This is a genomic window from Synechococcus sp. W65.1, assembly GCF_047461615.1.
Taxonomy (GTDB): Bacteria; Cyanobacteriota; Cyanobacteriia; order Thermostichales; family Thermostichaceae; genus Thermostichus.
Genome location: NZ_JANSHI010000005.1, coordinates 24,761 through 80,172 on the forward strand (window position 1 = coordinate 24,761; position 55,412 = coordinate 80,172).

Sequence of the window (55,412 nt, forward strand, 5' to 3'; positions counted from 1 at the left end):
TTAAAGCCAATTCTGTGTATCAAAGGCTAGCTATTTGCTGAAAGGGGAAGCTATTTTTAGGGGCTTAATGCCCTTTTCTTGTTGCTTCCAAGTGATGCTTTGCTGCGTTTGTGAGTTATTCCCCAAGCTGTACTTGCCCAAGCGCGAATGCCTTAGGAAAGGGTTAGTGTGTACTTGCCCTCTCCTTTGCATTCCCCTATACTGACTTTCATGTCTCGACACTCCAGGTGCTCTATGACTGCGAGTTACCTACCCTTGGCCCAGACTTTTCTGCCCCGTTCTTCTCGCATTCGCGATCTGCTGCTGGTGGTGGGAGGGAGTCTATTCGTAGCAGCTCTGGCGCAGGTGAGGATCCCTCTGCCTTTTACACCGGTGCCCATCACTGGACAAACCTTTGGGGTAATGCTGGTGGGAGCAGGCTTTGGGGCCAGGCTGGGCTTTCTCGCCTTGCTGCTGTACCTGCTGGAGGGGCTCTTGGGATTGCCCTTCTTCAGCGGCGGCGGCTCTGGGCTCAGACACCTAGCGGGGGCAACAGGAGGCTACCTGCTGGCTTTTCCCTTGGCCGCAGGGCTAATGGGCTGGTTTGTGGAGCGCTGGGGGGTAGATCGCAGTCCCTGGAAGATGGCAGCGGCAATGCTCTCCTGCTCGGCTTTGATCTACGCTCTGGGAGCTACTTGGCTGGGGGTGTGGCTGAACGAGAATGTTGGACCCACCTCCGCCTTGGCGGTGCTCAGCAAGGGGGTGTTTCCCTTCATTCCCGGGGATTTACTGAAGTGTGCGCTGGCCGCAGCCCTGCTGCCCACCACTTGGCGCTGGCTGGGGCGGGAGCAGTCGGCAGCCGATCCCGAGTCACCCTCCCCCTAGGAGCAGAATCTAAAAAAAAGATGATGTCTGCTGGGACCGAGTTTTTTTTCTGGGATCCTAGTACTTGATCAAAGCGGTGTTCAAAGCCACCCATTAATGGAGCGCGTCTTTATATTGCTCTAGAGCTTTGTAGGTCGCTGGCCGGTCGCGACATGCCCCCCTTGGGGGCCCTTTTTATTGGCCCTACAACGTTGAAGGGCACGCTAGCTTAGGTTTTAACAGGTACCTTTTTCTCCAGCCACTCGGCCACTTGGTTAGCCAGATCAACTCCCTGCAACTGACTGATCTCCCGCAACATGGTTGGGCTAGTAACGTTAACCTCCGTCAGCCGCTCGCCAATCACGTCAATGCCTACAAAATAGAGTTTCTCCTGGCGCAGTACTGGCGCCAAGGCTGCGCAGAGAGCCCGTTCCTTTTCGGTAATCTCAGTTTTCTCCACCCGACCCCCAGCAGCCACATTGCCCCGGAAATCTCCCTCGCTGGGGACGCGGTTGACTGCACCTAAAGGTTCTCCCTCCAGCAACAAAATGCGCTTATCTCCCGCTGCTGCCTGGGGCAAATACTCTTGCACCATCACGGGCAGCCGGCCAAATTGAGTGCTCAGCTCGATGAGGGAATTGAGGTTGGGATCCCCGGCAGTGAGCCGTAGGATCCCTTCTCCCCCTTTGCCGCCCAGAGGCTTAAGCACTGCCTGCCCTACCTGCTCGACAAATTGGCGGAGCAAGGCCTTATTGCTGCTAACACAGGTGCGCGGGATCCACTCCTTAAATTGCAGGGCGTAGAGCTTTTCGTTGGCCGAGCGGATGCCAGCGGGATGGTTGAGCACTAGGGTACGGCTGGGAGGGAGGTGATCCAAGAGGTAGGTGGCGTAGAGATAGGCCGTATCCACCGGCGGATCCTTGCGCATCCATACCGCCTGCATATGACTCAAGGGCACCAGGCGCCGTTCTTTGACCTCATACCAGGGATCCGCCTTTAGATCCAGCACGATTTCGGATACCGACCCCCACGTTTCCCCTTGATCCCAGTAGAGATCGCCCAATTCCAGACAGAAAACGCGGTGTCCTCGTCGCTGTAGCGCCTCCATCAGGGCAATGCTGGTGTCGTGGTTTACCTGCAACTGGGACAGCGGATCGACGATAAAGGCTACCTGCATGGGTGGTTAGGGTTCGCAAACAAAAGGCTGCCCCGAGTATGCAATAAATCTGAGCGAATTCAGCAGGGCTGGCTTTATTAACATCCTCTTAACCTCAGCAAGCGGCGCAAACGTTAGCTTGATAAATGGAATTCCTAGTTAGCCCTCCATCCTCGGCTAGGTTGACCGGGTTTCTGGTTCAGTTTGTGAGGAATAGCCCATCCGTGAGTGCTCCTTCTTCTCAACCCTTGGAGCCGGTTCGCATTGAAACTACGCGGGATCTGCTGGAAGCCCTGCGGCAGGGACGTTCCCTTGTGGGTGCCAACCTCGAAGGCGCTTACCTCTCGCGGGGCCTGTTCGACCGCATTCGGATGCCCAAGGCCAACTTGACGCGGGCCAACCTGCGCTCGCTCAGCATGCAGCAGGCGGATCTGCGGCTGTGCAACTTTCGCCGCGCCGAGATGGAGCGGGCCAATTTTGCTGCCTCAGATTTGCGGGGATCCAGCTTTAGCCAGGCTATAGGGGACTATAGCAACTTCACCGCTGCCAAGCTGGACAAAAGCAGCTTTCAGGAAGGCCACTTCAGCCACTCCATCTTTCATAAGGCCAGCTTGGTGGCTGCCAACCTAACGGGAGGCGACTTTTTTGCCGCTGACTTTCGCCAAGCCAACCTATTTCGCTGCAACCTCTCGCAGGCAGTCCTGGCTTGTTGTCAGCTGCAACAGGCTAACTTCGACCAAGCCCTCTTGGTGGGAGCCAACCTGCAAGAAGCCCAAATCGAAGGGGCCAGCTTTGTCGGCGCCGACTTTACCGACGCCAAGCTCTCCGAGGAAATGCGCAAGTTCTTGATTGAGCACGCCAGCGGCACCAACGAGCTGACCCAGCGGGACACTCTCACCACGCTGCTGGCAGGACTAAGGCCTAAGTCGCGCAAGCTGTTTGGGCTGCTGTAGGCTGGGTACAAATCCTAGGTTGGCCCTGAGAGGTCGGAATCCCAAACCTTAAAATTGGTTGAGGTCGATGCCAGCCTCGCGGGCCATAGCTCCTAGCCCTTTGGTCTTAAGGGTTTTCAGGGCCTTGGTGGAGACACGCAGACGAACGAACCGCTTACCTTCTTCCCACCAGATGCGCTTCCACTGCAGGTTTACTTCCTGCAAGCGCTTGGTGCGTCGGTGAGAGTGGGAGATGGCAAAGGCGTTGTTGCGCTTTTTGTTGGTCAGTTGGCAGCGACGTGCCATAGGAGGCAAGCAACTCAGCCCCGCTATTGTATAGCGCCTTTCCGCTGGGCAGCAAGTTGGGCTTGCAACTGGGCTAGCTCTGCCCTCAATTGGGCAAAGGTTTGTTGGCAGTGGTTGACGCTTCTCAGGGGCAGCTCTTCGTTTTTGGCAATGCAAGTTATCTGAACAGGCCCGTCGGGGCCTTGGCCAGTGCGATCCACCAACACTTCCACGGTTACCAGCTTGGTGTAGGGGTTTTTTCCGGGGGGCTCGCCAGCCACCCAGTAGTCAGGACTGTGGTGGAGGATGGTGAGCTGGCAACGCTCCAGAAGGGCGCGGATGGCTTCGCTCAACTGCTCGGCCGAGCCCGTAAGCTGGGCAGTGCAAGAATATCGAGCCATAGGACGGCAAGTCACCACGGCTATCCTACCATCAAGTCTTTGGCTCCTGCAGCCAAAGGCAAGCAAAATTGGGCTCGAGAGTACTCTGCTCCGGCTCTGCCAGTTCTAACTGGGAGAAAATGAACTGGGCTAAAAAAACATAAGGAGCCCCTTCCGGAGCTCTCGCCGGGGAAGTTGCGATGTCTAGGGTTTCCCCTCTAGCCCCTTCTCTCTTGCTGCTGGGATCCCTTGCTCTAGCTTGGACAGGCGTGGCTTCTGCCCAAGCGCAGCCTTTTCAACCGGGCGATCTGGATGGGGATGGCCGTTTGACGGTGCAGGATCGCAACCTGTTGGGGGCCTATTTGCGGGGAGAGCGGGGGCTGACTGACAACCAGATCCTGGCTGCCGATGTCGATCAGGACGGGCGGATTACGGAAGCCGATTGGCAGGTTCTGCAGCAGCGCCTTCAGACAGCTACGGAAGCTCCCACCGGACAGGTGCAGTTGGATTCTGCCTACTCTGGGCAGGTGGTGGACCGCCTCACAGGGCAGCCCTTGGCTGGGGTGGAGGTAGCCATCCCAGGGGCAGGGATTGCAGTGCGCACCGATGCCCAGGGGCGGTTTCGCCTGCCAGGGCCGCTGCCGGCAGAAGAGATTTTGGTGGCGCGGCTGGAGAACTATTTGCCCTATTCCCAGAGCACAGGCAACGGACAGATCGGCCGGGATCGACCTCTGCAGTTGCAGTTGGAGCGCTGGGATCCCAACACTACGCTGGTGCTGGAGGCCAATGTCATTCGCCTAGGCGATAACCGGTATTCGCCTGAGTCGGCGGCTGCCAGCCGGTTTCTAGGGCCTGCCCAAGCGGTAGAGATGACCCGCTCCTTCACCTTGGAACGCCTGCCGCCTCGCCCACCGGTTTTGCGGATTGGATCCCTGATTGGGTTGGATACTGCCGCTGCCTATCGGGCTGGCCAATCTCGGATCCCCACCGCCGATATGTCCCCTCTACAAGTCCTTCTGAATGGGGTGGAAGTTGAGCAAGTTCAGCTAGGAGGAGACGACCTGCGCATCCCTCTGCCGCTACAGCACTTGCGCCTAGGTTCAAACACCGTAACGCTGCGCACTGGCAAAACTTGGGTTCAGACAGGCGGGATCGTCAGCGGCCCCCGTGTCAGTATTCCTCTTTTTGGTGGATCCCTGCAAATTCTACTGCCGCTAGGAGGTAACCCCCTCAGCCAGCAGGGTGGAGCGTGGGTGGATTACGACGATGTGCAGTTAGCCAACGTCACGATTGAGCTCCGCAACTAACCTAACTTGCGCTGGCTAGGGATCCTGGCCAAAGCCCTTCCGAAAGGGCAGATGGCCTGCTGTTGCCTCTACCCCAGCATCTATGGAGGAGGCTTCCCAACATCCCCAGATGCGTCACGTCAGCGTTGAGCAGGACGCTTTGAGGACGTGTCTGCAGGTCGCAAGCCCATTCGCCATAGCTTCATCCGCCCCGCCCGCCCATCGAACGTGAAACCCACCCTTGGGCCGTGGCCGTGCGGCGACACCTGGAGTTCACCTGCCCCAGCTTGCCCAGACATGCCATGGCTGTTGCGGGGAGAGAGGCGGATAGCTACTCTATCGAGAGGACAGGTTCCTTTGCCAAGCGCCGGCCTGGGCCTATGGGCAGGAAGCAAGCGCTGAGTAAGGTGGTTCTCTCTGGTGTGGCTCTTGCCAGCTCAGCGCTTCTAGCTGCCTGTGGCCGGGATCCTGGTCCTTGGTCTCGCCAGTTTGGCACCCCTTCCTCCGACGAGGCGCGCGCCCTTGCTGAGGACGGGCAGGGGAATGTCTGGGTGGCAGGGATCACCGAAGGAAGCCTTCCTGGCCAAAGTTCTGCGGGGGGCAGTGACGTTTTCTTGCGCAAGTACAACGCCCAGGGCCGAGAGCTCTGGACGCGGCAGTTTGGTACCCCTGCTTCGGACGAGGTTGTTGCCCTGGCAGTGGACAGGAGGGGGAATGCCTGGGTGGCAGGGATGACCCACGGTGCCTTCCCTGGCTACAGCAATGCCGGCGAAGAAGACATCTTCCTGCGCAAGTACGATCCCCAAGGCAGAGAGCTCTGGACGCAGCAGTTGGGTAGCGCTGGGCCTGACCAAGTCGTTGCCATCGCTGTGGAGGGCAAGAGCAACGTCTGGGTTGCAGGAACAGGGGCAGGCAAGAGCTTTGTGCGCCAGTACAACGCCAACGGCAAGCCGCTTTGGGTCCGCGAGTTGGGAGCCCACCAGCAGGTCGCTGCCCTGGCTGCCGATGGGGCAGGAAACCTCTGGATAGCCGGATTCGTCCACGACCGCGCAAGAGCCGGTGGCTTTGTCTGCAAGCACGATCCCAGTGGCAACCAGGTTTGGATGCGCCAGTTTTCCCACCGAGGAGGCGACGGCGCTCTTTCCGTGGCCGTGGGAGGGGAGGGGAAGGTTTGGGTGGCAGGCTACGCCCAGGGCAAGAATCCGTCCAAGGCCTATGAGGTCTTCGCCCATCAGTACGATCTGTACGGCAACGAGCTCTGGAGCCGCCAATTTGCAGGTGGGCAAGGGGAGCGCGTCCTAGCCATTGCTGTGGATGGGAGTGGAAGGATTTGGGTAGCAGGCCACACGCAGGGGTCTTCCTCGAGGCGCAGCGACGCCTTTGTCCGACTTTACGAGACCAACGGCGGCGAGCTCTGGCGCCATCAGTTCGGCAGCGCCGACTTCGACTGGATCCAGGCCATTGCTGTAGGCCAAGAGGGCACCCTCGTGGTGGCAGGCGTAACCTGGGGATCCCTTGCCGACCAGTCCCATGCTGGGATGAAGGATGTCTTTGTGCGCAAGTACGGTCGTTAGTCCGGGGTTATTTTTCTGGAGCAGGATCCGGCTCCCCTTGTTGTTCTTTCGGCAGCCGATACAGATCTCACAGCTAAACAGGTGTCAGCTGCAGAAAGCTACGCCGTGCTAGGCTCTAGGCGGTGCGGCTTTGGTTGCAAGGGGAGAACTTGAGAGAGATGAAAAAAGGGTGTCTAGGATAGCTCTTTTAGGAGCCTTAACTTCTTTTGCTGGTTCAACTTTCTGGGGAGCCTGCAGTTTCTCTCCAATCGATTTAGGTTTAGCCAGCCGTTCAACCGATTTGGGTTCAACCGAGTGGATCCGCCAGTTCGGAACCCCTGCGGATGAGGGGGCTGAGTCTGTTGCTGTCGATGGGCAGGGGAACGTTTGGGTAGCGGGATACACTGAGGGAGCCCTTCCCGGCCAGTCGAGCGCTGGCGGTCAAGATGTCTTTGTGCTCAAGTACAGTCGCTAGTCAGGACGTACCTTGAGAAAGGTTTCATGAGGGTCACCTAGCGCTAGGCCATGCACCGAATAGCAGCTTTGCCCGGAGGATGGGATCCCACCCAGTCCGGGGTTATTTTTCTGGAGCAGGATCCGGCTCCCCTGGTTGTTCTTTCGGCAGCCGATACGGATCTCACCGCTTTGAGCGCAGCTCTTTCGCTCTTGCCCCAAGACTTCCCGGAGGTGCGGGCTGCCAATCTCTTGCACTTGCAGCAGCCCCTGAGCATCGACGACTACGCCGAGAAGGTATTGCAGCAAGCTCAAGTTATCCTCATTCGCCTGCTGGGGGGAAGGGCCTACTGGAGCTACGGCCTAGAGGTGGCCAAACAGGTGGCAGCCGAGGCGGGATCCACCCTAATTGTCATTCCCGGCGATGATCGCCCTGATTGGGATCTGGTGAGCCATTCCACTGTGCCTCTAGGGGTGGCGGATCGGGTGTGGCGGTACTGGCTGGAGGGGGGAGCGGAGAATGTGGCGGCCTGTCTGCTGTTTCTAGTCAGGGAATTTTTGGGGCGCCAATATCCCGTGCCGGATCCTCAAGTGTTGCCTCGCCTGGGGGTCTACCACCCTCCTGTCGCTCTGCCGGCCCCTTCCCCAGCTCCCAAGGTGGGGATCTTGCTCTACCGGGCCCATGTGCTGGCGGGAAACACCCAGCCCATCGATGCTTTGGCCAGAGCCCTGCTGGAGCGGGGGTTGCAGCCCTTTTGCCTTTACACCTATAGCCTTCAAGACCCGGACTTGCCTCAAGCCCTTCGGGATCACTTTGGCGGCCAGATTGAGGTGTTGCTCAATACCACCAGTTTTTCGCTAGCGCGCTTGGACAGCCAGCAGCCCGATGTGAAACTATGGCAGGAGTTGGATGTGCCCGTTTTGCAGGTCATCCTCAGCAGTGGACCCCGGCAGAGCTGGCAGGACTCGACGCGGGGCTTGGGGGCGCGGGATCTGGCCATGAATGTGGCTTTGCCCGAGGTGGATGGGCGCATTATTAGCCGCGCCATTTCCTTTAAAGCTGTTCAACAGCGGGATCCCCGCTTGCAAACGGAAGTCGTGGCCTATGAGGCTGTGCCGGATCGGGTGGAGTTTGTAGCCGATCTAGCAGCCAACTGGGTAAAACTGCGGCGCACTCCCCCTCCCCAGCGGCGACTGGCTTTGATTTTGGCCAACTACCCCAGTCGGGATGGACGCCTGGCCAATGGAGTTGGGTTGGATACGCCAGCTAGCTGTGTCGAGATCCTCAAGGCCCTGAAGGAAAACGGCTACCAAGTGGGCCCCATCCCCCAGAGCGGCGATGAGTTGATTGGCTGGCTAACCCAAAGCCAAACCTATGACCCGCTGGGATCCCTGCGGCCGGCTCGGCAATGCCTTTCCGCCGCCCTTTACCGCGAGTGGTTTGCCCGCTTGCCGGAGCCCATCCAAACCGACCTCGTCCGGCAATGGGGGGATCCGCCCTCTCAGGATATTCCCGTGGTGGGACTGCAGCTAGGGCACGTTTTTGTCGGCATCCAGCCGCCGCGGGGCTACGACCGGGATCCTTCTTTGAACTACCACGCCCCAGATCTGGTGCCCCCCCACGAGTACTTGGCCTTTTACCTGTGGCTGCGGCAGGTCTTTGGCGTGCAGGCGGTGGTGCATGTGGGCAAGCACGGCAACTTAGAATGGCTGCCTGGCAAGGGATCCGCCCTTTCCTCTACCTGCTACCCCGAGATTGCCCTGGGGCCCCTGCCCCACTTCTACCCTTTTATCGTCAACGATCCAGGGGAAGGATCCCAGGCCAAGCGGCGAGCCCAAGCCGTGATTATCGATCACCTCACCCCGCCCCTCACCCGCGCCGAGCTGTACGGCCCCTTGGCGGAGTTGGAACGGCTAATGGATGAGTACGTGCAGGCCCAACAGTTGGATCCCAGCCGCTGTCCCCTCATTCGCGCCCAGATTGAGGAGCTGGTCCGCTCAGAGCACCTGGATCAGCAGTTCAACCTGGAAAAAGAGGAAGATTGGAACCGCCTGGATGGCTATCTCTGCGAGCTCAAAGAATCCCAAATCCGGGACGGGCTGCACATCTTTGGCCGCATGCCCAGCGGCGAGCAACTGGTAGATCTTCTGGTGTCCCTAGCCCGCTACCCTGGCCATGGACAGCTGGGCCTTACCCAAGCCATTGCCCGCGACTGGGGATGGGACTGGGATCCCTTGACCGCCGACCTGACGGATCCCTGGCCGGACAAGCCCTACCCCTAGCCCAGCTTCTCCAAGCGGGCCTGCAAGAGCTGCCTCTGGGCCTCCAGCTCCGCCAGTTGCTTGCGGCTAGCCTGCACTACTTCGGGGTTGGCGCGGCTCAAGAAGGTAGGGTTTTCCAGGCGAGTGCGGATCCCTTGGGCCTCTTTTTCCAGTTTGGCTAGGTCTTTCTGCAGCTTGGCCCGCAGCGCTTCCACGTCCACCAGCCCTGCCAGGGGCACCAGCACCTGCACCGTGCCCACCACGGCCGCCGCCACCTGCCTGGGCTCCGTGGCTAGGGATCCTGCAATCTCCAGCGACTCAACCTTGGCCAGCTCGCGGATATAGGCCTGGGCGGCGGTGAGAATCCGCTGCTCTTCAGGATCCTCGGTAACCAGCAGCGCGGCGATGGTTTGATGGGGCTTGAGGCCAGCTTCCGCTCGCAGGTTGCGCAGGCTGGTGATGACTTGGGTGACCAAGCCAAACTCTCGCTCCAGTTGGGGGTTAACCCAGCTGGGGTCAGGGGTGGGATAGGGCTGCACCGAGATGGAAGTAGTCTGGTTAGCCTGGGTAAGCAGTTGCCAGACTTCTTCGGTGACGTGGGGCATCCAGGGGTGGAGCAGCCGCAGAATGGTCTCCAGCACGGTGGCCAGTACCTGCTGCACCGTGCGCTTGGAGGCCAGGTCTTCTCCCCGCAGCCGGGGTTTAGCCAGCTCGATGTACCAGTCACAAAAGTCGTCCCAAATTAGGGAGTACAGAAGCCGCGCCCCCTCGCCCAGGCCGTAGGCTTCCAGCTCCTCGATCACTTGGGTGGCTGTGGAGTGCAGCCGGGAGAGGATCCAGCGATCGGCCAGCTCCAGCGCTTCCGGGACAGGGGATCCCAGTTGGGCGGGGGTCTGTCCCTCCAAGTTCATCAACACAAAGCGGGAGGCGTTCCAGATCTTGTTGGCAAAGTTGCGGGCTGCCTCCACGCTGGCACTCTCGCCGGTCTTGCGGTCGTAAGCCAAGCGGATATCCTGCCCGGCCCCCACCACTTCCCTGACCAGAGCGTAGCGCAGGGCATCGGTGCCGTACTTGTCCAAGAGCTCGATGGGATCGATGCCGTTGCCCTTGGACTTGGACATCTTCGCCCCGTGCTCGTCCCGCACCAGGCCGTTGATGTAGACATCTTTGAAGGGGATCTGGCCGGTAAACTGCACCCCCATCATGGCCATGCGGGCCACCCAGAAAAAGATGATGTCGAAGCCCGTCGACATCAGGGAGGTGGGGTAGTAGCGCTTGAAGTCCTCCGTCTCCTCTGGCCAGCCCAGCGTGGAAAAGGGCCACAGAGCCGAGCTAAACCAGGTGTCCAAAACATCGGGATCCCGCTCCAGCCGCTCAACTTCTGGACCAAACTTCTCCCGCGCCTTGATCCAGGCTTCCTCCTCATTGCGAGCCACCACAAAAACCTGGGGATCCTCAGGGAGCTGGCCGTTGATGACCGGATACCAGGCTGGGATCTGGTGCCCCCACCACAGTTGTCGCGAGATGCACCAGGGGCGCAGCTTCTCCAGCCAGCCCGTGTAAACCTTGGTCCAGCGCTCCGGAATAAAGCGGGGGTTGTGGTGTTCCCGCTCCTCCTGCAAGCAACGAGCTGCCATCCCCGAGACATCGCAAAACCACTGGATGGAGAGCAAAGGCTCAATGGGCACACCCCCCCGGTCGCTATAGGGCACGGTATGGGTGTACTCTTCCACCTTCTCCAGCAGGCCGTGCTCGGCAAACCACTGCACCACCTTCTCGCGGGCCACAAAGCGATCCAGGCCGGTGAAGGGATCCCCGTTCTCGTTGAGGGTGCCGTCCTTGTTGAGGATGTTGATCAAGGGCAACTGGTGGCGCTGGCCCATCTCAAAGTCGTTGGGGTCGTGGGCTGGGGTAACCTTGACGCATCCAGACCCAAAGGTGGGATCCACATACTCGTCGGCAATGATGGGGATAAGGCGATCCTTGATGGGCAGCCGAATGAACTGGCCGATGAGATGGCGGTAGCGCTCGTCTTGGGGGTTAACCGCCACGGCTGTATCCCCCAGCATCGTCTCAGGGCGGGTGGTGGCCACCACCAGGTACTGGCTGGGGTCGGCGGCCAAGGGGTAGCGGAAATGCCAGAGGTGGCCCTTGACCTCTTTGTTGTCCACCTCGATGTCGGAGACCGCTGACTGGGTGGCCGGACACCAGTTGACCAGATACTCGCCCCGATAGATGAGCCCTGCTTCGTAGAGGCGGACAAAGGCTTCCGTAACGGCCCGGCTCAGCCCCTCATCGAGGGTAAAGCGATCCCGTGTCCAGTCCAGCGACAAGCCCAGCCGCCGCAGTTGGCTTTTGATGGTGCCCTGCGACTCCTCCTTCCAGGCCCAGGCCCGCTCTAGAAAAGCCTCGCGGCCCAGGTCAAAGCGGCTCTTGCCCTCCTGGCGCAGTTGGTTTTCCAGAATGGTGTGCACGGCAATGCTGGCATGATCCGTGCCCGGCAGCCAGAGGACGTTGTAGCCGCGCATGCGCTTGTAGCGCACCACCACATCCGGCAGGGTAAAGGCAAAGGCATGGCCCATGTGCAGGCTGCCCGTAACATTGGGCGGGGGCAGGACCATGCTGAAGGCTTCCCCCGGCGCCTTGGGATCCGCCACGTAAAACCCCTTTTCCTCCCAAAAGCGCTGCCACTTGGGCTCGGTCTCAAAGGGGTTGTACTGGCTGGGCAGGTTGGCGAGGGAAGGTGCAGCAGTCATAGGGAGGATAGGCCAACGGCTGAGAAGGATGAATCACTTTGATGAATCACTTTATAGAGTAGCAGTTCAACCCTTTGCCCTTCGGGGTAGAGTGGCCCATCGGTCTTGACCCCGATCACACAGCTAGAGAGGGATTCCGAGCTAGGGTACTACCATCCTCAGCTTTGGGTACGGCGTTATGTCCAGATCATTGACGGCAACGGTACTGATGGCCCTGATGGCTCTATCCCCTGGGATCCCTGCCTTGGCGCAACAGGACTGGAAGAGATCAGAGAGAGACATCCTACTTTGTCGTGGGGAGCCTTTTGAACCAGGCTCTCTGGCAGGTTATGAAGCTTGCTTCAGTGCTCGCCTTCATCCGGATGAACAATCCTGGCCGCCTCTACTACCCCTGATAGGCCTGTATTTTACCCCGCACTCTGACTACGGCTTTTGCTTTGTAGGTGCAAGAAAGCCCGGTAGCCTGGAGGCAATTCTCGTCGGTCGAAGTGGAGAGCTCATCTCTGGCCTAGATAGCCCCTCAACCCCTTCTGAACTAGAAGTAGAAACCCCCCAGATTATCCAGCGAAAAGCCCGCATTCTCGAGGTATACAAACACACTTTCAGTATCAGCCAACTGGATCAGCCACTGGCGGTTTACGCCCAACTGGTGGTTTACGACGAAACCGAGTTGAACTTGGAGGGGTTCGTGCCTGTGACTGCGCCTCCAGGATACCTCATTTTCATTTCGCCGGACGAGTTTTTAGAGGCTCCCCAGTGCCAAGCCATTTTGAATTGAGGACTCCTCCACTTGTAACTGGTGTGCGTTCTTGGGTTTTGGCAGGCTTACGAGATGGCTCTAGAGCCCAGAGTAAGCGTTGAGCCATTCCATGAAGTAAAACACCAGTGGCGCGGTGAACACATAGCTGTCTCCCCGATCCAAGATGCCACCGTGGCCCGGGATTAGATCCCCGGAATCTTTCACCCCTGCATCCCGTTTCATCAGAGATTCTGTGAGATCTCCCAGCAGGCTGGTTAACCCAATCAAAAACCCCAGAATGCCCCCACTCAACCAGCTCCACGGCCAGCCCAGGTAATAGGCTCCAACCACCGCAAGGGTCATGCTGGCGGCAATCCCGGCTACCGCCCCTTCCACCGTCTTTTTCGGGCTGAGGATGGAGAGCTTGGTGCGCCCAAAGGCCCGACCACACAGGTAGGCCGCTACATCGGCAGCGATCACGCAGCCAATGGCCAGCAGCGTAATCCATAGCCCTTCGCCCAGCCCTTGCGCAAAAGACAAGGCCCTGACCCGAATCCAGAAGCTGGGCAGCAACGCACAGTAGAACAACCCCAAAATCGAGGTGGCAATATCGGCAATGGTGGCCACCTTGGGCTTAAAGAGCAAATAAAAACAGATGATCGATCCCGCCACGATAAAGGCAGGGCTGGTCCACTCGGGCTTGACCTGCTGCAAAATCACCAGCACCTGGCTGGAAAACATGGTGGTGCGCATGGCCGGCGCATTGCCCTTAGCCCGCACCAGACGAAAGAACTCCAGTTGGGCCAGAAAAATAATCAGCCCAAGGGCTGCCGTGAAGTACCAGCCCCCTAGCAGGGTAACCGTCAGGGCAAACAGCACCGCCACGAAACCGCTAACCCAACGGGCTCCCATAGGCGCACCCCGCTATGTTGGCCAGCCGTTCCGGTTCGGGGGAGAGATCCCAGCCGCCCGAGACCCTTGCCAGGGTGCCTGCTCTTGCGGCCTTCGCCTCAGCGGGACGGAGTTTTGACTTCGACGTGGCTGCTGCAACGGCAATGCCTCCTGCCTTAACCTTTCAGTCTACCGCTGGGATCCCCCGCGATCTCCAGTTGGCGGGATCGCAGGTGTTCCTGAGCGTGGGATAATTGAAAAGCCGCAAGAACGGGTTACCCTCAATTGAATTTCAGAATGGTTCAGGAACTTACCCCTCCCGTGGCTAGTCCCCGCATCTCCGCCGAAGAGGCTCGAATGCTCTACGAAGACATGGTGCTGGGCCGCCTGTTTGAGGACAAGTGCGCCGAGATGTACTACAAGGGCAAGATGTTCGGCTTTGTGCACCTCTACAACGGGCAGGAGGCTGTGTCCACGGGGGTGATCAAGGCGCTCAAGCCCACCGACTACATCTGCAGCACCTACCGGGATCACGTGCATGCCCTCAGCGCTGGGATCCCGCCGCGAGCGGTGATGGCGGAGCTCTTCGGCAAGGCCACTGGCTGCAGCAAGGGTCGGGGCGGCTCCATGCATCTGTTTTCGGCAGAGCACAACTTTTTGGGAGGCTATGCCTTTGTGGCCGAAGGGATCCCTGTGGCTACAGGGGCAGCGTTTTCGGCCAAGTACCGCGGCACTGACCAGGTAACCGTCTGCTTTTTTGGGGATGGGGCCTGCAACAACGGCCAATTTTACGAATGTCTCAACATGGCCGCCCTCTGGAAGTTGCCTATCGTCTACGTGGTGGAGAACAACTTTTGGGCTATTGGCATGGCCCACAGGCGTGCCACTTCGGTAACCGACATCTACCTCAAGGGCCCAGCCTTTGGCATGCCTGGCTACCAAGTAGACGGCATGGACGTGCTGGCGGTGCGGGAAGCAGCTGAACAGGCCATCGCCCGCGCCCGTGCCGGAGAAGGCCCCACTCTCCTGGAGTGCCTCACTTACCGCTTCCGCGGCCATTCTTTGGCTGACCCCGACGAGCTGCGCAGCCCCGAAGAAAAGGAATTTTGGCGGCAGCGGGATCCCATCAAACGCCTGGAGCGCTACGCCTTGGAACACAACTTGATGACTGAGGCGGACTTCCAGGCCATTCACGAGAAAGTGAGCGCCGTAGTGGAAGACGCAGTCCTTTTTGCCCTGGAAAGCCCAGAGCCCACCCTAGACGAGTTGCACCGCTTTGTTTTTGCCGAAGATGAGTAGCTAGGCATTGGGGCAGCGCAGCTTGCCCTCGGGCCGCCATCGCCGCTCTCTTGCCAAGCCTTGATGCTTACCATCAGAGAAACCTTGTCCAGGTCTGCGCTCTTGCGCAGATTTTTTTGTAAAGGTCGCTTTCCATTTGTTTACATAGCTTCATATCATTGAGATGTTGAGTATAAGTACCTATTCTCAATCATGAGCAGTCCTCTTGAGTTTCCTTGGCTGTCGGCCCTGGTGCTGCTGCCACTGCTGGGTGCCTTCGGGATCCCCCTGCTTCCCCAGAGCTGCTGGGCGCGTTGGTATGCCCTTGCCGTGGGGGCTTTGGATTTGGGCCTGATGGCCTACATCTTTGGGTGGCACTACGACCTGCGGGATTTTTCGCTGCAACTGGCCGAGCGTTACGCCTGGGTGCCCCAGATCGGGTTCCACTGGTCGCTGGCGGTGGACGGCCTGTCCTTCCCGCTGGTGCTGCTGTCGGGCTTGATTACGACTCTGGCGATTGTGGCAGCTTGGGAGGTGGCCTACAAGCCGCGTCTATTTTTCTTTTTGCTGCTGCTCCTGTACGGCGCCCAGGTGGGTGTGTTCTTGGCGCAGGATCTGCTCCTCTTTTTCTTGATGTGGGAGATTGAGCTAGTGCCTGTTTATCTCCTCATCGCCATCTGGGGCGGGCCGCAGCGCCAGTATGCTGCCACTAAGTTCATCCTCTACACCGCTGCTGCTTCGATCTTTATCTTGGTGGGATCCCTGACAATGGCCTTTGCTGGCGAGGGCTTTAGCCTGGAGATGGCAGAGCTAGGTGCTAAGTCATACCCGCTGGCCCTGCAGATCTTGGCGTATACGGCTTTCCTCATGGCCTTCGGGGTCAAGCTCCCGATTTTTCCCCTCCACACTTGGCTGCCCGATGCCCACAGCGAAGCCTCGGCGCCCATCTCTATGATCCTGGCCGGGGTACTGCTCAAGATGGGGGGCTATGGCCTCATCCGCCTAAACGCGAATCTCCTAGCGGAGGCCCACGTGTACTTTGCCCCGGTGCTGGCGGTGCTGGGGGCAGTGAACATCATCTATGGGGCGCTGGCGGCCTTGGGACAAAACCACCTCAAGCGGCGGCTGGCCTACTCCTCCATTGCCCACATGGGCTTTGTGTTGATTGGCATGGCAACTTTTACGGAGCTGGGGCTTAATGGTGCTCTGCTGCAGATGATCTCCCACGGGCTGATCGCGGCGGTGCTCTTCTTCCTAACAGGGATCACCTATGAGCGCACCCACACCCTTTTTCTGGAGAAGTTGGGAGGATTGGCCAAGCAACTGCCCAAGACCTTTGCCCTGTTTACGGCAGGAGCTTTGGCCTCTTTGGCGCTGCCGGGGATGAGCGGCTTTGTGGCCGAGCTGACGGTATTTTTGGGCTTGACCACCAGCGATGCCTATGCACCAGCCTTCAAAGCAGGGGTGGCGCTGCTGGCGGCAGTGGGTCTTATCTTGACGCCTGTCTACTTGCTTTCTCTGCTGCGGCAGACTTTCTATGGCCCTTCGGATCCCAGCCTGGTGCTGGAAGAGTACCTGGGCGATCTGCGCCCGCGGGAAATGGCAGTGGCCCTCTGCCTGCTCTTGCCAATTCTTGGCATTGGCTTCTACCCACGTTTGGCTATCCAGAGCTATGATGTGACAACGGTGGCGGTGGCAGCCCACTTGCGCAGTGCCCTGGCAACGGAAATTGCCCAGCGGCCCCTTTTGCCAGCGCAACCAGCTCAGGTAGCAGCGCTGCCCACCCGCAACTGAGAACTTTGCGGCTTGCTTAACAGGAAGAGCTGGTACTTTTCAGCTCTTCTTTTGCTTTTTTTAATGTTTGAGCTTGGACTTGAGGGGGAGGATGTCTTCAACCCTGCTGGGGGTGTTAACTCTAGCGAGGATCGGAAGGAATAGAGTTGTGTTCCATCAGGTTGAGTTGCACCACCAGCCACCATAGGGTGATGTCGGAGTAGGTTCCCCGCTGCTTCAGACGGGAGATAGAGTGAACCGGGTTTTGGCTGTCGATCATCCACTCCGAAGCAATGATTTGGCTACGTTCGCGGGCTTCCATTTTTTCTCTCCCCTTGCCAACTCTCAAAGCTTGAGATAGCTCCTATTTTCAGGATGGCGAATTTGGCGGGGAGCGTGTGAAAAAATATATTACGCGGGGATCCCAAGGAGAGCTAACTTTCTTAGCAATTGCAATCCCAGGGGCCAGTTAGTTGGGCGCTTGCCGACTGCGAGGGCCAGAGAAGCTTGACAAAGGGTCGAAATTTTTGCCAGGGGGGTAGGGATACCCTGACGGTAAGCCGATCCAAAATCTCATCGTGGGAGAGGCCTTTGCGAACCCATCCTTCACAGCTGTGCAGCCGCTGGGCGGCGCCGAGGAGAAAGCGGTTGAGAGGTGGTCTGTACGCAGACTAGATCCCGTCCTGAAAGCACCAAGAAGAAGCCCGCCAGTATCCCCCCTCCAGATCCATTTTGGTTCCCCAGAGCTTGCAGGCTATGGCCAACGCTATCGGCTTGGATGGCAACGACCCTCTGCCCCACTGGTGGCCGCCAAGCTTGGCGGTGATTAGGCAATCTGGCTAGGAAGAAAGTCAAGGGTGTAGGCTTGCTGGACGTCCAAGCCAGCTTCGACGACTCCCAGGGCAACCATTTCCTGAAAATAGGTCTGCCAGCGCTGGTGGGTCATGGCGCCGATCCCCAGGGTAGCCGCGTCGCCGGCAGTGAGGAGGCCGTAGTCTTTTAGGGCCTGGTGGGCGTAGGCCAAGAGGGCCTCGCTCATGTTGGGGTTGTCCTCGCGGATGAGGCGGTTGCCGGGGCGGGGATCCTCTAGGTAGCTTTGCCACCCTTCAATGGAGGCGGCCACAAACTTGCGCACTTGGTCAGGGTGCTGTTCGGCAAAGGGGCGGGTGGTCTCCAAGGTAGTGGCATAAGGGGAATAGCCGTAGTCGGCCAAGAGAAAGACAACGGGATCAAAACCGCCCTCCTGGCGCACGCGGAAGGGCTCGGAGGTGACATAGCCCTGCTGGGCGGAATACTTGTCCAGCAGGAAGGGGGTGAGGCTGAAGTTGTAGGGGCGCTTTTGGCTGTCGCTAAAGCCAAATTTGGCCCGCAAGAAAGGCCAGTAGGTGAGGTTGGCCCCTGGCGAGACCCAAATGGGCTTGCCCCGCAAGTCCTCTAGGCGCTCGATGCCCACCCCCGGATGGGCCAAGAGACACTGGGGATCCTTTTGGAAAAAGGCAGCCACGGTGAGCACTGGAATCCCGGATTGCAGGGCAGCCAGGGCGTCAGGACTGCCGCCAAGAACAAAGTCCGCCGCTCCCCCCGCCAGGAGTTGCAGCACGTTGACCGCTGCTCCCCCCATGCGGATTTCTACCTGCAGGCCGTAGTCGGCGTAGATGCCCAGGGCCAGGGCTTGGTAGAAGCCGCCGTGTTCGGCTTGGGCATACCAGTTGGTTACTAGCCGCAGAGGCCGGGATTGGCGGGATCCCGCTCCCACCGCCAGTAGAGCAGCTCCAGCAGCCAGAAACTGCCGGCGCGGCCAAGGCTTTGCAACAGCGTTCGCCATGGGCTTCCACGCTTTTCCGTCAAGGGGCAGGGCTCTTCTTAGCCTAGCTGGAAGATTGGAGAGAGGGGGCTAAGATCCTGCTTTTGCGGCAGGATGGGATAGTTGAGACCAAAGACAGCAGCACATCCCCATGGGCAAGGTGTATCTGGTGGGAGCGGGGCTGGGCGGGCGGGCGGGTCTGACGCAAGGGGCGCTGGAGATCCTGCGGCAGGCCGAGGCGGTTTGGGTGGATGAGCTGGTGGACGAGCGCTTGTTGGCGGAGTTGTCCCCGCAGGCTCAGGTGTGGCGACGTTCCGGAGAAGCGGGTTTGCAGGAGGGCATTCGCTGGCTCATCCAGCGCTGCCGAGAAGGCAAGCAGGTGGTCCACCTCAAGTCGGGGGATCCCTTGATCTTTGGCCGCGCCCGTGAGGAAGTGCAGGCCCTGCGGGAGGCAGGCTGTCCGTTTGAGATCTGGCCAGGCTTGTCGTCGGCCCTAGCCGGCCCTTTGTGGGCTGGGATCCCGTTGACCGATAAACACCTGAGCCGCGCCTTTGCCGTGCTGACTGCCCATGAGCTGGAAGCTCTGCCCTGGGGCGCTCTGGCCCAGTTGGATACGCTGGTGATTTTGATGGGATCCCGGCAGCGGCAGCAGATTGCGGCCCAGTTGATGGCAGCGGGGATCCCGCCGGAGCGAGCGGCGGCCCTGATCTGGGGGGCGGGGCAGGCGGAGCAGCGGGTTTGGGTGGGCACCTTGGCGGAGCTGCAGCAAGGGGAAGGAGGAGAGCTAGAAGCTGGGGAGAAGCTGCCGGCGCTCTTGGTAGTGGGCGAGGTGGTGCGGCTGCGGCAGGAATTTTTGCCGGGGATCCCACCGTTGCCGCCACCGGCTCCTTTGGCAGGCAAGACGGTGCTGGTCACCCGTGCTGAGGGGCAGTCGCCGGCTTTTCGCGAGCTGCTGCGGGCTCAGGGGGCGCGGGTGGTGGAGATGCCTGCCCTGGTGATCCAGCCTCCTAGCAGTTGGGATCCCCTGGACACCGCCATTGCCAACTTGCAACAGTTCAACTGGCTGCTGCTGACTTCGGCCAATGGGGTGCAGGCTTTTTTCGAGCGGCTGCAGCAGCAGGGGCGAGATAGCCGGGCGCTCCACTCCCTGCAAGTGGCGGTGGTGGGATCCAAAACGGCGGCGGTGCTGGCTCAGTATGGCATCCGCCCAGATTTGATGCCTTCCGAGTTTGTGGCCGAAGCCTTGCTGCCCATTTGGCCGGAGCCGGTGCAGGGGCAGCGCATCCTCTTTCCCCGCGTCGAATCTGGAGGCCGGGAGGAGCTGGTGCAAGGGCTGCGGCAACGCGGAGCCGAGGTGGTGGAGGTGGCCGCTTATCAATCGACCTGTCCGGCAGCGGCGGATCCCCAAGTCCTGGAAGCCCTAAAGACCCGCCAGGTGGATATTCTCACCTTTGCCAGCTCCAAAACAGTGCAGCATTTTGCCCATCTCCTGCGCCAGGCAGGGCTAGGCCCTGAAGTCTGGGATCCACCGGTACAGATTGCTGCCATCGGCCCCAAAACGGCGGAAACCTGCAAGAAGGTCTTAGGGCGGGTAGATGTGGTGGCTCAGGAGTACACCCTGGAAGGGCTGTTGGGATCCCTCCTCCGGGCCACCCCCTAGCGGGATAATGGGAGGGCAGTCGGGACTCTGGACACCATGTGGCAGACGGCCAAGCTCTACGAAGACATCCTCTACGAGAAGACGGATGGCATTGCCAAGATCACCATCAACCGGCCCCACAAGCGCAATGCCTTCCGCCCCAAGACCATCGTCGAAATGATTGATGCCTTTCTGGATGCGCGGGAGGATCCCAGTATTGGAGTCGTGCTCTTGACGGGCGCCGGGCCCCATACGGATGGAAAGTATGCTTTCTGCGCCGGCGGGGATCAGAGCGTGCGGGGAGAGGCCGGCTACCTGGATGAGGCCGGGGTTCCCCGTCTTAACGTCTTGGATCTCCAGCGCATCATCCGCTCCCTGCCCAAGGTGGTGATTGCCCTAGTGGCTGGCTACGCCATTGGTGGGGGCAATGTTTTGCATCTCATCTGCGACCTGACCATCGCTGCTGACAACGCCATCTTTGGCCAGGCCGGGCCAAGGGTGGGCAGCTTCGACGGCGGCTTTGGGGCCAGCTACCTGGCGCGGGTGGTGGGACAAAAAAAAGCGCGCGAAATCTGGTTTCTTTGCCGCCAGTACACCGCAGCGCAAGCCCTGGAGATGGGCCTGGTCAATGCGGTGGTGCCGGTGGAGGAACTGGAAGCCGAAGGGATCCGCTGGGCGCGGGAGATCCTCCAACACAGTCCTCTGGCCATCCGCTGCCTCAAGGCTGCTTTCAACGCCGATTGCGACGGCCAGATGGGACTGCAGGAGCTGGCGGGAGACGCGACGCTCTTGTATTACATGACCGAGGAAGCTGCCGAGGGCAGACGCGCTTTTTTGGAGAAGCGTCCTCCCAACTTTCGCCAGTTTCCCTGGCGGCCCTAGGGGGCAGCAAACGATAGGCTGGACTCAGTTGTTGGTCTTGGCCGATGGCTTCCCACCCTCCGAGGCTGCTTTTGGTCGATGGCCACTCCCTGGCCTACCGCTCTTTTTACGCCTTTGCCCATAGCCGCGAGGGGGGCTTGCGCACCTCCACCGGGATCCCGACCAGTGTCAGCTTTGGCTTTTTGAAATCGCTACTGGAGGTCTTGGAGAAATACCCCCCCACCCACATAGCTGTTGCCTTTGATACCCGGCAGCCCACCTTTCGCCACGAGGCCGATGAAACCTACAAAGCAGGCCGTCCGGAAACGCCGCCGGAGTTTATTGAGGATGTGGAAAACCTCAAGCAGGTGTTGGCGGCGCTGCGCATTCCGATTTTGGCAGTGCCCGGCTTTGAGGCTGACGACGTTCTGGGTACGCTCTGCAGGCTTGCCCCCCAAGAGTATCGGGTGCAGATCTTAAGCGGCGACCAGGATCTCTTTCAGTTGATTGACCCCGAGGGAAGAATTCGGGTTCTGCATCTCAACAGCAAAGATCGCGTCAGCGAATTTGGCCCCCAAGAGGTCAGAGAGAAATTGGGCATCTGGCCTTGGCAGGTGGTCGACTACAAAGCCCTCTGTGGTGACCCCTCCGACAACATTCCCGGCGTCAAGGGGATCGGCCCCAAGCGAGCGGCAGAGCTCTTACAGCGCTACGGCAGCTTGGAGGAGATTTTCAACCATCTGGAGGAGATCCCTGGCAAAGTCCAGCAGTACCTCAAGGAAGGGATCACCGCAGCCCAGCACTCCCAATTTCTGGCTCGGATTCACTGTGATGTCCCCCTTTTGCCCGACTGGGAGAGCATGAGGCTGACCGGGTTTGACCCGGCGGAAGTGCTGCCGCTTTTGGAGAAACTAGAGTTTCGCAGTTTCATTGCTCAAGTGCGCAAGCTGCAAGCCACTTTGGGCGGGATCCCAGCCCAAGCCTCTGAAGCCAGGACAGGTTCAAAGAATGGCTCTGCCGACGACGAGGCCCTTTGGTTTGATTTTGCTGCACATCCCCCCCCTTCTCTGCCGCCGGTACGCATTGTGAATACCCCTGAGCAGTTGGAGCGGTTGCGGCAGGAGCTGTTGGCCTGCTCCGGGATCGTAGCCTGGGACACGGAAACCACGAGTCTAGATCCCCGCGACGCCCAACTGGTGGGGATTGGCTGCTGTTGGTCGGAGCGGGATGTTGCCTATTTGCCCATTGGCCACCGCCAGGGATCCAACTTGGACTGGAACCTAGTCAAACAGAGCCTACAGCCCATTTGGGAGGATCCCAGTCGCCCCAAAAGCCTGCAAAACTGCAAGTATGATCTCAGTATTTTTCGCGCTCATGGCATTCGCCTACAAGGGATCCAATTTGATCCCATGTTGGCTAGCTATGTGCTCAATCCAGAAGCTAGCCACAACTTGGCTGATTTGGCAGCTACCTATCTAAATTTACCCACCACCAGCTATGAAAAGCTGCTGGGCAAAGCAGACTCCATTGCCGATCTGCCTATCCCCAAAGTGGCAGAATATTGCGGAACCGACGCCTACTGCGCCTATCGTTTGGTGCCCATCCTCACCGAAAAGCTACAGCAAACTGACCCACGCCTCTGGAATCTTTTTATCCAGGTGGAGCTGCCCTTGGCTCACGTTTTGGAAGAAATGGAGTGGGTCGGCATCCGCATTGACACTGAGTTTCTCAAGCAGTTTTCTCAGGAACTGGAGAAAGAGCTGCAGACTCTGGAGCAGAAAGCCTACGCCCAAGCAGGCGAGGTTTTTAACCTCAACTCTCCCAAGCAACTGGGATCCCTGCTTTTTGAAAAGCTAAAGCTAGATATCCGAAAAACTCGCAAGACAGCCACCGGCTACTCCACCGATGCTTCGGTTTTGGAGAAGCTGGAAGGAGATCACCCAGTTGTTGAAACGATTCTCCAGTACCGCACTCTGGCCAAGCTCAAATCCACCTATGTGGACGCGCTGCCAGCTCTGGTAAGACGCGATACGGGCAGGGTGCACACCAACTTCAACCAGACTGTTACCGCTACTGGCCGACTCAGCTCCTCTAACCCCAACCTGCAAAACATCCCCATCCGCAGCGAGTTCAGCCGCCGCATTCGCCAGGCCTTCATTCCCCAGGAGGGGTGGTTGTTGGCCTCAGCTGACTACTCACAAATTGAGCTGCGCATCTTGGCCCACCTCAGCCAAGAGCTGACGCTCATCGAGGGCTTTCGCTCAGGGGAAGATGTGCACACCCTTACCGCTCGCTTGCTCTTTGAAAAACAAGAGGTAACTAGCGAAGAACGCCGCCTTGCCAAGACAATCAATTACGGAGTTATTTACGGCATGGGGGCGCAGCGTTTTGCCCGCACTGCCGGCGTGTCTCTGGCAGAAGCCAAGGAATTTTTGCGGCGATTTAACGAGCGCTATGCTGGTGTTTTTGCCTATCTCCGCGCCACCGAAGCCTTTGTGGAAGAACATGGCTATGTGGAAACCATCTTGGGCCGCCGTCGCTATTTCCCCAATTTGTCTCAGCTGTCGGGCCATCGCAAACAAGCTGAGCTGCGGGCTGCGGTGAACGCCCCCATTCAGGGGTCTGCCTCAGACATCATCAAGGTGGCCATGGTGCGCCTGCAGGAAAAGCTGCAGAGCTTTCGCTCGCGTTTGCTGTTGCAGGTTCACGACGAGCTGGTGTTTGAAGTAGAGCCCTCAGAATGGCAGGACTTACAGCCACTCATTCAAAGAGAAATGGAAGGGGCAGTGCCCCTCTCCATACCGCTGGTGGTGGATATCCAAATCGGCCACAACTGGAAGGAGGCCAACTGAAATGTTAAGCTATGTGAAAGCGTTCGTTCTCTCCCTATGGCTGTTGAGATCTACACATGGCGTTTTTGTCCCTTCTGCATTCGCGCCAAGCAACTGCTAGACCGTAAGGGAGTCAAGTACATCGAATACGCCATCGATGGGGACGAGGCAGCGCGAGCGGAGATGGCCAAGCGGGCCAACGGGCGCCGGTCAGTGCCCCAGATTTTTATCAACAACCAGCACATCGGCGGCTGCGACGACCTCTACGCCCTTGAGGCCCAGGGCAAGCTAGATCTGCTCCTGCAGCAGGCTACCTAGATCCGTCCCTTGCTCGGGGCCTCGGCTAGCTACTTGAGGCAGACGGATGCACGGGCAAGGAGACTCAGCTTAGACACTGCCCTGCTTAACCCGAGCGCGTGCTTGTTTCAACATGGCAATCAGGGTGTGGTGGGCATCTTCGGAATCCTTGAGGGGGTGATCAAAGGGAATGCGCAGCGTTTGTACGGCTCCGTCAACCTCTACCTGCAAATCCATCCCTTCCGAGTCGATAGCCTGCATGCGGGCCTGGGTCACCCCTTCCACCTGACCGAAGACTCTGGCATAGAGCACTAGGGCATCGGCGTGGTCTTCGTTCATGTGCTTGCAGATGCGCTCGCTAACCTGAGGGGTGAGAGGGTCGGCCATAGAAGTGAGAGTTGCAAAAGGGATGTCCAGGTTTTAGTCTAGCGGACTCTTGGCTCAAATGAATCTTTTCACAGGCAAGGCCCAGCAGCTGAAACCAGACGGGGGTGGACATGCAGCTTTACGAGCGTGACTTCTATGCCTGGACCCAGGAGCAGGCGACGCTGCTGAGATCGGGCCGACTGGAGCAGCTAGATACTGAGCACTTGGCAGAGGAAATCGAGGCTTTGGGTAGACAAGAGCGCCGCGAATTGGTCAATCGACTGGGGATCCTGCTGGGACACCTCCTCAAGTGGCAGTTTCAGCCCCAGCTTCGCGGTAAAAGCTGGCAGGCTACGATCATCGAACAGCGGCAGGATATCCAGGAACTCATTGCGGAGAGTCCCAGCCTCAAATCTTATCTAGCTGAAGCGATGGAGAAGGCCTATCGCAAAGGACTGCTCCTGGTGGTGAGAGAAACGCCCCTCTCTCTACAGGATTTGCCTGATCAGTGTCCCTACACGTTTGAGCAAGTGATGGATCCCAGCTTTTACCCTGAAAAATAGGAGTGAGTATGCAGCTTTACGAGCGCGACTTCTATGCCTGGACCCAGGAGCAGGCGGCACTGCTGAGGTCGGGGCAGTTGGAGCGACTGGACAGAGTTCATTTGGCAGAGGAAATTGAGGCTTTGGGCAGGCAGGAGCGCCGGGAACTGGTCAATCGACTGGGGATCCTGCTAGGCCATTTGCTGAAATGGCAGTTCCAACCCCACTTGCGAGGTAAAAGCTGGCGAGCAACCCTTAGCGAACAACGCCGCCAAATTCAGCGACTCCTCAAAGAGAGTCCTAGCCTCAAACCGGAGCTGGCGGCAGCTCTGGCAGAGGCTTACCAAGACGGGATCCTGCTCGTAGTAAAGGAAACACCGCTTGCTGAAGACGACCTGCCCGCCGAGTGCCCCTACACTCTTGAGCAAGTGGTAAATCTCGGCTCAAAGGGCTTTGCTCGCCCTCGAGAAATGCCGCCTCTTGCAACCTGACAGAGAAAGCTGGGTTGTCCAGACCAATCTGTCCCCCAAGAGCTGCAACCAGAGCTTTGGGAGGGCCGACACCAGCAGGCCGAGAAGCTTATCACTGCTCATGCCAACACACTGAGAATCTTAATAACAACGGCAGGCCTCAAGGCTCACGAAAGCTGAAGTGAATTCCTCCTCGTGCTAGCGGGACAGGGTTCCTCTAGGGGGCAAGTGCTGCTAGGCTTTGCGCTCCGCGCCGCTAACGCGAGCAAGACTGAGCTCAGGCTCAACAACAAACAGCGGACACTGACAGCCCAACATGCCGGTGTAGCCCGCCGTGCCTACAACTAGGGCCTGGCCATCTGCCAACAGGCCATTGAGGCCAAGCCGAAACTACCCACGGCCAAAGTGCTCCGCACCGCTGTCGCGAACGACCTGCACAAGCGGCTGGTGGTGGGGGTCAAGAAGGCCAACCCCTGGTACTACCAAGTCTCCAAGTGCGCCCCGCAGCAGGCACTCCGCAGCTTAGAGCAAGCCTGCGCGCTACGCGCCGCTGACGCGAACAAACGCTGGCGGAGTGGACTGGGCCGGTTTCCCCGCTTCAAGCGCAAGGGGGTACGGGACAGCTTTTATCTCGAAGGCAACATCCACATCTCCGGCAACCGCATCAAGGTACCTATCTAAGGCCTCCGGCCCGCTTGGTGAGTGGCTGGTTACGCTGTGCGGAGATCCCCCCTACTGCCACCCCCCAGAACGTCGTGATCAGCCTGCGGGCTGGGCGGTGGTACATCTCTTAAGTGCTACGCACCGCTGAAGCGAACAAGTACGAGGCCCTGTCTCCGCAGGTTGAGGAGACGGGGGATGGGGTGGGGGTGGGCTCGGGCGTGAACCAGCTGGCCACCTGCGCCAGTGGGGAAATGTTTGATAACCCCAAGCCCTACCGCAAAGCCCAGAAGCGCTTGGTGAGGCTGCATCGGCGGCTGAGTCGCAAGCAAAAGGGATCCGCCAACCGCAAGAAGGCAGTGGTGCAGCTTGCTAGGGCCCACAAACGGGTGGCGGACATACGACTAGACAACTTGCACAAGCTGACCAGCTACTTGGCCAAGAAGTACCGGGTGGTGGTGATTGAGGACTTGCAGGTAAAAAACCTCCTCAAGAATCACCGCCTGGCCGGATCTTTAGCCGATTGTGGCTTCTATGAGTTAAGGACTCCGTCCCGCTATCGCGAACGGCGACAGCTAGAGTACAAGGCCCAACTCTACGGCTGTCAGTTGGTGGTGGTGAATAGGTTTTATCCATCCAGCCAACTGTGTTCACGGTGTGGGCACCGACAGAAGATGCCACTTTGCCAGCGGGTGTTTCGGTGTGAAAGGTGCGGCCTGGAGATCGACAGGGATCTGAATGCTGCTCGAAAGCTACATGCTGCGGCACCTAAGCCGCTGCAAAGATCAAGCCAGGAGAGCTGAATAGGATAGAGATCCGCAGGAGCTAGTTAGCCAGCAGGTGCGCTATTTCCAGCGGCTTTATGTTTGGCGCCTGCCGAGGCAGAGTTGACCTGGCTGCAAGCCCCAGCGCGCTTGACCGATGAAGAAATTCTCACGCTGGTTCGAGAGGTGTTTTTGCCCTTGGGGATCGATGGTTTTCGCCTCACCAACGGCGAACCTCTGCTCAGGCTGGGCTCAGATGTGGCCCTCACACCAACAGCTTCAACCTCAGTCAAAAAGCCCAACTTCTCTATGGGGCGGGGCTACGCTGCATCAATGATCACAGATTGGGATCGCTGGCAGCAGATCTAGGCCAGAATCCAAGTTGCCCACCAAGTGGGGTTCGATGTTTCAGATTAGCGACTAGCCAGGATAGGGGATCCGCAGAAGCTGGTTAACAGGGGGGTTGACCACTTGCACTTCTTTCCCGTCCGGCCACTGGATCTGGATTTCCTTGACCACCGTCTCGGATCCTAGGCCAAAGTGGGCCACCGGCTCCATTTGGCAGAGGTAGCCGCTGCCGGCATCGATGGGCCGAATCTGCAGGCGGCCAGGAGTTACTAGCCGCACCAGAGCGCCGCGGGCTGGGGATCCCTGGCGAGTTAGAGGCAAGACCCTCAGCCAGTTATTGGCATTAGCCAGGGGCCGGTAAAAGCTTAGAGGCTGGGCGCCCGATTCCCCGTGGGCAATGAGCAGCTCCAGGCGCCCATCCCCATCCACATCCGCCACCGCCGCGCCTGTCCCCAGTCCCTGGGGCTCAGCCGCCTCCCCAATATCGATGGCCTGCCAGGAGCCAGAGCGCCAGCCAAACAGGCGGTTGGGCTCGCCGATGTTGTTAAAAAACAGCTCCGGGTAGCCGTCGTTGTCGAAGTCGGCAGCGATGACCGTGCGGATGCGGGAGGGCCTGGCCAGCTCGGGGGGAGCCACGTTTTTGAAAATGCCACTGGGGGTTTGGATCCAGAGGCGATGCGGCCCTTCCCAATTGCCGTACACCAAGTCCAGCCGCCCGTCCCCATCCAGATCCACTGCTGCCACGCCGCGCCCGTGCTCGTTGGGATCCGCCAGCCCCACCTCGGCGGCGATTTCCTCAAAGGTGCCATCCCCGCGGTTGCGGAACAAAAAATTGGGCCCCTGCTCGTTGACGGCGAAAATATCCATCCGCTGGGAGACCAGAGGCACGGCCACCAGCCCTCGCCCACCTGTAATCCGGTTCACCCCCGCCTCGGGCGCTACATCAGCGATCATCTGGTTGGAGCCCAGCTCGTAAAGCCGCATGGGGCCACCGTAGTTGGCGACGAAGAAGCCGTACTGTCCCCGGCCCAGGCGATCCACACAGGCCACCGAGCGTCCGGCAGTGAGGTTGAGGGCATCTTGGTTGTGGGGCAGCGAGAACAGATCCACCCAGCGGGAGCCCTGCCAGTCGAAGAGGCGATCCCCAAAGCGCTTGCGCCCGCCGAAAGTATCGGTATTCAAAACGTAGAGTTCTTCTTGGCCGTCACCGTCAAAGTCGCCAGCAGCTACCCCAATGGCCATGCGCCCCGCATCGGCCAGGGTGTCGTCCACCAGATCCACCAGCGCCTGCCCGTTCCACTTCAAAACCCGGTTCGGGCCGCGGAAGCCGCACACAAATAGCTCAAAAGCCCCGTCCCGATCCAAGTCGCAAACGGCAACCCCATAGAAAAGGGCAGGCGGGTTGAACTGGATGAGGGAGCTGCAATCGCAAAACATGGGGATCCCGTCCGACGGCTGGAGGGGGATGGTATGCTGGATCTTCGCTGTTCTTCCCTTTCAACCATGCCACGTACCAAATCCGCTATCAAGCGCCTCAAGATTGCCGAGCGAAACCGACTGCGCAACAAGGCTACCAGGGCCATGGTGCGCGCGCTCATGAAGAAGGTGATCTCTCTCTCTTCTGCCTACGCGGCCAACCCTCAGCCGGAAACCCTGCAGGAGATCCAGGCGGCAATGAGCGCTGCCTTTAGCCGCATCGACAAAGCGGCCCAAAAAGGCGTTCTGCACAAAAACACCGCTGCTCGTCGTAAGGCTCGTCTGTCCCGGATTGTGCAACGCTCGATAGCTGCTGCTCCTAGCTCCTCCTAGGTCAGCATCTGAGAGGCCTTGCCAGCCGGGATGCCTTCTGTTAGCAGGGATCCAGGGTGCACACCAGCCAGCGCCGCAGAGGGTGCCAGGCAGGCAAAGACAGGATCCAGCGGGACTGTTGCTCGAGCATCTGGCGCTCGAAGGGGTAAAGCCCAAACAGCTCGTAGCGGCTTTGGGCAACTAGGATCCCTACGGTGAAACTGACGCAAAGCAACAGGCCAAAGGTGGGCCAGCTAGGGCGGTAAAAGAGGGCATAGCGCAGGCCCGTCCAGGTGAAGTGTTGCCAGAGGCGGAGGAGATCTGCCCGCAGCGCCCAAAGACTAGGGATCCCGACCAACAGCCACAGCAGGCCCAAAAAGACGAAACTGCCGCCGTGGTAGAGCCGCAGCAAGCGTCTAGCTGCCGGCGAGAGGGATTCCAGGCCGGGAGGGACGCGAACGGCTTTCTTCTCCTCAACGAAGCTAGGATCAGGGGGCAGTGGCATAGGGATCCCTCCTGTAGGCGTAGAAAGCACCTGTTGAAAGCAGGCCTTTGTCATCATAGGGCTAAAGGTTCTTTGACGATCCTTGGGGCAACCGACCTTCCGGTAGGCAAGCTTCCCAAGGCTATAATGACTCTGGATTCTGCCTTGCTAGCTCAATGGATAGAGCACCGACCTTCTAAGTCGATGGTTGCAGGTTCGAGTCCTGCGCAAGGCGCTGGGCAAATTCCCCACAAGCTGGAGCTGGCCTCTAGCCGTATTTGAAGAACGAGGGCTGGAGCAACGGTGCCTCCCAGGGGCAGTAGCCTCTGCCTAGGGCACCCCTATGCACTCCCTGTAGCTTGCCAAGAGGAAGAACCCCTACCCTCCAAGGCTGGGAAGAGCGTTAAGCCGCCTCCAGGGAAGAACCTGGCTCTGGTCTCCCCAATCCAACGCTGCCCAGAGCGAGTGCAGGAGCCTAGAGGGCCCGCAGCACCTCCCGCGCTGCCTCCAGGGTTCTTTCCACATCAGCCTCCGTGTGGGCCAGGGAAGTAAAGCCCGCCTCAAACTGCGAGGGCGCCAGATACACCCCCCGCTCCAGCATGCCGCGGTGAAAACGGGCAAACTTTTGCAAGTCTGACTGCCTGGCTTCCTCGTAGTTGCGCACTGGGCCGGCAGTGAAAAAGAAGCCGAACATGCCCGGTAGATAACCTCCGCACATTTCGTGCCCAGTCTCCCGGGCAATCTCCAGCAGCCCTGTCAGCAGCTTCTCAGTAATGCGCTCCAGATACTCATAGGTGCCTGGGCGGCGCAAAATCTCGAGCGTCTTGATGCCGGCAGTCATGGCTAGAGGGTTGCCGGACAGCGTACCCGCCTGGTACATTGGCCCCGCGGGCGCTACCATCTCCATGATTTCCCGCCGACCGCCATAGGCGCCTACCGGCAGGCCACCGCCGATGACCTTACCCAGGGTGGTTAGGTCAGGGATGACGCCAAACTTGCCCTGGGCGCCACCGTAGCTGATGCGAAAGCCGGTCATCACCTCGTCAAACACCAGCAGAGCGCCATACTTTCGGGTGAGCTCGCGCAAGCCTTCCAAAAAGCCTGGCTGCGGTGGAATAAAGCCAGCATTGCCCACCACCGGCTCGAGGATCACGCCGGCAATCGAATCAGGATACTGCTCGAACAGCGCCTTGACCGCCTCTAGGTCGTTGTAGGGAGCCGTCAGCGTAGCACTGGTAGCCGCCTTGGGCACCCCTGGCGAGTCCGGTAGGCCCAGAGTAGCCACTCCCGAGCCAGCCTTGACCAAGAACATGTCCGCATGGCCGTGGTAGCAGCCCTCGAACTTGATCACCTTTTCCCGGCCCGTGTAGGCTCGCATCAGGCGCAGCGCTGCCATACAGGCTTCGGTGCCGGAGTTCACAAAGCGCACCATCTCCACGCTGGGCACCGCTTCGATCACCCGCTCCGCCAGCTCGTTTTCCAGAACAGAAGGGGCGCCAAAGCTGGTGCCTTTCTCCAGAGCCTGCCGCAATGCCTCAATGACTTCAGGATGAGCGTGGCCCACAATGGCTGGCCCCCAACTGCCGATGTAGTCGATGTACTGGTTGCCGTCCACATCCCAGGCGTAGGCCCCTGAGACTCGGTCAAACACGACGGGATCCCCGCCCACAGACTTGAAGGCGCGCACCGGTGAGCTAACCCCGCCGGGCATCAACTGCTGGGCGCGGGCGAAGATCTCTCTGGAGCGGGCGGTATTAAAAGTGGGACGAAGAGTGCTGGTCATAGTAGGGCGGCTACTCGAGGTACTTCCTAGGCTAACAGGAAGGGGAGCTGGCTTTTAACTTTCCAGGCGGATCCACCCAGCGACCATCGGCTTTGATGAGCTCGATCAAAGCCTGGACAGCCTCCGATTCCGGTACTCTTTTCACTTCTTCTTTGCCGCGGTAGAGGGAAATCACTCCTGGCGTCCTGCCCACATAGCCGTAGTCGGCATCGGCCATTTCCCCAGGCCCGTTGACAATGCAGCCCATGACGGCAATGTCGAGGCCCACCAGATGCTGGGTTGCCGCCCGCACCTTCTGCAGCACTTCCTCCAGGTTGAAGAGGGTACGCCCACAGGAAGGACAGGCCACGTATTCCACCATGGTCTTGCGCAGGTTGAGAGCCTGCAAAATACCATAGGCCACCGGGATCTCTTTTTCCGGCGCTTCCGTGAGAGAGACGCGGATGGTGTCGCCAATCCCTTCGGCCAAGAGCGTCCCGATCCCTACCGCTGACTTGATGCGGCCGTACTCTCCATCCCCAGCCTCGGTTACACCCAGATGGAAGGGATAGTTTAGCCCTAGGGCGTCGAAGCGGCGAGCTGCCAAGCGGTAGGCGGCCAACATCACCTGGGGACGGGAAGCCTTGAACGAGAGAACCACATTGTGGAAGTCTTGCTCAGCGCAGATCTCGGCATACTCCAGGGCCGATTCCACCATCCCCTCAGGCGTGTCACCGTAGAGAAAGAGCATCCGCTCCGCAAGGGATCCGTGGTTGACGCCAATGCGCAGGGCTTTGTTCTGGGCCTTGAGGGCTTGTACAAGGAGGACAAAGGCCTCGCGGATCTCGCTGCGGATGGCCTCTAGCTCAGCTTTTGTGTACTCCGTGCGCCCCGGCTGCGGCTTCTCCACAACGAACAAGCCAGGATTGATGCGCACTTTGTCAACGTACTTGGCCACTTCCAGGGCCACCTTGAGACCGTTGTGGTGGACGTCAGCCACCAGCGGCACTGGCTTGTAGGTTTGAATCAGCCTCTCCCGAATGACCTCCATGGCCTTGGCGTGGGCCAGGCTGGGAACGGCAACCCGCACGATTTCCGAGCCCGCTTCGTGCAGCCGGCGAATTGCAGCCACCGCCGCGTCGATATTGAGCACGTCTTCGTTGATCATCGACTGCACCACCACTGGGTGCTGGCTGCCGATCAACACCTCGCCAACTGCCACCGTGCGGGTGGGGCGACGGGGGTAGACCGGTTCTGGGTAGGGCTGCTGGGGGTTGGGCCGCTCCAGAGTTGGCATAGCTTGCTCAAAAGGGCTGCTCTAGCTTGATTGTAGGCGGAAACGTCCCCCTAGCGGCTACCCTTAGAAAGGCTTTCCAGGCAGCTCACCGCCTGCCCTACCCAGCTCAACTCCAGCAGACGGGGAAAAAAGACAGTGACTTAGCTGTCTGCCTCTGTGGGGGAATCCGTCGGGTAGTCTGGGAGGGGTCGGTTGCGAATAAAGTCTCTGGGCGTTACGTTTTCCACAAACTTGCGGAAGGCCTCCCGCTCCGCTTCATCGGCATCCTGATTCATGGGGATCGAGGCTTCGGCAATGACCTCCTCTACCGTCCAGATGGGGGCGTGGGCTCGCAGAGCCAGGGCAATACCATCGCTGGGACGGCAGTCGATCTCCTGCTTTTTGTCACCGCTAACGGTAACCAGCACCGCATAAAAAGTGTTGTCCAGCAAGGCGTGGATAATGACCCGCTCCAGCTTGATTCCCCAGGCCTTCCAGGAGTTGAGGATAAGATCGTGGGTCATGGGACGGAGCGGCTTCTGATCATCCAACGCTTGCAAAATGGCATTGGCTTCTGCTTTTCCTACCCAGATAGGCAGAGCACGACGCCCATGGGTATCGCGCAGGATGACAATGGGGCTCTGGTTAACGGCATCAACCGCAATCCCAGCCACCTCCATCTCAATCATGGTCAACTGCCTCCAGCCTTTGGATCTCGATCGTATCTACGGGCAGAAAACTTTGGCAACACGGCATGAGCTTAATCGGGAAATCAAGGGCGGTAGCTCTCCTTGGCGGCACCCGTGAAAGCCGCTGCATAGCCCTGGCCCTTAGTCAAGAAGGGATCCCCTGGATAGTCACGGTTACCACGGAAAGGGGCAGCCGGCTCTACCAGGGTTTGCCGGGTCAGGTGATGGTCACCCGCTTCTCGGCTGCATCTTTGGAACAATTCCTGCGAGAGTACCGGATTGGCGTGCTGGTGGATGCCTCTCATCCCTTTGCCCAGCAGATCTCGCAACTGGCCATTCAGGTAACAGCCCAAGTTGGGATCCCCTACCTGCGCTACGAACGCCCTTCGGAAAATCTAGAGCCCTGGGTGCAGGTAGTGCCGGACTGGCAGGCAGTCCTAGCCGAGAGCGTGCTGGCGGGACGGCGGGTGCTCTTGACGGTGGGAGTGAAGCCGTTGCCCTTGTTTGTCCCCTGGCAGAATCGCTGCCAGTTGTACGCGCGGGTGCTGCCGGAGTCAGTTTCCCAGGCAGTGCAGGCTGGGATTGCTGCTGAGCGGGTGATTAGCAGGCGTTTGCCCCTTAGCTTTGAGGAGGAACTGCAGCTTTGGCGGAAGCTAGAGCCCCAAGTGGTTATCAGTAAGAACTCTGGAGAAGCCGGCGGTCTTCTCATTAAGCAGGCCGTGGCCAAAACCCTGGAGATCCCCCTCTTGGTGATCCAGCGGCCTTCCTTAAGCTACCCCTGGTGTAGCCAGGATTTGGCTGAGGTGGTGCGGGAGTGCAAGCGTCGGTTGGAGAGGACTTAGAACGGCTCCTCTACCGGTAGCTCAGGCTCACGATCCTGACGGGATCCCAGCAGCTCCAGCCGCTCCACGGCAATAACGGGCCGCTGGCGCTCCTCACCTGTGGATCTATCTTTCCAGCGCTCAAACTTAAGACTGCCCGTCACCCCGACGAGGCTGCCTTTACGCACATACTCTCCGGCCACTTCAGCGGTGCGCCCCCACAGCTCCAGGTTAAACCAATCGGGCTTGTCTTCACCTTTGCGGAAGCGGTTTACCGCCAGGCTAAAGGTACACACCACCTTGCCCGACTCGAAGTAGCGCACTTCCGGATCCATACCCGCCCGGCCCACTAGGGTCACCAGGTTTAGGCTCATGGGCTTTTCTCCAGACCACTGACCGCCTTTGGCTCTAGTTGTAGCGCCTGCAAGGGCATCTTGTTGCAGGAGAGGCGTTGATTGTGTTGCAAAGATTTACAATGTCAGAAGCCCCAGAGCAACTGCCAGCCTCTATCCCGTAGGCAGATGCTCACCGGCCAGCAGGGAGGGTTTACTCCGGCAAGAGGACGCATTCAGCACCGTTGGCTATGGAATTTATCTACACATACGCCTGGTTGATCCCTGTCTATCCCTTGGTGGCAGCTTTTCTACTTGGCTTGGGCATTTTGGTGTTCAACGCCTGGACAAGGGCCAACCGGGCTCTGGCTGCCTTTTTGAGTGTATTTGCGACGGGGACGGCAATGGTCCACGCCTTTGCCCTCTTGGCCAGCCAACTCCAAGGCCATGAGACTGTCCTCAAGACCATTAGCTGGGCTCAGGCGGGCTCCTTCTCCCTCGACATGGGCTTTGTGGTGGATCACCTGAGCGCCATGATGCTGGTGGTGGTGACCACGGTGGCCTTCTTGGTGCAGATCTACTCCGACGGCTACATGGCTCAGGATCCCGGCTATGTGCGTTTCTACGCCTACCTGAGCCTATTTGCTTCCTCGATGCTGGGTCTGGTTCTTAGCCCCAACCTGGTGCAGATCTACATTTTCTGGGAGCTGGTGGGGATGTGCTCCTACCTGCTGATTGGGTTTTGGTACGACCGGCAGACGGCAGCGGAGGCAGCCCAGAAGGCATTTGTCGTCAACCGGGTGGGGGACTTTGGACTGCTGCTAGGCATTTTGGGCTTTTACTGGGTCTCCGGCACTTTTGGGTTTGAGGAGCTGGCCCACAATCTAGAACAGAGGGTGGCCAGTGGGGCGGTAAGCAGCAGCCTAGTGGCCCTCTTTGCCGTGTTGGTGTTCTTGGGGCCGGTGGCCAAGTCGGCTCAGTTTCCGCTACACGTGTGGCTGCCGGATGCCATGGAAGGTCCCACGCCCATTTCCGCCCTCATCCACGCGGCCACGATGGTGGCAGCAGGGGTATTCCTGTTGGCGCGCATGTTCCCGGTGCTGGAAGGGATCCCGCTGGCCATGGATCTCATTGCCTGGACGGGGGCAGGCACGGCTTTCTTGGGGGCCAGCATTGCCATCACCCAAAACGACATCAAAAAGGGCCTGGCCTACTCCACCATTTCCCAACTGGGCTACATGGTCATGGCCATGGGATCCGGTGCCTATGGGGCTAGCTTGTTTCACCTAGTGACCCACGCCTACTTCAAGGCGCTGCTCTTTCTGTGCTCTGGCTCGGTCATCCACGGCATGGAGGCAGTGGTGGGCCACGACCCGGTTTTGGCCCAGGACATGCGTTTGATGGGGGGCCTGCGCAAATACATGCCGGTTACGGCCATTACGTTCTTAATTGGCACGCTGGCCATCTGTGGGATCCCGCCCTTTGCCGGCTTTTGGTCTAAGGATGAGATCTTGGCTTCAGTTTTTGAGCACAACCCGGCCCTCTGGGGGGTGGGCTTCCTCACGGCAGGGATCACTGCCTTCTACATGTTCCGCATCTACTTCCTCACCTTTGAAGGGGAGTTCCGCGGCACCAACCTGAGACTGCGGCAGGAGGTAGCCGTCAGCCAAGGTCGACCGGTGCCAGCTTTTGCCTATGCGTTTGCCGAGAAGGAGGCAGCCTTTGGGCCTGGAGCCATGAACATCCACGAAAAGCCCCAGCCCAGCAGCCACCCTGAAGCTGTGGAAGACGGACACGATAGGCACGATCACGCCACCAAGCCGCATGAGTCTCCTCTGTCGATGACGATCCCGCTGGTGGCGCTGGCTGTTCCCTCGGTGCTGATTGGCTTGGTGGGTACTCCCTTTGCCAACTTCTTCGAGGCGTTCATCCATCCGCCCAGCGAGTCGGCAACAGAGGTCAGCTCCCCCTGGGCCCGGGTGGCAGCCGAGTGGCAGGGGGTGCTCGGCGGTCACTTCAACTGGACGGAGTTTGCCATCATGGCGAGCAGCTCGGTGGGCATTGGGCTAATTGGGATTGCCCTGGCCGGTCTCATCTACTGGCAGAAGCGCCTTGATCCCAGCACTTTCCCCCGCAGCCTGCAGCCGCTGTACTACTTCTCCCTCAACAAGTGGTACCTCGACGACCTCTACGAGCGCGTCTTTGTGCGGGGCACCCGCTTTGTGGCACGGGAGGCGCTGGAAGTGGACAGCCGCATTGTGGACGGGGTGGTCAACCTGACGGGACTGGTGGCGATGGTCGGCGGCGAGGTGATGAAATACCTGGAGAATGGTAAGGCCCAGTTCTATGCCTTGATCATCTTCGCGGCGGTGGTGGTGATGGTGGTACTTGCTGGGGTTGGAATTTAGGCTGGGGCAGCGCTGCCCACACTAAAAGGATCCCCTGGCCGGGGATCCTAGCTGGGGAAGAGATCACAGCCTCCAGCAAAGAAGGGATCCCTTCCTGCCAAGTGGGTTGGACTTACTTATTGGGCTGAGGGGTGACCCGCAAGTAGGGTTTGAGCTCCTTGTAGCCCTTCGGGAACTTTTCTTTCAGCACCTCTGGATCTTGCAGGGAAGGCGGGATGATGACGTCGTCGCCATCTTTCCAGTCAGCAGGCGTAACGACGTTGTACTTATCCGACAACTGCAGAGCATCAATGACCCGCAAGATCTCATCAAAATTGCGGCCTGTGCTGGCTGGGTAGGTGATGATTAGGCGTATCTTCTTGTTGGGATCGATGATAAATACCGACCGGACGGTTAGGGGCAGCCCCTCTTGGTTAAGGTTGGTCTGATCCAGCATGCCGTAGAGCTGGGAGACCTTGCGGTCGGCATCCGCCAAAATGGGATAGGTCACCTGGGCATTCTGGGTTTCCTCAATGTCTTTCACCCAGCCAACGTGGGAGTCCACGTCGTCCACACTGAGGCCCAGCACTTTCACGCCCCGCTTCTCAAATTCGGGCATTAGCTTGGCAACCCTGCCCAGTTCGGTGGTGCAGACCGGCGTGTAGTCGGCAGGGTGCGAGAACAACACCACCCAGCTATCCCCAGCCCAAGAATAGAAGTCGATGTCGCCATGGGTGGACTTTTGCGTAAAGTTAGGGGCAGTGTCCCCAAGTCGGAGAGACATACGCTCTATCCTCCCTAAGATGCAGTGCGGTAAGACAGGGATCCGAAACCCTTCAATCCCATTTCTTTTGATCTTGCCACACAAACCCCACTTTTCCGAGCGGATTTAGGTAATTTTAAGATCGTCGTCACCTTGCCGGCAGCAGGAAGGGCTCTTTGCTGCTAGGTTGCGTTTCAAACAGAACGCGCGGATCTTGACGTCCCCTTAAGTTCTTTTAAGTTCTTCGCGGGCTGCAACGAGAAGGGGTAGCATTCTAAACAAGTAAAGCAGTGGCATTCCAGGAGTATGCTGGATAACCTAGTTCCCCCCAGCAGGAGAACTAATGGAAAACGCGGAGACAGTCACAATCTATAGCTTGGCCACTCTGTGGGCCCAAAAATATGTAGACAAGCTGAGGGCGCAGGCGGCTGGGGGTGGGCCGCTAGGCCTGCAACTAGCCGACAAGGTGAAGGGATCCCTGCGCTTTGCCAGCTCCCAGGCCTGGGCGAAAACGGAAAAGCTCTTGGCTTCCGAAATACCACGGCAGGGACTGGATCCGGACTTAATCGATCCCTGGAAAATTGCGGAGGACTCTCAAAGTCTCTTTGAGCAGGCAGCCCAGAGCTGCGAGGAGGGCATCCCTCCCTCCCGCTTTTCGGTGAAGATCGCGCCCCTCTGCGGTCAACTGCGGGCTCGTTACAGCGAGCGGGATCCGCGAGTGCTCGGCTTCTTGAGCATGCAGTTCCACTACACCGGACAAATGCTGCTGCAGGCCCTGTTGCCTGAGGAGCGCAGCCTCTTCTACCCCTACTTGAAGGTGATGGACGACCACCTGTACATGCCGCTGCAGAAGATGGTCAAGGCTGCTGCCGACCAGGCGGGGGACAGTCCTTCTGTTTCTCTAGTGGCCATTCAGGAACTGTTACCCATTGTTACCAGCGTAGCTGAGTTCATCTGTGCCGAGGTGGCAGAACGTTTCAGCGGCTACTGCTGCGAGAGTGGCCCCCTGACGGATCTTGGAGTGCGGGCTTCCAGCATCCGTGATGTGGAGATGTTTCAGGTGTACCTGGGCCTCTGTGCTCTAGAAGGCAGCCTCGCCGCTGTGCAGCAGGAGCTGTTTCCCCTTTGCGTAATGCTTTATCCCCCTCTGAAGGTGGGCTGGGAGCTGGTGCGGCAGATGTTGGAGCTGCTGGACCAGTCTCTGCAATCTCGTCTGACCCCGGCTAGCTATGCCGTCTTGTTGCCTTACCTGAAAGCTGTGCAGGGCATGTTCTCGCTGGAGGTTTTCCCTGAAAACGACCCAATCTGGAGCTATCACCCCGACGTGGTGCGCTTTCTGGAGCCGGCGCGGCAGCTCTTGCAAGAACTTCTGAATCAAAAGGCCGGCTGAGTATTCCCTACTTCCCCGAGAAGCGGCTAGGCTCCACCAGCTCGGCCACAAATTGGTGCAAAAGGGGCAGGTAGCGCTCTCCGGCCACCTGCAGCAGGTTGTTGTGATCTGCTCCCTTAATAGCCACTAAGCGCTTGGGATCCCGTGCTGCCTGGTAAAGAGCTTCGGCATGCCAGAAGGGGATCAGGCGATCCTGGGTGCCGTGCAAGATCAGCAGCGGACAGTTGATGTGGGCAATGCGGCTGAGGTTGTCGAAGCGATCAAAGGGCAGCAGCGGGAGGCGGGTCAAGACGCGAAAGGCGCTTACAAAGGTCGATTCCAGGATCAGGCCCCCCACCGGCTTTTGGGTTGCCAAGTAAACCGAGGGTCCGCCTCCCACTGAGCGCCCGTAGACCAAAATTCGCTCCGGCGGGATCCCTTGGGCAATGAGATAGGTGTAGGCCGCCTCAATGTCCCTATAGGCGCCGGCCTCGGAAGGGATCCCTTCACTGGTGCCGTAGCCCCGGTAGTCGTAGGCTAGGACAGCAAATCCTCCCTGCTGCAGGCCCACTAGGCGAGGCAAGATATCCCCCAAGTCCTCAGCGTTGCCGTGGCTGTAGAGAAAGGTATAGGTGGCCTGGGGATTGGGCAGGTACACCGCCGAAATCTGCAGGCCATCAGAGGTGGTGAGCTTGAGAATGGCATCCCCATCCTGGTAGCTGGCGGGGCGGGGCAGAAAGATCAGCCGCTCCGATTGAAACCAGCCCAGCCAGAGCAGGTAGCCGTACACCACTAAGCCAACAAGCAGCAGGGATCGCCCCAGCCGCAGCCACGGGAAGAACCCGAAACTCAAAGGCTTGCCCATCGCTCGACTTGGCCTCCAGACCATTCCCCTCACCCTCAGACCCTCTAGGAGAGGTGGGACGGGTGGCGTGCCGGCAGCGGCGATGTCGGGCACTTCAGGATTCGGCTGGCAGGGCAGAACATTTCCAGAGGCAAACCCCAATCCAGTTGACCAGGGTGTGGGCGACGATGGTTACCAACAAGTTTCCCGACAGCCACACTCCCATCCCCAGCAGAATGCCCACGGCGCTGGCCCAGAGGGCATAGGGCCAACCCTGCCACTCTAGCCAATGCAAAACCCCAAACAAGAAGCCGCTCAAGAGGATTCCACCCGTCCACCCCAAGGGGCTGGCCGCCAGGGCTGCCATCAGCACGCCGCGAAATAGCCATTCCTCGCTCCAGCCCGGCAGCACCCCCACCCAGAAGATATCCCGCCACTGCAAGGGATCCGCCACGAGGTGCAAGTAGCTAGAGGCCGCCCGGCGATAGGCTGGCCAAAGCCAGTAAGCCCCGCCGCTAAGCAGCGCCACCCCCAGACCCAGGGCTGCCCCCCAGGCCAAAGCCAGGGGATCCCAGCGAAAGGGTACCGATAGGGATCCTAGCCAGATCCAGAGGCCAGCGATGAGCGCCAGGAGCAGGCTGGTGAGACCCATCCCCATCAAGATCTGTTGGCGCGTGCAGGGCTGAATCTCGGCACTCATGGGAAGAGACTTGCTCGGGCACCCTATTCCCAGCGTAGAGCGAATCCCGACGAGAACGGCTATGCTCTCCCCAACCCTCGAGGGCGGAGCTTGGGATTCCCCCTTTTTTCAAGACAAGTGCTGCCTCAGCAACTGGGCGTGCTGGGCCGATCGCTCTACCCAAACGGCCACCTGGTCAGGGCTGAGGGCTGGCCCGTCGGCATAGCAGGCTAGCCAAGCCTGGTGCAGCGCCTTGGGATCTTCCGGGATCTCCTCTAGATCCCAGCCGGGCATGCCCAATTCCTCAAGCAGCGTTTTCACTTTGGGATCGTAGCTGAGGCCAAAGCAGGCACAGCCCTCGGCTGCCGCCATCACCAAGCCGTGGTAGCGCATAACAATGGCCAATCTCACCCCCCGAAAGACCCCCTTTAAAAGATAGGGATCCCGGATTTCCACCACCTGGCTATGGTGGGGCAGGCGATGGTAAAGCTGCTGGGCCAAGTGGTAGTCTGGCCCTAGGTCAAGGGATCCGGGAGGAGCTAGCTGAAAGGGCACGAAAAGAAGATAGGCCCCCGTGGCAGCCTGGAGGCGTCGCAAGGCTTCCGCCAAAGTTTCCAGTCGCGCTGGAGTAAGCTGGGGATGCTGCCGTAGGACCACAGCAATGCGGGGCTGAGGCCACGTCTCCCATTCGGGCAAAGTTTTGGCAGGCAGGCCCCAAACCGGATCCGGGGCTACTTGGTGGGGGATCCCCCACTCGTGGAGGTAGCGGGAGGCCACTCCGTCACGCACGCTGATGGCTGTACAGCTTGCTAGAGAGTGGCGGGCCAGCTTGCGGATCCAGCGCCGCTCCAAGGGGCCGATCCCCTGCGCCCAAGCCAAGGTTTTCAGACCCCGCCGCTGGGCCCAGAGCATCAGTCCCAGGTAGTAGAGGGGGCTGCGCCAACTGGTGCGATCCTGCAGCAAGCTACCCCCGCCCCAGATGAAAGCCTGAGCCTGGGCCAAACAGCGCTGCAAAGCCCAGGCATCAAAGCGTGGACAGGCCAGCACCCCATAGGTGGCAGCGGTTGCCTCAGGGCAGGGAGAAAGCACCACCGGCTGTACGGGGTTGGGCAACTGCCGGAGCTGCTGCAGCAGAACCAACAACAAGGCCTCGTCGCCGGCATTGCCGTAGCCGTAGTAGCCACAGATCAAAACCTGTGGCCGTTTCATCGCGCCTTTGCCCCAGACGGAATCCTCTCTCTTGGGAACAAAAGAGTTTGCTGGAGAGCCCTGGGGATCCCAGCAGCCAGCGGGCAAGGGACTCAGGAAACTGCTCTACCCACTATCAGCCGTAGTAGCCTTGGTTGATGCGGTTTTCCAGCTGGCTAGCCCCTTCGCGGTACTCTCCAAACACAAAGTTCTCCGCATTGGCCCTAATCAGCGCCTTTTGCTGCTCTGTCAGCTCCGGGATCTTCAGCATGTCCTCTAGGCTCTTATAGGGAGCGTTTTTCACCAGGATGCGAGCCAGAGTAGGGTAGAAGCCAGGCAACTGGCGGTAGTTGCGCAGGATGGTGTTGTTGACGTCAATGGGAGTGTCAAGGTGTCTTACCGGCGGCAGCTCCGCCGCCACGGCAGGGATCCCCAAGGAGGCCAAGCCCAGGCAAAGCAGCAAGAGGAAGGGCAACCAAGTCGACAGCAGCCGGCGCATAGCACCACCTCTCCAGACAGGGTTGAAAGCAGCCATACCAACGCTCACGGGATAGATTTTAGTGTCTCATCCTCGCTACCTTGCATCGAGCCTCAAACTCGGATTTGTATACCGGCGGAAATAATTTTTAACAACTATGATCAGGAAACAGCCCGCTTGCAGCTGGCTGACTTCCTCTTGCCCTTGGCTTGTCCTATGTCCAACTCCACACAGCTCCACCCCCATCCCCTTGGCTCCTCTGGGCAGCACGCTCTTCAACCTCCCCTTGCCCCCGATCCTGAGCTAGAGCTGCTAGAGCAGCGGGAACTCTTCGTCTGGCGGCACCTCGGGCCGGATGCCGGGCAGATCCGCCAGATGCTGCAGGCCCTGGGGCTGAGCTCCCTCCGAGAGCTAGTGGAAAAGGCAGTGCCAGCAACCCTTCGCAGCAATCGGCCCTTGCAGTTGGGATCTCCCTGCAGCGAGCAGCAGGTGTTGGCGGAGCTGAGGGCAATGGCGGCCCAGAACCAGGTGTGGCGCTCTTTTTTGGGCATGGGCTATTCCAACTGCCTGACGCCGCCGGTAATTCAGCGCAACATCCTGGAAAACCCTGCCTGGTACACGCCCTACACTCCCTACCAGGCGGAGATTGCCCAGGGGCGGCTAGAAGCCCTGCTCAACTTCCAGACGATGGTTGTGGATCTAACGGGAATGGAGATCGCCAACGCCTCTCTACTGGACGAGGCGACTGCGGCTGCCGAAGCCATGAGCCTGGCCTACACCTTGGCGGGCAAGCGATCTCCAGTTTTTTGGGTGGATTGCGGCTGCCATCCCCAGACCATTGCCGTAGTGCAGACACGGGCAGAGCCCTTGGGGATCCAGGTGCGCGTGGCGGATCCTTTGCAGTTTGAGCTTGAGCATGGCTTTGGCGTGCTCTTACAGTATCCCAACACCTACGGGGAGATCCGGGATTACCGCGACCTGGTGGAGCGGGCCCACCAAAGAGGGATGGTGGTAACGGTAGCCGCCGACTTGCTCAGCCTAACTCTCTTGCAACCGCCAGGAGAGTGGGGGGCGGACGTTGTGGTGGGAACCACCCAGCGCTTCGGGGTGCCCCTGGGCTATGGCGGCCCCCATGCAGCCTACTTTGCCACCCGCGAGGCCCACAAACGGCTGCTGCCAGGGCGCCTGGTGGGGATCTCCCAAGATGCCCAGGGAAGGCCGGCCCTGCGCCTGGCCTTGCAAACCCGAGAGCAGCACATCCGCCGCGACAAGGCCACCAGCAACATCTGCACCGCCCAGGTGCTCTTGGCCGTGGTGGCCTCCATGTATGCCGTCTACCACGGCCCGTGCGGCCTACGGCAAATTGCCGAACGCATCCACCGCCAGGCCCATCAGCTAGCCGCCGCAATCCGCCAGTTGGGCTACAAGGTGGGGCCAGAGTATTTCTTTGACACCTTCTGGGTAAGGGCAGCCTCCCCAGAGCAGGTGCAGCAGCTCCAGGAGCGGGCCGCCCAGAAGCGCATTAACCTGCGACGGATTAACGACGTCACCCTGGGGATCAGCTTGGACGAGGCCACCACCGCTCAGGACCTGCGCGATCTCTGGCAGATCTTTGCCGGTTCTGAAGAGCCAGGCTGGGATCCCGAGGGCCTGAGTTTGGATCCCAACCAAAGCCTGCCGCCTCAGCTCTTGCGCTCCACTCCCTACCTCACCCATCCGGTGTTCAACCGCTACCACTCGGAAACGGAGCTGCTGCGCTATATCCACCGTCTGCAGAGCCGGGATCTCTCCCTCGTCCACGCGATGATCCCCCTCGGCTCCTGCACCATGAAGCTCAATGCCGCAGCAGAGATGCTGCCCATAACCTGGCCGGAGTTTGCCCAGCTCCATCCCTTTGTGCCCCTGGAGCAGGCGCGGGGCTATCAAACCCTCTTTGCCCAGTTGGAGCGAATGCTGGCGGAGATCACGGGCTTTGCCGGCGTCTCCCTGCAGCCCAACGCCGGCTCCCAGGGGGAATATGCCGGCTTGCTGGCCATTCGCCGCTATCACCGGGCCCGCGGGGAAAGCCAGCGCCAGGTGTGCCTGATCCCCACCTCTGCCCATGGCACTAACCCTGCCAGCGCCGTCATGGCGGGGATGCAGGTAGTGAGCGTGGCCTGCGACAGGGCCGGCAACATCGACCTCGAAGACCTGCGGGCCAAGGTGGAGCAGCATCGGGAACGCCTGGCGGCTTTGATGATCACTTACCCCTCCACTCATGGGGTATTTGAGGAGGGGATCCGCGAGATTTGCCAGATGATCCACGAGGCGGGGGGGCAGGTGTACATGGATGGGGCCAACCTCAATGCCCAGGTGGGCCTCTGCCGTCCTGCGGAGCTGGGCGCGGATGTCTGCCACCTTAACCTGCACAAGACCTTCTGCATCCCCCACGGCGGGGGCGGGCCGGGGGTGGGGCCCATTGCGGTTGCCCATCATCTACTGCCCTATTTGCCTGGCCATCCCTTTTTGCCCGGCTGCAATGGCCCGGTCAGCGCCGCCCCTTGGGGTAGTGCCAGCATCCTGCCCATTGCTTGGGCCTACATCCGCCTCATGGGATCCGCTGGCCTCACCCTGGCCACCCAGGTGGCCATCCTCAACGCCAATTACATTGCCAGGCGGCTGGATCCCTACTACCCAGTGCTCTACAAAGGGCCGGGGGGGTGGGTGGCCCACGAGTGCATCTTGGACTTGCGCCCCCTCAAGAAAAGCGCTGGCATCGAGGTAGAAGATGTAGCCAAGCGGCTGATGGACTACGGCTTCCATGCCCCCACCATCTCTTGGCCGGTGCCGGGGACAATGATGGTGGAGCCCACCGAGAGCGAATCCCTGGAGGAACTGGATCGCTTCTGCGAGGCGATGATTGCCATTCGCCAAGAGATTGCTGCCATTGAGCGGGGGGAGATGGATCCCGTGCGCAATCCCCTTAAACTTGCCCCCCACACCGCCGAGGTGGTGGCCGCTGACTACTGGGATCGCCCCTACCCCCGCTCCCTGGCTGCCTACCCCCTTCCGTGGGTGAAAAGCCGAAAGTTTTGGCCCAGTGTCAGCCGCATCGACAACGCCTACGGGGATCGCCACCTAGTGTGCAGTTGTCAACCCTGGCTAGAAGGCTAACTCTGAATCAAGCCGCCTGCGGCTCCATCTGGGCCAGCTCTGAGCAAGAGGAGAGGAGTTGCTCGGCCTCTGGCACAAGGCGCTCATTCTCTTGCAGCGAGGCCAGCACCAGCGGCAGCACCTCCCTATCGGCCTCAACGGCCTTCTCTGTTTCTTGCAGGAGGTTTACCGAGTCCTCGGTAAGCAGGTCAGCCACCTGAGACAGCTGCGCCTTCAGCAAGGCATTCTCTTGCTCCAATTGAGCCAGCCGCTCCTGCAGGCTATCAATTTGCTGATCCCGCTCTCCCAGGGCTGCTTCTAGCTCACGGTTGCGGGCCTCCAACCCTTGGCGGGCTGCCTCTAGGTGGTTCAGCCGTTCTGTCAAGCTTGCTAGTTCACCCTCCAAGTTGGTGAGGCCACTCACTTGTTCCAGAAGTTGGGCATTCTCCGCCTTCAGTTTCTCAGTCAACGCCTGAGCGCTCACCAGATCTGCTTTGGTGGACTCCAGCTCGTGACAGACTTGGTCATGTCTGGCAATCAGCTCGCCCAGCCGAGCTTCTTTCTCCTGCAGGTCTCCTTGCAGGGAACGAATCAAGCGATCCCTCTGTTCGACACACTGCTGTAACTGTTCGATGCGCTGTTGTAAGATGGGCAGTTTAACCAAAGCCTTCTGGGCCGCGGCGAGAAGTTTCCTGAAGCTCTCCTGCAGGCGGCTGTGGGATTGATCCAGTTTGTCGAAAGCTTCGTTAAGGGAAAGGTAGGCCTCGCATAGTTTCATATAGCGCTGGGCCAGAGAAGGAGAGTAATCCATGGTGGGGGCTCCAGGTGGGACATTGCCTCTATTCTATCGATCCTTTTTTAAAAGCATTGTTTGCTACAAACACCTTGGGATTAATCTCGCTTTAACGTTTTCGCCTCAGTCTTCACCGGGATAAACTCCATGGCACTGCCTTCGGGCCAGCTTTGGATTCCAGGCTGACATGGGTTTAGGCCCTAGGAATCTGCCTGGGTCAGCAATCCTCCCCAGCCGGCAACAACTGCAAGATGAAGACTGAAGCAGCCCTCGTCGGCTAGAGAGTAGCGGCCAGCGCTGCGTCTTGGGAGGGCTAGCAGCGTTCAGGGGACAAGAGAGGGCGGGTTACCGCTTGTCGCTCCCACTCCTCCATTTTGGTGCGACGGCTGTTGGCGGAACTTTGGAAGGTAGTGCTAGCCTGCAGCCGTTTGCGGAACAGGCGCAGTTGCTGCTCTTCCGCCTCGAGAGAAACATGTTGGGCAAAGAGCGGCTGTACAACTTTCTCCTCCTGCATAAACTGAGCCCGCAATTGCTGGTACAGATGCAGGGCTGCCCCCAGATCCAACCGCTGCGGGTCACGCTCCGCCTGGTGCAAAAAGCAAGTCAACTCCGGGATCTGATCCCGCATCTGCTGCTCCAACCCATCGAGCTGGCTGAGGCGGTCGGGATCCGCCCCTAGAGCCGCCCTAAGCAGGGGGTAGAGGGCGTGGCGCTCCAATTGAATGTGGCGGGAGAGGCGCTGCCGCAACCTTTGGACCAAGAGGCGCTGCTGCTCCAGATCCAACTAAGAAGCTCGGGACAGGTTCAGAAAGGCCTGCAGGATGACCCGGTGCTGATTGGCCCAAAGACCAACCAATGTACCGCCAGCGGGGGAGGAAGCCACGGCTACCTCAGGAAATCGCTCTCTTCATCGTAACTTTACTTCATCAAGACAAGATTAGGAAGCGAGGCAGTAGACTCCCGCCTCTTTCCTCCTGAATTAGGTTTGGCCAAGCCAGCGGCGTTTCCAGGCAGAAGTGGGCTCAAGGGGTGAAGTTTGCTGTTCTCGCTGTCGCTGCAGCCGGATTTGGGCTCTGTCTCCCCTCAAGGTGGGATCCCGGTAGGGCACAGCGGCGCGGGTTTTCAGGTGCTCCCACTCCATAGGCGAGAGAGGCGGTAGGTAGTCTGGCTGAGGTGAGGCCACCGTGCCCGGCCAGGGGCGGCCCAGCGGGGGCGTAGAGCCGATAAACAGCCCCGCCTCCAGGAGAGCTGCCCGCACTGCCGCTGCACAGGAATAGGTGGCCAAGATGCCGCTGGGGCGCATTCGCTCAGCCACCGCCCGCAAGAAGTCCACCGTCCACAACTCCGGGCAAACGGCAGGAGAAAAGGGATCCAAAAACACCGCGTCCGCCCATCCCCGCGGCACCTGGAATAGGGTTTGGCGGGCATCTCCCCACAGCAGAGTTCCGCGCCAGCGGGGTGATTGCCAGGATCCCTTCTCGATAAAGTGTTGCCACTCCTGGCTAAAGCTCCAAGTGGATCCCACCCCCACCTGCCAGGCCTGGCGGGGCACCTCTGGGGATCGCTCTAGGCCAATGACTTCCACGCGGCAGTCGGGCCGCACCTGCCAAATTGTCTCCAAGGCGAGGCCGGAGTTGTAGCCAAGGCCAAAGCAGATATCCAAAAGGCAGATGGGCTCCTTGGGGTCCCGCTCCAGGGGCAGCCGATCCAGCCGGCAAGGGCGGACGAACTTCTCCAGCGCCTCCTGGGCAGCGCCGCTGACGTTGTGGAAAGCCTGCCCGAACTCCTGAGAGAAAAAAGTCAGGGAACCATCCCCTGTGGTCAGTACCTGCCACTGGGTCTCTGGAGTCATGGTCTCTATCCAGTTTGGCGATTGCCTGAGGGCTTGAAGACGTTAAGATAGATTTCAAGGCTTACCAGCAGGGCCTGAGGATCTCAGCACTTGCTATCCTCAGCTATGGGAGGAACCATGTCTCTACTGGATTGGTTTGCCGAGCGGCGCAAGCAGACTTCCCTTAACTTAACTGGCAGTAGCCCCTTTGACAAAGAGCGGCAAGTGCGGGAGATTGCCGACGGCCTCTGGCAGAAGTGTCCAGCTTGCGACGCCCTCACCTACACCAAGGATCTGCAGCAGAACTGGCAGGTTTGCCCGAGCTGCGGCTACCACTATCGCATTACCGCCCCAGAGCGGCTGCAACAGCTTTTGGATCCCGGCTCCTGGCAGCCCCTCGACGACCACCTGGCGCCTACCGATCCGCTCCACTTTTTTGACCAAAAGCCTTACAGCGAGCGTTTGGCCTCTTACCAAGAGCGCACCCAGCTCAAGGATGCCGTCCTGACCGGGCTGGGCACTTTGGAAGGCAGGAGGGTGGCCATTGGGGTCATGGATTTCCGCTTCATGGGCGGCAGCATGGGCTCGGTAGTCGGCGAGAAGATCACCCGCCTTACCGAACGGGCCACCTGCGATCACCTGCCCCTGATCATTTTCTCGGCCTCGGGGGGAGCCCGCATGCAGGAAGGGATCCTCAGCCTCATGCAGATGGCCAAGACAGCAGCCGCCCTGCAGAGGCACCGCGAAGCCGGGCAGTTGTTTATTTCGGTACTTACCCATCCCACCTACGGGGGAGTAACAGCCAGCTTTGCCATGTTGGGGGATTTGATCCTAGCTGAGCCCGGTGCCCAGGTGGGGTTTGCCGGGCCCAATGTTATCGAGCAAACCATCGGCAAGGGCAAGCTTCCAGAGGGTTTCCAGACTGCCGAATACCTGCTGGCTCACGGGCTTATCGACGCAATTGTGCCGCGGACCGAGCTGCGCAAGCGCTTGGCCCAGTTGCTGGCTATGCACCGCCCTCGCTTGCCCAGGTCCCTTCCCGCGTTCGATTCGACTTACGCCCTCGATCCGGCCAAAGTCTGAATAAAGTCCCATTGGAGAGGTGGATGACTGGGGAAGCCAGATCTAGCTAGCTCCCGTCTTCCCTTTTGGCTGCAAAAGAAGTTTCCAGCGCAAGCTGTATAGCGGAGTTTTCGCGGGATTTTCTGCAACCGAGGGTGCTAAGGTGGGGCATGAGGTTTTGACGGGAAACGATGAATTTTAAGCTGCGCATCCGTACCGCTGAAACTCCGCAAGGGCAAAAGCTAGCCATTGTGCCCCTGGAGGGTCGTTTTGATGCCAAGGCCGCTTCCGAAGCCCGGCAGTTGCTGCAGCAGGTTTTGGATTTTGGCTACACCAACCTGTTGATCGACATGTCGGCGGTTACTTTTATGGATAGCTCGGGCCTGGGGGTGCTGATCTCAGCCTTGCGCAAGTGCCGGGCTGCCGGTGGCAATCTCGGCCTCTGTGGCGTTCCCGAAAGCGTCGCCCTTGTCCTCCGCCTGACCTCAATGGAAAAGGTCTTGACCTGTTTTGACGACCTGGAAACGGGCATCGCCAACTTTCCCACCGCTTCCTCCGACCGCTAGCCGATACTTTTTCTATGCCTCTGACCTTGAGGCTCAGCCATGCAGCCGGCCTCGACACCTTGGGATCCGCTCGCTGGCCTGCACGTGGGCAAAGACCTGCACCTCGGTGCTCATTTTGCGAAGCTGGCGGGCCAACTTAATGGCCTTGTCGCGGGGGAGAGGGGGACTCACTACCGCCGGCAGACAGCGCAACAGTGGCCTCAGCGCCGTTTTGGGCAGCCGCGCATAAAACGCCAAGGTGGAGAGAATCTCGTCTTCAAAGTAGGGGTTGCGATATTCCAAGAGCCGCACTTGATAGAGCTCCGGCGGCAGGGGCCGCCCCTGGGCCAGGCGAATCAGGGATCCCACCGTCCCCATCACGTACAAGCGATCCCCCCGTTTCAACACAGTCTCCCCCTCTTTCTGCCAGATCTTGGGAAAAACACAGGGCCGGTCCGGTCGGGAGTGATGCAGCAGGATCGCCAGGTCGTAATCCTGGGCCAGTTGTCGCAAGGATAGCCCCAGGTAAGGGTCATGGGCCGAGACCTCCAGCAGCGTTTCCCCCTCCCAAGTCAAGGTGCCGTAAACGGCTCCCGCCAGCGCTGCAGTAGCAAAAGCACGCGCCCCCAGGGCGGTGGGGCTGTAGCTGATCCCCAGGGCCTGCAGATGCCGCTGCATTCGCGCCGCCACCTCGGCATCAGTAATCCGCAAAATGGTGCGGATGCCGGGGTGTAGGCTGTGGGCAGTTAGGGCAGTCTCGAGGTTGGTGAGATCGTCAGGAGTCGTGCAGATCAGGCAGCGGCTGCTTTGGATGCGGGCCTGTTGCAGGGTGCTTGCTAGAGCGTAGTTGCCCCGGATCACCACCGCCCCCTCCCGTTCTGCCGCCCCCAGCAGGGGATTGTCGGCGTCGGGCTCCACCGCCACCACCTCATAGCCCATCTGCCGCAACAACTGCAGCACCAAGTAGCTCAGCCGTCCCAACCCCGCAATCACCACATGATCCCCTTTGGGCATATGGGCAGCTCGGCCCAAGCCGAAGCGGCTGCTTACCAACTTGTCGGTCACCAACCCATAGATCAACCCCACCAGGGCAGCCCCCACCAAGGTCATGACCACCGCCACTACCTTCACTCCTAGGGGAGTCTCCGCCTGCTGAAAAGCCTCGATGTCGCCATACCCCCCCGTCAACACCACGATAGTTAGCAACAGAGCGTCGAAGACCGGCTTGCCGATCACCCTGAAATTGATCACCCCTAGCACCAACATGGCCCCCAAGGTGAAGGCGAGGGTGCGCACGATGGGCTTGACCTGCAGCAGTCCTTGCAGGCTTCTGCGCAGCCAAGATAGGAGCTGGCTGAACGACTTGCCGCGCCGTCGTTGTCGTTTGTCTTGCACCTGTCCACTGGCCCAGCGTTGCGCCCGCGAAGAGCCGCGCCTTCCGTTGCGCTCCAACAGTTGCAGGTAGGCCCGGGGGTCACAGATAACCAAAATGCGATCCCCCTCCAGCAGCTTTGCTTCGTGGTCGAAGTCATCAAAAATCCGAGACTCGGAAAAGTTGGACAGCCCGTCCACCGGGTAGTGAAACAGCACCCGCGCCCGAAAGGTCTCCTCCAGTTCCGAGAGGGGCATGTGCAGCAGACGGGAGTTGTAGCCAATGGTCAGCTCCACCACGTTCCAGAGGGTGGTCTCTTGGGGGGCGCCAAAATAAAGCGGATCCGCTAGCTCCGGCGGCAGCGTGGCCGGCTGCGCCTCCAGCTGAGGCAGCTCGAAGTAGCCGACAAATTCGTCCGAGACAGCCTTGAGGGCAAAGGCCGGAGCCGCCAAGCCCGCAACCGACAGGGAAAAATGCTGCGGCAAAATCGAGTCCAGGTAGCGGGCAAGGCCAGTGTTAAACAGACGAGAGACAATGCGCGCCTGCGGGTTGAGATCTCGAATCAAGAGGGCCAGCTCGAAGTTGGCTTGGTCATTGTCCTCCAAAAGCAGCGCCACCTTGATCCGCTCAATCCCAGCCCGGCGCAACACCTCCGCCTGCTGGGGATCCCCCTCTAGGTATTGCCATTCCCCTTTCCGAGAAGGCGGCAGGCAGGGAGCCACCACCACTGCCCGCTGTCCAAACTCTTCCAGAATCTCGAGCGTCGACTCCGCTAAATCGTTGTAGCCACAGACCAGAATGGAAGCACCTGGGTCGCGGCCATTGTCCTGCAGTTGCCCAGCCAGCTCTTGGGAAAGGGAGTCTGCCATACCCTGTCACCTGCTCTGCTCCCTTTATACCCAGGACGGCAGGATCCCCCTCTTATCTGGCCGAGCTTGGGAAAGAGGCTGCTGCTAGTCCCGGCTCCCGACCAGAAAAAAAGGCAGCGCAAGCCCCGGCATTCATGGCAAGCACTCTGCGCCGCTGCCGCGAGGGGGATTAGGACATGGCGTCCCCCACAGGCTTGTGGTATACCTGGCGCTGTGTAGCCCAGCGAGTGGGGGCCTAGCTGCTAAAGCTGTGAAAAAATCTCTGCCCTCTCAAGCTGGGGAGAACGTCCAAGGAGAGCTGTAGGGGGTGTTTCATGGAATCTGTAGCCGACACTTGGGCCACTTCTAGGCTCTGCAGCCTAGCGGCCGTCGCTCACCTCGGCAAGGGGTAGCGGAGCTTTGGTGCGGGTTATGGATAGCACTTCTAACTTGTAGTTCCGCCGCTGTAGGGTCTTGTCCTTTAGCCCACTCCCAAGATAAAACGGTGGTTTGCCCTGCCTCCCTTAGCCGTATGCCTTCCCCCAAGGACGCTGTTTCTGTTGCCCCCGTCAAACAGCCTGCCGCCCAAGCCAGCTCTACCGCGGGCGACTCCTTTCTCCAAGGGTATGGAGACTTTCCCGCCCACCTAATCCCCCAGGGATCGCTGCAGCTCTACACCCAGCCCGGTCGGGGCATGTTCACTCCTGTGATGGTCCAGGCCCTGCGCTTGGCTGGTCAGGGAACGCGGGTGTTGATTGTGCAATTCCTCAAAGGCGGGATTAAGCAAGGGCCGGAGAACCGGGTTTTGCTGGGCAGTTCCCTAGAGTGGGTTCGCTGCCGTCTACACCGCTGCATTGATACGCCGCATCTGGAGCCAGAGGAGCGCGTAGCTCTAGACGAGTTGTGGCAATTTACCCAGGAGGCCGTTAGGAGTGGCCGGTATGGCTTGGTGGTGCTGGATGAGCTAAGCTTGGCCATCAAGCTGGGCTTGATCCCGGAAGAACAGGTGCTGGATTTGGTCGATCAGCGGCCGGTCTGGATGGATATGATCATCACCGGGCCCGAAATGCCGGCTTCCCTTCTAGAACGCGCTGATCTCATCACCCAGCTACGCCCCCGGCAGGAGTCCTCGCGGGCTCTGGGCAGGCGCCGGGATCCCTCGCGAGTCAGTAGTCCCTAGCACCTTCTGGTCTTGCCGTCATCTAGCCATGCTAAAGAGCGACCGCTGGATCCGTGAGCAAGCGCAGCAGGGGATGATTGAGCCGTTTTGCCCCGAATTGGTGCGGGCCGTGGAGTGGAATGGACAAATGCGGCCTGTTTTGAGCTATGGGCTTTCCTCCTATGGCTACGACATTCGTCTTTCCCCCGTGGAGTTTAAGATCTTCCGCCATGTGCCCGGTACTGTGGTAGATCCCAAGCGGTTTAACCCCAAGAACCTCGAACCGGTGGAGCTTCACCACGACGAGATGGGGGACTACTTCATCATCCCTGCCCATTCCTACGGGCTGGGGGTGTCCCTCGAGCGGCTGCAGGTGCCCGACAACATCACTGTCCTCTGCATCGGCAAGTCTTCCTACGCCCGGGTGGGGCTAATTGCCAACCTGACTCCAGCGGAAGCGGGGTGGCGCGGCTACCTGACGCTAGAGTTTTCCAACGCCTCCAGCGCTGACTGCCGGGTGTATGCCAACGAAGGAGTGGTGCAGCTGCTGTTTTTTGAGGGGGATCCCTGTCAAATTACCTATGCCGACCGTCAAGGCAAGTACCAGGATCAGCCGCAGCGGGTGGTGGTGGCTAGGGTTTAGCTGTCTGCCCCAGTCTATCGTTCAGACTGGCCGCCCAGCAGGTGTTGGGCAATGAAATCCGTATGCACCTCACCCCGCAAAAAAGCCTCGTGGCGCAGGATCTGCTGGTGAAAAGGGATCGTGGTGGGCACGCCCGTGATGGCGCACTCTCCCAAAGCCCGCTGCATGCGGCGGATGGCCGCTGCTCGGTTGGGCCCCCAGACAATCAACTTGCCCAATAGCGAGTCGTAGTAAGGGGGAATGGTGTAGTCGGTGTAGATGTGGGAGTCCATGCGCACCCCTGGCCCACCGGGGGGCAAGTAGGCAGTGATGGTGCCCGTGCAAGGGCGAAACTGTTGCTTGGGATCCTCGGCATTGATGCGGCACTCAATGGCATGGCCTCGCAGTTGCACATCCTTCTGGCGAAAGGTGAGGGGCTGACCTTGGGCAATGCGAATTTGCTCGGCAATGAGATCCAGCCCCGTCACCATCTCGGTTACGGGGTGCTCTACCTGGATGCGGGTGTTCATCTCGATGAAGTAGAACTGGCCGTTTTTGTCTAGCAAAAACTCCACCGTGCCCGCTCCCACGTAGTTCACCGCCTTGGCTGCTTTCACAGCCGCGGCCCCCATGCGGGCGCGCAAGCTCGGCGTTAGAGCAGGGCTGGGGGCCTCTTCCAACAGCTTTTGGTGCCGCCGCTGGATAGAACAATCCCGTTCGTAGAGGTGCACCACATTGCCATGGCTGTCAGCCAAAATCTGAAACTCCACGTGGCGGGGGCGCTCGAGGTATTTCTCCAAATAGATGCCCCCATTGCCAAAGGCAGCCTGCGCCTCCCCCTGGGCGGTGCGCATCATCTTCCGCAATTCTTGGGGATCTCGGGCCACCCGCATACCCCGCCCCCCACCGCCGGCCGTGGCTTTGAGGATCACGGGGTAGCCGATTCTCTCAGCTAGCCGCAGCGCTTCCTCTTCAGAGGTGATCAACCCGCGGCTGCCGGGGACAGTCGGCACCCCCACCGCTTGCATGGTCTCCCGCGCGGTAGCCTTGTCACCCATCTTGCGCATGGCCTCTGGGGAAGGGCCAATGAAAATTAGGTTGTGGTCGGCACACATCTCGGCAAACTTGGCATTCTCCGCCAAGAAGCCGTAGCCCGGGTGAATGGCATTGGCCCCGCGGGTAAGGGCTGCTGAGATGATGTTGGGGATGTTGAGGTAACTTTTGGCCACAGGGGCTTCCCCGACACAGACTGCCTCGTCCGCCAGTTGGACATGGAGCGAGTTCTGATCCGCAGTGGAGTAGACAGCCACTGTGCGGATCCCCATTTCCTGACAGGTGCGGATAATGCGCAGAGCAATCTCGCCCCGGTTGGCAATCAGGATCTTGGTGATGGGCGGCATAAACCCTGAGAGCCAGCAGCCTCAAGCCGACGGATACCACGATGCTAACGTACCCCAGAACGACGCCGGGCAAGAGGTTCTTGCGCCCCCCTACTTACCAATTGGGAGGTTGCTGCCCTGCCAGGCGTTCCATCTCACAGGCCGACGATCTGGGTATTTTCCAAGGTGGAGAGAATCCTGTCCAGATCGCAAGCCTGCCGCAAATAGGTGGCGGTGGCGTCGCTGCCCAACTGGATTTCGTCTCCATCTTCGAGCTCTCGAAACTCTACCCGCTCCCCCCGAACGTAGAGGCCGTTAGTGCTGGGGTTGCCGTGGATGTCTCCATCGATGATTTGGTAGGTAAACCCGTCGGGAGAGGTGGGAGATTCAGTCTTCACCAAAAGGGCGTGGTGGCGGGAGACGTACTGGGAGTCGATGCGAATGCTGTTGCTTGGATCCCGCCCCAGGGAATAGAGCTCGGCTGTTAGCCAGTAAGCTTTAGGCCCTTGGCGATCTTTGACGATGAGCAGGTGATTGAGAGTAAGTTGACGAGGGGACGGGGTCATGGGGGAACAACCACTGGCATAACACGAAGCGTAGCACGGGATCCCCGGCTAGGATCCCCTGACCGGTTGGGGGG

53 protein-coding genes and 1 tRNA gene are annotated in these 55,412 nt (G+C 59.6%); 29 read left to right on the plus strand and 25 right to left on the minus strand.

Features of this window, described 5'->3' with window-relative positions; all coding sequences use genetic code 11:
* Positions 1–234 precede the first annotated feature (234 nt).
* Complete coding sequence (locus NW806_RS03900; RefSeq protein ID WP_414410098.1) at positions 235–864, plus strand: biotin transporter BioY; 630 nt, start codon at positions 235–237, stop codon at positions 862–864.
* Positions 865–1,072: 208 nt separating this feature from the next.
* Here NW806_RS03900 and gshB read toward each other — a convergent pair whose 3' ends face one another.
* A complete protein-coding gene (gene gshB, locus NW806_RS03905) occupies positions 1,073–2,020 on the minus strand; it encodes a glutathione synthase (protein WP_414395361.1) in 948 nt (315 codons plus the stop codon).
* Positions 2,021–2,223: 203 nt separating this feature from the next.
* On the opposite strand from gshB, the gene NW806_RS03910 reads away from it, so the two are divergent.
* Positions 2,224–2,952, plus strand: coding sequence for a pentapeptide repeat-containing protein (locus tag NW806_RS03910; RefSeq protein ID WP_414410099.1), 729 nt, complete (start codon positions 2,224–2,226; stop codon positions 2,950–2,952).
* 48 nt (positions 2,953–3,000) lie between these two features.
* Here NW806_RS03910 and rpmB read toward each other — a convergent pair whose 3' ends face one another.
* Positions 3,001–3,237, minus strand: coding sequence for a 50S ribosomal protein L28 (gene rpmB, locus NW806_RS03915; protein WP_414395357.1), 237 nt, complete (start codon positions 3,235–3,237; stop codon positions 3,001–3,003).
* A gap of 23 nt (positions 3,238–3,260) precedes the next feature.
* Positions 3,261–3,617 (minus strand): hypothetical protein, encoded by a 357-nt coding sequence (locus NW806_RS03920; protein ID WP_414405094.1) that lies wholly within the window; start codon positions 3,615–3,617, stop codon positions 3,261–3,263.
* Between the two features lie 179 nt (positions 3,618–3,796).
* Here NW806_RS03920 and NW806_RS03925 point away from each other — a divergent pair, with 179 nt between their 5' ends.
* The 4 genes from NW806_RS03925 (at position 3,797) to cobN (ending at position 9,171) form a co-directional block, all read left to right on the plus strand.
* Positions 3,797–4,903 carry a dockerin type I domain-containing protein gene (locus tag NW806_RS03925; RefSeq protein WP_414410100.1) on the plus strand — a complete coding sequence of 369 codons (1,107 nt, stop codon included), beginning with the start codon at positions 3,797–3,799 and terminating at the stop codon, positions 4,901–4,903.
* 401 nt (positions 4,904–5,304) lie between these two features.
* The gene (locus NW806_RS03930) at positions 5,305–6,456 is read left to right on the plus strand and encodes an SBBP repeat-containing protein (RefSeq protein ID WP_414410101.1); all 1,152 of its coding nucleotides are present in this window, start codon (positions 5,305–5,307) and stop codon (positions 6,454–6,456) included.
* A 169-nt stretch (positions 6,457–6,625) separates the two neighbouring features.
* Positions 6,626–6,910, plus strand: a complete 285-nt coding sequence (locus NW806_RS03935; protein ID WP_414410169.1) for an SBBP repeat-containing protein — start codon at positions 6,626–6,628, stop codon at positions 6,908–6,910.
* Between the two features lie 50 nt (positions 6,911–6,960).
* Positions 6,961–9,171, plus strand: a complete 2,211-nt coding sequence (gene cobN, locus NW806_RS03940; protein ID WP_414410102.1) for a cobaltochelatase subunit CobN — start codon at positions 6,961–6,963, stop codon at positions 9,169–9,171.
* Here cobN and NW806_RS03945 read toward each other — a convergent pair.
* Positions 9,168–11,906, minus strand: coding sequence for a valine--tRNA ligase (locus tag NW806_RS03945; RefSeq protein WP_414410103.1), 2,739 nt, complete (start codon positions 11,904–11,906; stop codon positions 9,168–9,170). The genes cobN and NW806_RS03945 overlap by 4 nt on opposite strands.
* Positions 11,907–12,084: 178 nt before the next feature.
* Here NW806_RS03945 and NW806_RS03950 point away from each other — a divergent pair, with 178 nt between their 5' ends.
* Entirely contained in the window at positions 12,085–12,684 is a 600-nt protein-coding gene (locus tag NW806_RS03950; RefSeq protein ID WP_414410104.1) for a hypothetical protein, read from the plus strand.
* A 60-nt stretch (positions 12,685–12,744) separates the two neighbouring features.
* On the opposite strand, the gene NW806_RS03955 is transcribed toward NW806_RS03950, so the two are convergent.
* Positions 12,745–13,557: a phosphatidate cytidylyltransferase gene (locus NW806_RS03955; RefSeq protein ID WP_414410105.1), complete on the minus strand. Its 813-nt coding sequence runs from the start codon at positions 13,555–13,557 to the stop codon at positions 12,745–12,747.
* A gap of 14 nt (positions 13,558–13,571) precedes the next feature.
* On the opposite strand from NW806_RS03955, the gene NW806_RS03960 reads away from it, so the two are divergent.
* From NW806_RS03960 to NW806_RS03970, 3 genes are all read left to right on the plus strand, one after another.
* Positions 13,572–13,790 carry a hypothetical protein gene (locus tag NW806_RS03960; protein ID WP_414410106.1) on the plus strand — a complete coding sequence of 73 codons (219 nt, stop codon included), beginning with the start codon at positions 13,572–13,574 and terminating at the stop codon, positions 13,788–13,790.
* A gap of 43 nt (positions 13,791–13,833) precedes the next feature.
* Positions 13,834–14,835 (plus strand): pyruvate dehydrogenase (acetyl-transferring) E1 component subunit alpha, encoded by a 1,002-nt coding sequence (gene pdhA, locus NW806_RS03965; protein WP_414410107.1) that lies wholly within the window; start codon positions 13,834–13,836, stop codon positions 14,833–14,835.
* Between the two features lie 192 nt (positions 14,836–15,027).
* Positions 15,028–16,608, plus strand: coding sequence for an NAD(P)H-quinone oxidoreductase subunit 4 (locus NW806_RS03970; RefSeq protein WP_414410108.1), 1,581 nt, complete (start codon positions 15,028–15,030; stop codon positions 16,606–16,608).
* Between the two features lie 121 nt (positions 16,609–16,729).
* Here NW806_RS03970 and NW806_RS03975 read toward each other — a convergent pair whose 3' ends face one another.
* Both NW806_RS03975 and NW806_RS03980 read right to left on the minus strand, forming a co-directional pair.
* A complete protein-coding gene (locus tag NW806_RS03975; protein ID WP_414395327.1) occupies positions 16,730–16,909 on the minus strand; it encodes a hypothetical protein in 180 nt (59 codons plus the stop codon).
* A gap of 504 nt (positions 16,910–17,413) precedes the next feature.
* Positions 17,414–18,412, minus strand: coding sequence for an ABC transporter substrate-binding protein (locus tag NW806_RS03980; RefSeq protein ID WP_414410109.1), 999 nt, complete (start codon positions 18,410–18,412; stop codon positions 17,414–17,416).
* Between the two features lie 130 nt (positions 18,413–18,542).
* Between NW806_RS03980 and cobA the strand changes: the two genes are divergently transcribed.
* From cobA to grxC, 4 genes are read left to right on the plus strand one after another with little or no spacing between them, the layout of a single operon-like run.
* Positions 18,543–20,051 carry a uroporphyrinogen-III C-methyltransferase gene (gene cobA / locus NW806_RS03985; RefSeq protein WP_414410110.1) on the plus strand — a complete coding sequence of 503 codons (1,509 nt, stop codon included), beginning with the start codon at positions 18,543–18,545 and terminating at the stop codon, positions 20,049–20,051.
* Positions 20,052–20,087: 36 nt separating this feature from the next.
* A complete protein-coding gene (menB, locus tag NW806_RS03990; RefSeq protein WP_414395320.1) occupies positions 20,088–20,912 on the plus strand; it encodes a 1,4-dihydroxy-2-naphthoyl-CoA synthase in 825 nt (274 codons plus the stop codon).
* A gap of 44 nt (positions 20,913–20,956) precedes the next feature.
* Positions 20,957–23,743 carry a DNA polymerase I gene (gene polA / locus NW806_RS03995; RefSeq protein WP_414410111.1) on the plus strand — a complete coding sequence of 929 codons (2,787 nt, stop codon included), beginning with the start codon at positions 20,957–20,959 and terminating at the stop codon, positions 23,741–23,743.
* Between the two features lie 36 nt (positions 23,744–23,779).
* Positions 23,780–24,040, plus strand: coding sequence for a glutaredoxin 3 (gene grxC, locus NW806_RS04000; protein WP_099884243.1), 261 nt, complete (start codon positions 23,780–23,782; stop codon positions 24,038–24,040).
* A gap of 69 nt (positions 24,041–24,109) precedes the next feature.
* Here grxC and NW806_RS04005 read toward each other — a convergent pair whose 3' ends face one another.
* Positions 24,110–24,406: a DUF2470 domain-containing protein gene (locus NW806_RS04005; protein WP_414410112.1), complete on the minus strand. Its 297-nt coding sequence runs from the start codon at positions 24,404–24,406 to the stop codon at positions 24,110–24,112.
* 110 nt (positions 24,407–24,516) lie between these two features.
* Between NW806_RS04005 and NW806_RS04010 the strand changes: the two genes are divergently transcribed.
* From NW806_RS04010 to NW806_RS04030, 5 genes are all read left to right on the plus strand, one after another.
* Entirely contained in the window at positions 24,517–24,948 is a 432-nt protein-coding gene (locus NW806_RS04010; protein ID WP_414405078.1) for a DUF29 domain-containing protein, read from the plus strand.
* Positions 24,949–24,956: 8 nt separating this feature from the next.
* On the plus strand, positions 24,957–25,418 hold the full coding sequence (locus NW806_RS04015) for a DUF29 domain-containing protein (protein ID WP_414410113.1): 462 nt from the start codon (positions 24,957–24,959) through the stop codon (positions 25,416–25,418).
* 384 nt (positions 25,419–25,802) lie between these two features.
* Entirely contained in the window at positions 25,803–26,078 is a 276-nt protein-coding gene (locus NW806_RS04020) for a hypothetical protein (protein WP_414395304.1), read from the plus strand.
* A 113-nt stretch (positions 26,079–26,191) separates the two neighbouring features.
* Positions 26,192–26,860, plus strand: a complete 669-nt coding sequence (locus tag NW806_RS04025) for an RNA-guided endonuclease InsQ/TnpB family protein (protein WP_414410114.1) — start codon at positions 26,192–26,194, stop codon at positions 26,858–26,860.
* A 63-nt stretch (positions 26,861–26,923) separates the two neighbouring features.
* Positions 26,924–27,190 (plus strand): hypothetical protein, encoded by a 267-nt coding sequence (locus tag NW806_RS04030; protein WP_414405075.1) that lies wholly within the window; start codon positions 26,924–26,926, stop codon positions 27,188–27,190.
* 51 nt (positions 27,191–27,241) lie between these two features.
* Here the strand turns inward: NW806_RS04030 and NW806_RS04035 are convergent, their stop codons facing one another.
* Positions 27,242–28,606, minus strand: a complete 1,365-nt coding sequence (locus tag NW806_RS04035; RefSeq protein WP_414395298.1) for a CRTAC1 family protein — start codon at positions 28,604–28,606, stop codon at positions 27,242–27,244.
* A gap of 66 nt (positions 28,607–28,672) precedes the next feature.
* Between NW806_RS04035 and rpsT the strand changes: the two genes are divergently transcribed.
* Positions 28,673–28,978 carry a 30S ribosomal protein S20 gene (gene rpsT, locus NW806_RS04040; RefSeq protein ID WP_414410170.1) on the plus strand — a complete coding sequence of 102 codons (306 nt, stop codon included), beginning with the start codon at positions 28,673–28,675 and terminating at the stop codon, positions 28,976–28,978.
* Between the two features lie 40 nt (positions 28,979–29,018).
* On the opposite strand, the gene NW806_RS04045 is transcribed toward rpsT, so the two are convergent.
* Complete coding sequence (locus tag NW806_RS04045) at positions 29,019–29,462, minus strand: hypothetical protein (protein WP_414395293.1); 444 nt, start codon at positions 29,460–29,462, stop codon at positions 29,019–29,021.
* 141 nt (positions 29,463–29,603) lie between these two features.
* Between NW806_RS04045 and NW806_RS04050 the strand changes: the two genes are divergently transcribed.
* Positions 29,604–29,676, plus strand: a tRNA-Arg gene (locus NW806_RS04050).
* 240 nt (positions 29,677–29,916) lie between these two features.
* Here the strand turns inward: NW806_RS04050 and hemL are convergent.
* The 3 genes from hemL to NW806_RS04065 form a co-directional block, all read right to left on the minus strand.
* Positions 29,917–31,224, minus strand: coding sequence for a glutamate-1-semialdehyde 2,1-aminomutase (gene hemL / locus NW806_RS04055; RefSeq protein ID WP_414395291.1), 1,308 nt, complete (start codon positions 31,222–31,224; stop codon positions 29,917–29,919).
* 31 nt (positions 31,225–31,255) lie between these two features.
* Complete coding sequence (ispG, locus tag NW806_RS04060) at positions 31,256–32,500, minus strand: (E)-4-hydroxy-3-methylbut-2-enyl-diphosphate synthase (protein ID WP_414410115.1); 1,245 nt, start codon at positions 32,498–32,500, stop codon at positions 31,256–31,258.
* Positions 32,501–32,640: 140 nt separating this feature from the next.
* Positions 32,641–33,168, minus strand: coding sequence for a bifunctional nuclease family protein (locus tag NW806_RS04065; RefSeq protein WP_414395286.1), 528 nt, complete (start codon positions 33,166–33,168; stop codon positions 32,641–32,643).
* Between the two features lie 65 nt (positions 33,169–33,233).
* On the opposite strand from NW806_RS04065, the gene NW806_RS04070 reads away from it, so the two are divergent.
* Positions 33,234–34,010 (plus strand): cobalt-precorrin-6A reductase, encoded by a 777-nt coding sequence (locus tag NW806_RS04070; RefSeq protein ID WP_414410116.1) that lies wholly within the window; start codon positions 33,234–33,236, stop codon positions 34,008–34,010.
* On the opposite strand, the gene NW806_RS04075 is transcribed toward NW806_RS04070, so the two are convergent.
* Positions 34,007–34,363 (minus strand): single-stranded DNA-binding protein, encoded by a 357-nt coding sequence (locus NW806_RS04075; protein ID WP_414395280.1) that lies wholly within the window; start codon positions 34,361–34,363, stop codon positions 34,007–34,009. The two genes, NW806_RS04070 and NW806_RS04075, sit on opposite strands and share 4 nt — an antisense overlap.
* A gap of 209 nt (positions 34,364–34,572) precedes the next feature.
* Here NW806_RS04075 and NW806_RS04080 point away from each other — a divergent pair, with 209 nt between their 5' ends.
* A complete protein-coding gene (locus NW806_RS04080; protein ID WP_414410117.1) occupies positions 34,573–36,729 on the plus strand; it encodes an NAD(P)H-quinone oxidoreductase subunit 5 in 2,157 nt (718 codons plus the stop codon).
* Positions 36,730–36,841: 112 nt separating this feature from the next.
* Here the strand turns inward: NW806_RS04080 and NW806_RS04085 are convergent, their stop codons facing one another.
* Positions 36,842–37,492, minus strand: coding sequence for a peroxiredoxin (locus tag NW806_RS04085; protein ID WP_414395276.1), 651 nt, complete (start codon positions 37,490–37,492; stop codon positions 36,842–36,844).
* A 322-nt stretch (positions 37,493–37,814) separates the two neighbouring features.
* Between NW806_RS04085 and NW806_RS04090 the strand changes: the two genes are divergently transcribed.
* On the plus strand, positions 37,815–38,861 hold the full coding sequence (locus NW806_RS04090) for a hypothetical protein (RefSeq protein ID WP_414410118.1): 1,047 nt from the start codon (positions 37,815–37,817) through the stop codon (positions 38,859–38,861).
* Positions 38,862–38,868: 7 nt separating this feature from the next.
* Here the strand turns inward: NW806_RS04090 and NW806_RS04095 are convergent, their stop codons facing one another.
* From NW806_RS04095 to psbU, 4 genes are all read right to left on the minus strand, one after another.
* Positions 38,869–39,798, minus strand: coding sequence for an alpha/beta hydrolase (locus tag NW806_RS04095; RefSeq protein WP_414410119.1), 930 nt, complete (start codon positions 39,796–39,798; stop codon positions 38,869–38,871).
* 1 nt (position 39,799) lies between these two features.
* The gene (locus tag NW806_RS04100) at positions 39,800–40,384 is read right to left on the minus strand and encodes a type II CAAX prenyl endopeptidase Rce1 family protein (protein ID WP_414410120.1); all 585 of its coding nucleotides are present in this window, start codon (positions 40,382–40,384) and stop codon (positions 39,800–39,802) included.
* 108 nt (positions 40,385–40,492) lie between these two features.
* Positions 40,493–41,572 (minus strand): polysaccharide pyruvyl transferase CsaB, encoded by a 1,080-nt coding sequence (gene csaB, locus NW806_RS04105; RefSeq protein WP_414410121.1) that lies wholly within the window; start codon positions 41,570–41,572, stop codon positions 40,493–40,495.
* A gap of 115 nt (positions 41,573–41,687) precedes the next feature.
* Entirely contained in the window at positions 41,688–42,050 is a 363-nt protein-coding gene (gene psbU, locus NW806_RS04110) for a photosystem II complex extrinsic protein PsbU (protein ID WP_414395262.1), read from the minus strand.
* A gap of 195 nt (positions 42,051–42,245) precedes the next feature.
* Here psbU and gcvP point away from each other — a divergent pair, with 195 nt between their 5' ends.
* Complete coding sequence (gene gcvP, locus NW806_RS04115) at positions 42,246–45,182, plus strand: aminomethyl-transferring glycine dehydrogenase (protein WP_414410122.1); 2,937 nt, start codon at positions 42,246–42,248, stop codon at positions 45,180–45,182.
* A 7-nt stretch (positions 45,183–45,189) separates the two neighbouring features.
* Here the strand turns inward: gcvP and NW806_RS04120 are convergent, their stop codons facing one another.
* The 3 genes from NW806_RS04120 to NW806_RS04130 form a co-directional block, all read right to left on the minus strand.
* Positions 45,190–45,972 carry a hypothetical protein gene (locus tag NW806_RS04120; RefSeq protein ID WP_414410123.1) on the minus strand — a complete coding sequence of 261 codons (783 nt, stop codon included), beginning with the start codon at positions 45,970–45,972 and terminating at the stop codon, positions 45,190–45,192.
* Between the two features lie 295 nt (positions 45,973–46,267).
* Complete coding sequence (locus NW806_RS04125; RefSeq protein ID WP_414410124.1) at positions 46,268–46,714, minus strand: hemerythrin domain-containing protein; 447 nt, start codon at positions 46,712–46,714, stop codon at positions 46,268–46,270.
* Between the two features lie 219 nt (positions 46,715–46,933).
* Positions 46,934–47,806, minus strand: a complete 873-nt coding sequence (locus NW806_RS04130; protein WP_414405773.1) for a tRNA (5-methylaminomethyl-2-thiouridine)(34)-methyltransferase MnmD — start codon at positions 47,804–47,806, stop codon at positions 46,934–46,936.
* A gap of 117 nt (positions 47,807–47,923) precedes the next feature.
* Here NW806_RS04130 and accD point away from each other — a divergent pair, with 117 nt between their 5' ends.
* Both accD and NW806_RS04140 read left to right on the plus strand, forming a co-directional pair.
* Positions 47,924–48,868 carry an acetyl-CoA carboxylase, carboxyltransferase subunit beta gene (accD, locus tag NW806_RS04135; RefSeq protein WP_414395249.1) on the plus strand — a complete coding sequence of 315 codons (945 nt, stop codon included), beginning with the start codon at positions 47,924–47,926 and terminating at the stop codon, positions 48,866–48,868.
* A gap of 170 nt (positions 48,869–49,038) precedes the next feature.
* The gene (locus NW806_RS04140) at positions 49,039–49,413 is read left to right on the plus strand and encodes an STAS domain-containing protein (protein ID WP_414410125.1); all 375 of its coding nucleotides are present in this window, start codon (positions 49,039–49,041) and stop codon (positions 49,411–49,413) included.
* 33 nt (positions 49,414–49,446) lie between these two features.
* Here NW806_RS04140 and NW806_RS04145 read toward each other — a convergent pair whose 3' ends face one another.
* Positions 49,447–51,633 (minus strand): NAD-binding protein, encoded by a 2,187-nt coding sequence (locus tag NW806_RS04145; protein WP_414410126.1) that lies wholly within the window; start codon positions 51,631–51,633, stop codon positions 49,447–49,449.
* Positions 51,634–52,144: 511 nt separating this feature from the next.
* Between NW806_RS04145 and NW806_RS04150 the strand changes: the two genes are divergently transcribed.
* Both NW806_RS04150 and dcd read left to right on the plus strand, forming a co-directional pair.
* The gene (locus NW806_RS04150; RefSeq protein ID WP_414410127.1) at positions 52,145–52,792 is read left to right on the plus strand and encodes a cob(I)yrinic acid a,c-diamide adenosyltransferase; all 648 of its coding nucleotides are present in this window, start codon (positions 52,145–52,147) and stop codon (positions 52,790–52,792) included.
* A gap of 28 nt (positions 52,793–52,820) precedes the next feature.
* Positions 52,821–53,414 (plus strand): dCTP deaminase, encoded by a 594-nt coding sequence (gene dcd, locus NW806_RS04155; RefSeq protein ID WP_414410128.1) that lies wholly within the window; start codon positions 52,821–52,823, stop codon positions 53,412–53,414.
* Positions 53,415–53,428: 14 nt separating this feature from the next.
* On the opposite strand, the gene accC is transcribed toward dcd, so the two are convergent.
* Complete coding sequence (gene accC / locus NW806_RS04160; RefSeq protein ID WP_414410129.1) at positions 53,429–54,793, minus strand: acetyl-CoA carboxylase biotin carboxylase subunit; 1,365 nt, start codon at positions 54,791–54,793, stop codon at positions 53,429–53,431.
* A 134-nt stretch (positions 54,794–54,927) separates the two neighbouring features.
* On the minus strand, positions 54,928–55,338 hold the full coding sequence (locus NW806_RS04165; RefSeq protein WP_414410130.1) for an FHA domain-containing protein: 411 nt from the start codon (positions 55,336–55,338) through the stop codon (positions 54,928–54,930).
* Positions 55,339–55,412 lie beyond the last annotated feature (74 nt).

Excerpts from the sequence above, each read along its gene's own strand:
- NW806_RS03900 (WP_414410098.1), top strand. The coding sequence starts at position 235 with ATGACTGCGAGTTACCTACCCTTGGCCCAGACTTTTCTGCCCCGTTCT.
- gshB (WP_414395361.1), bottom strand. The coding sequence starts at position 2,020 with ATGCAGGTAGCCTTTATCGTCGATCCGCTGTCCCAGTTGCAGGTAAAC.
- rpmB (WP_414395357.1), bottom strand. The coding sequence starts at position 3,237 with ATGGCACGTCGCTGCCAACTGACCAACAAAAAGCGCAACAACGCCTTT.
- NW806_RS03920 (WP_414405094.1), bottom strand. The coding sequence starts at position 3,617 with ATGGCTCGATATTCTTGCACTGCCCAGCTTACGGGCTCGGCCGAGCAG.
- NW806_RS03925 (WP_414410100.1), top strand. The coding sequence starts at position 3,797 with ATGTCTAGGGTTTCCCCTCTAGCCCCTTCTCTCTTGCTGCTGGGATCC.
- cobN (WP_414410102.1), top strand. The coding sequence starts at position 6,961 with ATGCACCGAATAGCAGCTTTGCCCGGAGGATGGGATCCCACCCAGTCC.
- NW806_RS03945 (WP_414410103.1), bottom strand. The coding sequence starts at position 11,906 with ATGACTGCTGCACCTTCCCTCGCCAACCTGCCCAGCCAGTACAACCCC.
- NW806_RS03950 (WP_414410104.1), top strand. The coding sequence starts at position 12,085 with ATGTCCAGATCATTGACGGCAACGGTACTGATGGCCCTGATGGCTCTA.
- NW806_RS03955 (WP_414410105.1), bottom strand. The coding sequence starts at position 13,557 with ATGGGAGCCCGTTGGGTTAGCGGTTTCGTGGCGGTGCTGTTTGCCCTG.
- NW806_RS03960 (WP_414410106.1), top strand. The coding sequence starts at position 13,572 with ATGTTGGCCAGCCGTTCCGGTTCGGGGGAGAGATCCCAGCCGCCCGAG.
- pdhA (WP_414410107.1), top strand. The coding sequence starts at position 13,834 with ATGGTTCAGGAACTTACCCCTCCCGTGGCTAGTCCCCGCATCTCCGCC.
- NW806_RS03970 (WP_414410108.1), top strand. The coding sequence starts at position 15,028 with ATGAGCAGTCCTCTTGAGTTTCCTTGGCTGTCGGCCCTGGTGCTGCTG.
- NW806_RS03975 (WP_414395327.1), bottom strand. The coding sequence starts at position 16,909 with ATGGAAGCCCGCGAACGTAGCCAAATCATTGCTTCGGAGTGGATGATC.
- NW806_RS03980 (WP_414410109.1), bottom strand. The coding sequence starts at position 18,412 with ATGGCGAACGCTGTTGCAAAGCCTTGGCCGCGCCGGCAGTTTCTGGCT.
- cobA (WP_414410110.1), top strand. The coding sequence starts at position 18,543 with ATGGGCAAGGTGTATCTGGTGGGAGCGGGGCTGGGCGGGCGGGCGGGT.
- menB (WP_414395320.1), top strand. The coding sequence starts at position 20,088 with ATGTGGCAGACGGCCAAGCTCTACGAAGACATCCTCTACGAGAAGACG.
- polA (WP_414410111.1), top strand. The coding sequence starts at position 20,957 with ATGGCTTCCCACCCTCCGAGGCTGCTTTTGGTCGATGGCCACTCCCTG.
- grxC (WP_099884243.1), top strand. The coding sequence starts at position 23,780 with ATGGCTGTTGAGATCTACACATGGCGTTTTTGTCCCTTCTGCATTCGC.
- NW806_RS04005 (WP_414410112.1), bottom strand. The coding sequence starts at position 24,406 with ATGGCCGACCCTCTCACCCCTCAGGTTAGCGAGCGCATCTGCAAGCAC.
- NW806_RS04010 (WP_414405078.1), top strand. The coding sequence starts at position 24,517 with ATGCAGCTTTACGAGCGTGACTTCTATGCCTGGACCCAGGAGCAGGCG.
- NW806_RS04015 (WP_414410113.1), top strand. The coding sequence starts at position 24,957 with ATGCAGCTTTACGAGCGCGACTTCTATGCCTGGACCCAGGAGCAGGCG.
- NW806_RS04035 (WP_414395298.1), bottom strand. The coding sequence starts at position 28,606 with ATGTTTTGCGATTGCAGCTCCCTCATCCAGTTCAACCCGCCTGCCCTT.
- rpsT (WP_414410170.1), top strand. The coding sequence starts at position 28,673 with ATGCCACGTACCAAATCCGCTATCAAGCGCCTCAAGATTGCCGAGCGA.
- NW806_RS04045 (WP_414395293.1), bottom strand. The coding sequence starts at position 29,462 with ATGCCACTGCCCCCTGATCCTAGCTTCGTTGAGGAGAAGAAAGCCGTT.
- hemL (WP_414395291.1), bottom strand. The coding sequence starts at position 31,224 with ATGACCAGCACTCTTCGTCCCACTTTTAATACCGCCCGCTCCAGAGAG.
- ispG (WP_414410115.1), bottom strand. The coding sequence starts at position 32,500 with ATGCCAACTCTGGAGCGGCCCAACCCCCAGCAGCCCTACCCAGAACCG.
- NW806_RS04065 (WP_414395286.1), bottom strand. The coding sequence starts at position 33,168 with ATGATTGAGATGGAGGTGGCTGGGATTGCGGTTGATGCCGTTAACCAG.
- NW806_RS04070 (WP_414410116.1), top strand. The coding sequence starts at position 33,234 with ATGAGCTTAATCGGGAAATCAAGGGCGGTAGCTCTCCTTGGCGGCACC.
- NW806_RS04075 (WP_414395280.1), bottom strand. The coding sequence starts at position 34,363 with ATGAGCCTAAACCTGGTGACCCTAGTGGGCCGGGCGGGTATGGATCCG.
- NW806_RS04080 (WP_414410117.1), top strand. The coding sequence starts at position 34,573 with ATGGAATTTATCTACACATACGCCTGGTTGATCCCTGTCTATCCCTTG.
- NW806_RS04085 (WP_414395276.1), bottom strand. The coding sequence starts at position 37,492 with ATGTCTCTCCGACTTGGGGACACTGCCCCTAACTTTACGCAAAAGTCC.
- NW806_RS04090 (WP_414410118.1), top strand. The coding sequence starts at position 37,815 with ATGGAAAACGCGGAGACAGTCACAATCTATAGCTTGGCCACTCTGTGG.
- NW806_RS04100 (WP_414410120.1), bottom strand. The coding sequence starts at position 40,384 with ATGAGTGCCGAGATTCAGCCCTGCACGCGCCAACAGATCTTGATGGGG.
- csaB (WP_414410121.1), bottom strand. The coding sequence starts at position 41,572 with ATGAAACGGCCACAGGTTTTGATCTGTGGCTACTACGGCTACGGCAAT.
- psbU (WP_414395262.1), bottom strand. The coding sequence starts at position 42,050 with ATGCGCCGGCTGCTGTCGACTTGGTTGCCCTTCCTCTTGCTGCTTTGC.
- gcvP (WP_414410122.1), top strand. The coding sequence starts at position 42,246 with ATGTCCAACTCCACACAGCTCCACCCCCATCCCCTTGGCTCCTCTGGG.
- NW806_RS04120 (WP_414410123.1), bottom strand. The coding sequence starts at position 45,972 with ATGGATTACTCTCCTTCTCTGGCCCAGCGCTATATGAAACTATGCGAG.
- NW806_RS04130 (WP_414405773.1), bottom strand. The coding sequence starts at position 47,806 with ATGACTCCAGAGACCCAGTGGCAGGTACTGACCACAGGGGATGGTTCC.
- accD (WP_414395249.1), top strand. The coding sequence starts at position 47,924 with ATGTCTCTACTGGATTGGTTTGCCGAGCGGCGCAAGCAGACTTCCCTT.
- NW806_RS04140 (WP_414410125.1), top strand. The coding sequence starts at position 49,039 with ATGAATTTTAAGCTGCGCATCCGTACCGCTGAAACTCCGCAAGGGCAA.
- NW806_RS04145 (WP_414410126.1), bottom strand. The coding sequence starts at position 51,633 with ATGGCAGACTCCCTTTCCCAAGAGCTGGCTGGGCAACTGCAGGACAAT.
- NW806_RS04150 (WP_414410127.1), top strand. The coding sequence starts at position 52,145 with ATGCCTTCCCCCAAGGACGCTGTTTCTGTTGCCCCCGTCAAACAGCCT.
- dcd (WP_414410128.1), top strand. The coding sequence starts at position 52,821 with ATGCTAAAGAGCGACCGCTGGATCCGTGAGCAAGCGCAGCAGGGGATG.
- accC (WP_414410129.1), bottom strand. The coding sequence starts at position 54,793 with ATGCCGCCCATCACCAAGATCCTGATTGCCAACCGGGGCGAGATTGCT.
- NW806_RS04165 (WP_414410130.1), bottom strand. The coding sequence starts at position 55,338 with ATGACCCCGTCCCCTCGTCAACTTACTCTCAATCACCTGCTCATCGTC.